Source organism: Desulfobacula sp. (assembly GCF_030145145.1).
Classification (GTDB): domain Bacteria; phylum Desulfobacterota; class Desulfobacteria; order Desulfobacterales; family Desulfobacteraceae; genus Desulfobacula.
Window position 1 is genome coordinate 57,672 of the sequence record NZ_JAQYWD010000013.1, and the last position, 57,671, is coordinate 115,342.

The 57,671-nt window shown below is 46.2% G+C and carries 43 protein-coding genes; 33 read left to right on the plus strand and 10 right to left on the minus strand.

The features are described 5' to 3' along the window. Nucleotides 1–48 precede the first annotated feature (48 nt). From tdh to Q1Q15_RS09155, 3 genes are read left to right on the plus strand one after another with little or no spacing between them, the layout of a single operon-like run. The gene (tdh, locus tag Q1Q15_RS09145; RefSeq protein ID WP_363320916.1) at nt 49–1,074 is read left to right on the plus strand and encodes an L-threonine 3-dehydrogenase; all 1,026 of its coding nucleotides are present in this window, start codon (nt 49–51) and stop codon (nt 1,072–1,074) included. A 44-nt stretch (nt 1,075–1,118) separates the two neighbouring features. Beyond that, entirely contained in the window at nt 1,119–2,342 is a 1,224-nt protein-coding gene (locus Q1Q15_RS09150; RefSeq protein ID WP_300458750.1) for an aminotransferase class I/II-fold pyridoxal phosphate-dependent enzyme, read from the plus strand. 54 nt (nt 2,343–2,396) lie between these two features. Then, a complete protein-coding gene (locus Q1Q15_RS09155) occupies nt 2,397–2,921 on the plus strand; it encodes a response regulator (protein ID WP_300458752.1) in 525 nt (174 codons plus the stop codon). A 1-nt stretch (nt 2,922) separates the two neighbouring features. On the opposite strand, the gene Q1Q15_RS09160 is transcribed toward Q1Q15_RS09155, so the two are convergent. Next, nucleotides 2,923–3,663 (minus strand): HAMP domain-containing sensor histidine kinase, encoded by a 741-nt coding sequence (locus Q1Q15_RS09160; protein ID WP_300458754.1) that lies wholly within the window; start codon nt 3,661–3,663, stop codon nt 2,923–2,925. A 166-nt stretch (nt 3,664–3,829) separates the two neighbouring features. On the opposite strand from Q1Q15_RS09160, the gene Q1Q15_RS09165 reads away from it, so the two are divergent. The 10 genes from Q1Q15_RS09165 to Q1Q15_RS09210 all read left to right on the plus strand — a co-directional run bounded on the left by Q1Q15_RS09165 (nt 3,830) and on the right by Q1Q15_RS09210 (nt 18,379). Next, nucleotides 3,830–6,187, plus strand: a complete 2,358-nt coding sequence (locus Q1Q15_RS09165; protein ID WP_300458755.1) for a PAS domain S-box protein — start codon at nt 3,830–3,832, stop codon at nt 6,185–6,187. Between the two features lie 134 nt (nt 6,188–6,321). Continuing rightward, a complete protein-coding gene (locus Q1Q15_RS09170; RefSeq protein ID WP_300458758.1) occupies nt 6,322–7,827 on the plus strand; it encodes an AMP-binding protein in 1,506 nt (501 codons plus the stop codon). 64 nt (nt 7,828–7,891) lie between these two features. Next, nucleotides 7,892–8,653 (plus strand): ABC transporter ATP-binding protein, encoded by a 762-nt coding sequence (locus Q1Q15_RS09175; protein ID WP_300458760.1) that lies wholly within the window; start codon nt 7,892–7,894, stop codon nt 8,651–8,653. Nucleotides 8,654–8,657: 4 nt separating this feature from the next. After that, nucleotides 8,658–10,583, plus strand: coding sequence for an AMP-binding protein (locus tag Q1Q15_RS09180; protein ID WP_300458762.1), 1,926 nt, complete (start codon nt 8,658–8,660; stop codon nt 10,581–10,583). After that, nucleotides 10,583–11,476 carry a branched-chain amino acid ABC transporter permease gene (locus Q1Q15_RS09185; protein ID WP_300458765.1) on the plus strand — a complete coding sequence of 298 codons (894 nt, stop codon included), beginning with the start codon at nt 10,583–10,585 and terminating at the stop codon, nt 11,474–11,476. The genes Q1Q15_RS09180 and Q1Q15_RS09185 overlap by 1 nt, the downstream gene beginning before the upstream one ends. A gap of 3 nt (nt 11,477–11,479) precedes the next feature. Then, the gene (locus tag Q1Q15_RS09190) at nt 11,480–12,574 is read left to right on the plus strand and encodes a branched-chain amino acid ABC transporter permease (protein ID WP_300458767.1); all 1,095 of its coding nucleotides are present in this window, start codon (nt 11,480–11,482) and stop codon (nt 12,572–12,574) included. A 73-nt stretch (nt 12,575–12,647) separates the two neighbouring features. Beyond that, the gene (locus tag Q1Q15_RS09195; RefSeq protein ID WP_300458770.1) at nt 12,648–13,877 is read left to right on the plus strand and encodes an ABC transporter substrate-binding protein; all 1,230 of its coding nucleotides are present in this window, start codon (nt 12,648–12,650) and stop codon (nt 13,875–13,877) included. 125 nt (nt 13,878–14,002) lie between these two features. Then, on the plus strand, nt 14,003–14,809 hold the full coding sequence (locus tag Q1Q15_RS09200; protein ID WP_300458772.1) for an ABC transporter ATP-binding protein: 807 nt from the start codon (nt 14,003–14,005) through the stop codon (nt 14,807–14,809). 22 nt (nt 14,810–14,831) lie between these two features. Further along, nucleotides 14,832–15,734, plus strand: a complete 903-nt coding sequence (locus Q1Q15_RS09205) for a universal stress protein (RefSeq protein ID WP_300458774.1) — start codon at nt 14,832–14,834, stop codon at nt 15,732–15,734. Nucleotides 15,735–16,093: 359 nt separating this feature from the next. Continuing rightward, the gene (locus tag Q1Q15_RS09210) at nt 16,094–18,379 is read left to right on the plus strand and encodes a tetratricopeptide repeat protein (RefSeq protein ID WP_300458777.1); all 2,286 of its coding nucleotides are present in this window, start codon (nt 16,094–16,096) and stop codon (nt 18,377–18,379) included. On the opposite strand, the gene Q1Q15_RS09215 is transcribed toward Q1Q15_RS09210, so the two are convergent. The 5 genes from Q1Q15_RS09215 to Q1Q15_RS09235 form a co-directional block, all read right to left on the minus strand. Continuing rightward, entirely contained in the window at nt 18,374–19,573 is a 1,200-nt protein-coding gene (locus Q1Q15_RS09215; RefSeq protein ID WP_300458780.1) for a Xaa-Pro peptidase family protein, read from the minus strand. The two genes, Q1Q15_RS09210 and Q1Q15_RS09215, sit on opposite strands and share 6 nt — an antisense overlap. Before the next feature lie 401 nt (nt 19,574–19,974). Continuing rightward, complete coding sequence (locus Q1Q15_RS09220) at nt 19,975–20,826, minus strand: 3-hydroxybutyryl-CoA dehydrogenase (protein ID WP_300458782.1); 852 nt, start codon at nt 20,824–20,826, stop codon at nt 19,975–19,977. Between the two features lie 72 nt (nt 20,827–20,898). After that, nucleotides 20,899–22,074, minus strand: coding sequence for an acetyl-CoA C-acetyltransferase (locus Q1Q15_RS09225; RefSeq protein ID WP_300458785.1), 1,176 nt, complete (start codon nt 22,072–22,074; stop codon nt 20,899–20,901). 176 nt (nt 22,075–22,250) lie between these two features. After that, complete coding sequence (icmF, locus tag Q1Q15_RS09230; protein WP_300458786.1) at nt 22,251–25,526, minus strand: fused isobutyryl-CoA mutase/GTPase IcmF; 3,276 nt, start codon at nt 25,524–25,526, stop codon at nt 22,251–22,253. Between the two features lie 110 nt (nt 25,527–25,636). Further along, a complete protein-coding gene (locus Q1Q15_RS09235; protein WP_300458789.1) occupies nt 25,637–26,287 on the minus strand; it encodes a TetR/AcrR family transcriptional regulator in 651 nt (216 codons plus the stop codon). Nucleotides 26,288–26,695: 408 nt separating this feature from the next. Here Q1Q15_RS09235 and Q1Q15_RS09240 point away from each other — a divergent pair, with 408 nt between their 5' ends. The 17 genes from Q1Q15_RS09240 (at nt 26,696) to Q1Q15_RS09320 (ending at nt 50,509) form a co-directional block, all read left to right on the plus strand. Continuing rightward, entirely contained in the window at nt 26,696–28,840 is a 2,145-nt protein-coding gene (locus Q1Q15_RS09240; RefSeq protein ID WP_363320918.1) for a hydantoinase/oxoprolinase family protein, read from the plus strand. Between the two features lie 26 nt (nt 28,841–28,866). Then, complete coding sequence (locus tag Q1Q15_RS09245; RefSeq protein WP_300458792.1) at nt 28,867–29,226, plus strand: acetone carboxylase subunit gamma; 360 nt, start codon at nt 28,867–28,869, stop codon at nt 29,224–29,226. Then, complete coding sequence (locus Q1Q15_RS09250; protein WP_300458794.1) at nt 29,198–31,345, plus strand: hydantoinase/oxoprolinase family protein; 2,148 nt, start codon at nt 29,198–29,200, stop codon at nt 31,343–31,345. The genes Q1Q15_RS09245 and Q1Q15_RS09250 overlap by 29 nt, the downstream gene beginning before the upstream one ends. 46 nt (nt 31,346–31,391) lie before the next feature. Beyond that, entirely contained in the window at nt 31,392–33,422 is a 2,031-nt protein-coding gene (locus tag Q1Q15_RS09255; RefSeq protein ID WP_300458797.1) for a hydantoinase B/oxoprolinase family protein, read from the plus strand. A gap of 40 nt (nt 33,423–33,462) precedes the next feature. Beyond that, nucleotides 33,463–34,857 (plus strand): sigma-54 dependent transcriptional regulator, encoded by a 1,395-nt coding sequence (locus tag Q1Q15_RS09260; RefSeq protein WP_300458798.1) that lies wholly within the window; start codon nt 33,463–33,465, stop codon nt 34,855–34,857. A gap of 506 nt (nt 34,858–35,363) precedes the next feature. Beyond that, nucleotides 35,364–36,110 carry an SDR family oxidoreductase gene (locus Q1Q15_RS09265; protein ID WP_300458800.1) on the plus strand — a complete coding sequence of 249 codons (747 nt, stop codon included), beginning with the start codon at nt 35,364–35,366 and terminating at the stop codon, nt 36,108–36,110. A gap of 108 nt (nt 36,111–36,218) precedes the next feature. Beyond that, nucleotides 36,219–38,210 (plus strand): hydantoinase/oxoprolinase family protein, encoded by a 1,992-nt coding sequence (locus Q1Q15_RS09270; protein WP_300458802.1) that lies wholly within the window; start codon nt 36,219–36,221, stop codon nt 38,208–38,210. Nucleotides 38,211–38,233: 23 nt separating this feature from the next. Further along, nucleotides 38,234–38,611 (plus strand): acetone carboxylase subunit gamma, encoded by a 378-nt coding sequence (locus Q1Q15_RS09275; RefSeq protein WP_300458804.1) that lies wholly within the window; start codon nt 38,234–38,236, stop codon nt 38,609–38,611. Next, a complete protein-coding gene (locus tag Q1Q15_RS09280; protein WP_300458806.1) occupies nt 38,611–40,728 on the plus strand; it encodes a hydantoinase/oxoprolinase family protein in 2,118 nt (705 codons plus the stop codon). The genes Q1Q15_RS09275 and Q1Q15_RS09280 overlap by 1 nt, the downstream gene beginning before the upstream one ends. A 127-nt stretch (nt 40,729–40,855) precedes the next feature. Then, nucleotides 40,856–42,916, plus strand: a complete 2,061-nt coding sequence (locus tag Q1Q15_RS09285; protein ID WP_300458810.1) for a hydantoinase B/oxoprolinase family protein — start codon at nt 40,856–40,858, stop codon at nt 42,914–42,916. Between the two features lie 13 nt (nt 42,917–42,929). After that, the gene (locus Q1Q15_RS09290; RefSeq protein ID WP_300458813.1) at nt 42,930–43,871 is read left to right on the plus strand and encodes a hypothetical protein; all 942 of its coding nucleotides are present in this window, start codon (nt 42,930–42,932) and stop codon (nt 43,869–43,871) included. A 355-nt stretch (nt 43,872–44,226) separates the two neighbouring features. Further along, complete coding sequence (locus Q1Q15_RS09295; RefSeq protein ID WP_300458816.1) at nt 44,227–45,375, plus strand: acyl-CoA dehydrogenase family protein; 1,149 nt, start codon at nt 44,227–44,229, stop codon at nt 45,373–45,375. Between the two features lie 38 nt (nt 45,376–45,413). Continuing rightward, entirely contained in the window at nt 45,414–46,199 is a 786-nt protein-coding gene (locus tag Q1Q15_RS09300; RefSeq protein ID WP_300458819.1) for an enoyl-CoA hydratase-related protein, read from the plus strand. An 8-nt stretch (nt 46,200–46,207) separates the two neighbouring features. Beyond that, on the plus strand, nt 46,208–47,797 hold the full coding sequence (locus Q1Q15_RS09305) for a carboxyl transferase domain-containing protein (protein WP_300458821.1): 1,590 nt from the start codon (nt 46,208–46,210) through the stop codon (nt 47,795–47,797). Nucleotides 47,798–47,817: 20 nt separating this feature from the next. Then, nucleotides 47,818–48,945 (plus strand): pyruvate carboxyltransferase, encoded by a 1,128-nt coding sequence (locus Q1Q15_RS09310; protein WP_300458824.1) that lies wholly within the window; start codon nt 47,818–47,820, stop codon nt 48,943–48,945. Nucleotides 48,946–48,960: 15 nt separating this feature from the next. Further along, complete coding sequence (locus Q1Q15_RS09315) at nt 48,961–49,596, plus strand: XRE family transcriptional regulator (protein ID WP_300458826.1); 636 nt, start codon at nt 48,961–48,963, stop codon at nt 49,594–49,596. Beyond that, nucleotides 49,589–50,509 (plus strand): class I SAM-dependent methyltransferase, encoded by a 921-nt coding sequence (locus Q1Q15_RS09320; RefSeq protein ID WP_300458828.1) that lies wholly within the window; start codon nt 49,589–49,591, stop codon nt 50,507–50,509. Before Q1Q15_RS09315 ends, Q1Q15_RS09320 begins: the two co-directional genes overlap by 8 nt. Here the strand turns inward: Q1Q15_RS09320 and Q1Q15_RS09325 are convergent. Further along, nucleotides 50,495–51,283: a hypothetical protein gene (locus Q1Q15_RS09325; RefSeq protein WP_300458832.1), complete on the minus strand. Its 789-nt coding sequence runs from the start codon at nt 51,281–51,283 to the stop codon at nt 50,495–50,497. The two genes, Q1Q15_RS09320 and Q1Q15_RS09325, sit on opposite strands and share 15 nt — an antisense overlap. A 143-nt stretch (nt 51,284–51,426) precedes the next feature. On the opposite strand from Q1Q15_RS09325, the gene Q1Q15_RS09330 reads away from it, so the two are divergent. Both Q1Q15_RS09330 and Q1Q15_RS09335 read left to right on the plus strand, forming a co-directional pair. After that, complete coding sequence (locus tag Q1Q15_RS09330; protein WP_300458835.1) at nt 51,427–52,230, plus strand: RNA methyltransferase; 804 nt, start codon at nt 51,427–51,429, stop codon at nt 52,228–52,230. 73 nt (nt 52,231–52,303) lie between these two features. Then, entirely contained in the window at nt 52,304–53,335 is a 1,032-nt protein-coding gene (locus tag Q1Q15_RS09335; RefSeq protein ID WP_300458837.1) for an FAD:protein FMN transferase, read from the plus strand. Between the two features lie 11 nt (nt 53,336–53,346). Here Q1Q15_RS09335 and Q1Q15_RS09340 read toward each other — a convergent pair whose 3' ends face one another. The 3 genes from Q1Q15_RS09340 to Q1Q15_RS09350 all read right to left on the minus strand — a co-directional run bounded on the left by Q1Q15_RS09340 (nt 53,347) and on the right by Q1Q15_RS09350 (nt 56,215). Then, nucleotides 53,347–54,267: a TIGR01212 family radical SAM protein gene (locus tag Q1Q15_RS09340; protein ID WP_300458839.1), complete on the minus strand. Its 921-nt coding sequence runs from the start codon at nt 54,265–54,267 to the stop codon at nt 53,347–53,349. Nucleotides 54,268–54,462: 195 nt separating this feature from the next. After that, a complete protein-coding gene (locus tag Q1Q15_RS09345) occupies nt 54,463–55,176 on the minus strand; it encodes an amino acid racemase (protein ID WP_300458842.1) in 714 nt (237 codons plus the stop codon). A gap of 40 nt (nt 55,177–55,216) precedes the next feature. Then, nucleotides 55,217–56,215: a D-cysteine desulfhydrase gene (locus tag Q1Q15_RS09350; protein WP_300458845.1), complete on the minus strand. Its 999-nt coding sequence runs from the start codon at nt 56,213–56,215 to the stop codon at nt 55,217–55,219. A 354-nt stretch (nt 56,216–56,569) separates the two neighbouring features. Here Q1Q15_RS09350 and Q1Q15_RS09355 point away from each other — a divergent pair, with 354 nt between their 5' ends. After that, complete coding sequence (locus Q1Q15_RS09355; protein ID WP_300458847.1) at nt 56,570–57,637, plus strand: M42 family peptidase; 1,068 nt, start codon at nt 56,570–56,572, stop codon at nt 57,635–57,637. Nucleotides 57,638–57,671: the final 34 nt, after the last annotated feature.

Below are 57,671 nucleotides of genomic sequence, written 5' to 3' on the forward strand. Positions count from 1 at the left end.
ATATTAATACACATCATAACTTCATCGGACATGTCTGCCATGAAAACCATGAAAGCAATCGTAAAGGCAAAGCCGGAAAAAGGCTTATGGCTTCAGGATGTTCCAATTCCCGGTATTCGCCACAATGAAGTCTTAATCAAAATCATTAAAACCGCTATCTGCGGAACAGATGTCCATATTTATAACTGGGACAAATGGTCACAGCAAACCATTCCGGTTCCCATGCATATCGGCCATGAATTTGTGGGGACCATTGAACACATCGGTTCCCATGTGGTGGATTTTAAACCCGGAGACCTGGTGTCCGGTGAAGGTCATCTGGTGTGCGGGCATTGCCGGAACTGCCTGGCCGGACGGCGGCACTTGTGCAAGGACACAAAAGGGGTAGGGGTTAACAGAGCCGGTGCCTATGCCGAGTATCTGGCCATACCGGTAACAAATGTCTGGTATTGTAATACAACCATCCCCCTGGATGTGCTGGCCTGTTTTGACCCCCTGGGAAATGCCACCCACACGGCATTGTCCTTTGATGTTCTGGGTGAAGATGTCCTGATCACCGGTGCCGGCCCCATCGGATGCATGGCCGCAGCCATTGCCAGGCATGCCGGCGCCAGGTTTGTGGTGGTGACGGATGTCAACCCGTACCGGCTTGATCTGGCTAAAAAAGCCGGCGCCACCTTGGCCATTGATGTGACCCAACACAGCATTGAACAGGCCCAGAAAGATCTGGGCATGAAAGAGGGGTTTGATGTGGCCATGGAAATGTCCGGCAATCCAGCGGCCCTGACATCCATTCTGGATAACATGTGCCATGGCGGGAAAATAGCGCTTCTGGGCATCATGCCCGACGCTGCCAATATTGACTGGAACAAAGTGGTGTTTAACATGTTGACGATCAAGGGCATATATGGCAGGGAAATGTATGAAACCTGGTATAAAATGAGCAGCATGATTCAATCCGGGCTTGATATCACACCGTTAATCACCCATAAATTTCATTACACCCAATTTCAAAAAGGGTTTGATGTGATGCGATCCGGTCAATCGGGAAAAGTCGTCCTGGACTGGAATTAACTGACGTCTTCAGTTATTGTCACCTTTTTTCGGAGGTATACAGAATGAGCACCGTTAAACTTGATCATTCCCTGATGCAGGAATTAGACCTATTAAAGCAGGAAGGACGAGCCAAACCCCCTGAAAGAATTATTGACCACTATATTCCGCCCAAAGAGGAATATGGCCCTCGATATACATTGGTCGGAAATGATCATGAGTTTATCCGGCTGAACTCCAATTCTTATCTGTCCCTTTCCCATCACCCTGAATTGATGGCTGCCGCAGACAAGGCAACCCATGAATTTGGCGTTGGCCCGGGGGCTGTCCGGTTCATAGATGGCACCTTTACGTATCATGCCGGCCTGGAACGAAGAGTGGCCGCATTTGTAGGAAAGCCCTCCGCTAAAATCTTCAACTCTGCCTACACCGCAAACTGCGGGCTCGCCCTGAGTCTTTCCCACAAGAAAACCCATTGGATCGGGGATCAGTTGAACCATAACAGCATTATCCGGGCCATGAGAATCAGCAATATCCCCAGGGCGAACAAGGGTATTTTCAAACACAATGACATGACGGACCTGAAACGCTGCCTGGAGGAGGTCCGCCCGGACATGGAACGTGTCATCGTTATCTTTGACGGTATTTTCAGCATGCGGGGGGATTATGCCCCCATCGATAAAATCAATGCCCTCTGCCAGGACTACGATTCAAAATTCAAAGACGGGGTTATCACGGTTGTGGATGATTCCCATGGAATCGGTGCCTATGGGGATACCGGCCGGGGCACCTCTGATTTTTGTGGCGCTTCACCCGATATTATCATCGGGACCTTTGGAAAAGCCTTTGGTGTCAACGGGGGATTTATTGCCGGCAGCCCGACCCTTATCGAATCTGTCCGGCAAACGGCGGATACCTATATTTATACCAATCCGTTAAGTGTTGCAGACTGTGCCGCAGCCATAAAAGCCATTGATATCTGTGACAGTGACACGGGTCTCAGCCTGCTGAAAAACTTGAAAGAAAGGACCCTGCAATTCCGGCAGGGGCTTGAACGGCTTGGGAAAGAGTCCATCCCAGGCCCCCACCCCGTTGTACCGGTACTGGTGAGAGACACCCAGAAAACCCATGAACTTGTGGCCTATTTGTTCGATCAGGGGATTCTGGTGGTGGGATTGACGTTTCCCGTGGTGCCCCGGGGGGATGAAACCATCAGATGTCAAATAAATGCCTGTCATACGGCTGCCGATATAGCCTATGTTATTGACTGTTTAAACAATTTTGAATGACATCAAACATAACGGATTTCCCCATTTGCCTGAAAAAATTAAACAGGAGACTGAATGAACAATCAGAACATTCTTGAAAACAAAAAAGTGCTTGTGGTGGATGATGAAACAGATATTCTGGAAACCCTTGAAGAGTTGTTGTACATGTGTTCGGTGGATACCGCAGCGACCTTTGAAGAGGCCATTGTCCTTTTAAAAAACAATGCCTATGATGTTGCGGTATTAGACATCATGGGGGTTAAAGGCTATGATCTTTTGAAAATCACCAACAAACTTGATATCCCCAGCCTGATGCTGACAGCCCATGCCCTCACCCCGGATAACTTAAAGCAGTCCATTGATCAGGGGGCAGATGCCTATGTCCCCAAAGACAAACTCGTTGATATCTCGCTGTATATTGCCGACATATTGACGGCCAGAAAAGAAGGGAAAAAAGCCCATTTTAAATGGTTTTCCTTACTCAAACCCGTGTTTGATAAACTATTTGGTGAAGACTGGCGGAAAAAAGACAGGGACTTCTGGGATGAATTTGATGAACGCCAGATTTCCTCAAGGGAGGACATTCAAAAAATGGAATAGTCTACAAGGGAATTGTCACGATAAATTCAGCCCCTTTTCCATCATCGGAATTCAATTTAAGTACCCCTCCCATATCTTTTAACAATACCATTACCCCGGCAAGCCCGAGCCCATGGCTTCTAATGGCACTCTCAATGGAAGATCCCCGGGTAAAATAAGTTTCAAAAATTCTTTGGTGATCTGCCAGGGGGATACCCCTGCCATCATTGCTCACATTTAAAATCAGCTGTTTTTCCACAATACGACCGGAAATGTCCACAACAGAAGCGCGATGCTTAAAGGCATTGATCACAAGATTTCTCAAAATCTGTCTCACCTTGACCTCATCCAGGCGAACCTTGGCTTTCCAGACGCTAGGATCAAAAGACAATCGGGTGTTATTCGGTTGAATCGCCTGTTCGAGCTCCCCATAGTCTCGCGCTTTTCGAATCACCTCTGCCACATCGGGGTCGACAAAATCAAAAATTTCCATCAACACACCGGTGACAAGCGATGAAATGGGAAAATCAGAAAGGATCATGACCCCTTCCCGGGATCTTCCCAATTCCAGCACATCATTGACCAGTCGTTGGGTGGTCAGTGTGTTTCTGATAATTCGTTTGAGAACTTTAACCTGCTTCTCTGTCAAAGGGCCATAGGACTCCTGTCGATTTAACAGCGACTTTGCACCCGCATCAATGACGGATATGGGAACCTTTAGATCATGAATAAGAATCTCTGTTTTGATAGTGGTATCTGACATTTTTTTCTTTAACCCTTAAAATCCTTGCAATTTCAATCAATGATTTTATATATTGTAGCCGATTGTGACACATTCACTGCACTTTAACAAAGAACATTTATACGCTTTGAAATAATTTTGTTATACGGGTATCAAATAATCTTGTAAAGCCTTTTGGGATTTATTTATGAAAAACAATGAAGATGATATTCTTGCACTTGAAAACAAGATAAAAAAATTAGAAGCCCAGAATAAAGAGCTGAATAATATTATCTTTAAAGCCCCCATTCCCCTGTTTGTTGTCGATAAAACCCATACCATCACCCATTTTAATCAGGCCCTTGAAGCACTGTCAGGACTCTCCGCCCAGGACATGATCGGTACAAAAGACCAGTGGAAGGCGTTTTATTCGACCCAACGGCCGGTTATGGCAGACCTGATCATTGACCGGTCTTCCGATGCCCAGATTGTTGAGCATTATGGTCAAAAATACAAGCGATCCGCCAAAGACAAAGAAAGATTTGCCGCCACCGACTTTTTCCAGGACCTGACCGAACAGGGAAAATGGCTTTTCTTTACAGCATCCACCTATACGGATGCGCTGGGTCATATGGCCGGTGCGGTTGAAACCCTTCAAGATGTCACCGAGGAAAAGATTGCCGAAAGAGCGACCACTGAACTGTACCGTATCTATCGGGAGATTCTTGAATTTATTCCCTATCCCATTGTGGTATACGATGACAAAGGATTGGTCTCTTATGCAAATCCTTCTTTTTCAAAGACATTTGGCTGGTCCCTTGAAGAACTCAAAGGCAAACCCGTCCCGTTTGTACCCGAAGCACTTGAAGCGAAAACCCATGACATGCTCAATAAATTCAAGCGGGAAAAGTCCCTTACCCGTTATGAGACACAGCGACTGACACGGGAGGGTAAACTTCTGGACGTCATCCTCTGGGCGGCCTCCCAATCAAGGTTTGGAACCGGTTCAACGGAAACCTTTGTGATCTTAAGGGACATTACCGAAGAGAAACGGCTGGAAGCCAACAACAAAACCATCATGAGAATCAGTGCCGTCTTGCCGGAATATCCTGAGCTTGAAGATCTGATGAATTATATTTCAAAAGAGGTTAAAGAACTGTTAAACACGGAAGGGGCCGTGGTACTGCTATACGATGAAATCAAGGAAGAATTATTTTTCACGGGTGCAGCTTATGATAATTCAGATACCGAAAAAATAGCCAAAACCATCCGGTTTCCAGTGGATTCCCTCCTGGCCGGTGAAATTATTAAAACCGGTGAATATGCCCTGGTGAATGATGTTGAAACATCGCCCAAAAATTTCCCTGGCCGGGATGAAAAACTGGGATACAAAACAAAAAGTCTCCTGGAAGTGCCCATAAAAAGTGAGGACAGAATTATCGGCGTTCTGTGTGCCATTAACAAAAAACAGAACCGGTTTGATTATAATGATATGGAACTGATGACAATGATCGCGGGGACATGTGCCATCTCCATCGAAAATGCGCGATTTTCCGAAGCTGTCAGGGAGGCTTACCGAGACGTGGCCTCCATGAACCGGGCCAAAGGAAAAGCCATCGACCACCTCTCCCATGAGTTGAAGACACCGGTTGCCATCCTTACCGGTTCTCTACAGATCTTAAAGAAAAAACTTGAATCTGTAACCGGCATAAAGGTCGATACCACACTGAGCAGGATTGAAAGAAATCTGAACCGGATTGTTGATATCCAGAATGAAGTGGCCGATATCATGGAAGATAAAACCTATTCGGCCCAAACGCTTTTATTGAAAATGTTTGAGGTCTGCCAGGACGAACTTGAAACCCTCATCCAGGAAAACCTGGCAGCAGACCATCTTGAAACCGCCATTACGCAATTGATCGATGAAAAATTCGGTCCCAGGGCCATTCGTTATAGTCCCATTGACGTTTCTGACTATTTCAGGCAACTCTACACGTCCCTTGAGCCTGAATTTGAGTTCAGATCAATTCACATTAAAATGTCTATGGAACCGCATTTGCCGACACTGGTGCTGCCCGGGGAAATTCTGGGTAAAATGATGGGCGGGCTGGTGAAAAACGCCATTGAAAATACCCCGGACAACGGCGAAATTCATATTTCCATTGAAACAAAAGAGTCTGGAGTTCTATTTTGTATCCATGACTTTGGCGTCGGCATTGAAGCGGATGCACAAAAAAGAATCTTTGAAGGATTTTTTACCACCCAGGAGACCCTGCTGTATTCCACCAAAACACCTTTTGCCTTTAATGCCGGGGGAAAAGGGGCGGATCTGCTGCGGATGAAGATTTTTTCAGACCGTCTGGGGTATACACTGGAAATGGAATCCCAGCGATGCCGCTTCCTTTTGGAGAACCAGGACGCAACCTGCCCCGGGGATATTAACCAGTGCCGATTTTGCCATACCCAGGCAGATTGTCTGGATTCAGGATACTCAATTTTTACGATATTCTTCCCTTTGGGGAAAAAATATGAAAAAGTCTTTGACAAACCTGACCAAATTAACTAATTACTAGAGACAGATTAAGACTGAGCGCTCGTTTGGTTTGTCAAAGCTTAATAGAAATTGAGTTCCGGTGATGATTGTAAAAAAAGTGAATTGAATTTTTTATGTTTTATTCTTTTTTTGAGGAGTGATGCTTCATGAACAGTCTTCACAGCCTGACCTTTTTCGATATCTATGAAAAAAATGCTCTCTACCATGGCCCATCCTGTGCTATTCACTGGGAAGGCACGGATATCACCTATTCCGATCTTTTTTTGCAGACAGCCAAACTTGCCGCGGGAATTAAAGCCCTGAACCTGGCTCCTGGCAGCAGGATCGCTGTTCTGTGTAAAAACCATCCTGCCTTCTTTCATTTGTTCGGTGCGGCATCTGCACTCAACCTTGCACTGGTTCTCATCAACAGGCGGTTAAGCCAGGATGAACTATCCTATATTATAGCCGATACCACACCGTCTGTCCTTTTTTACGACAAAGAAATGGCGAACCAGGCCAAAACACTGGCCACATCATTTGCCTGTCTCGAACAGTGTTATGGGGTTGATGACCCAACAGACCCCCGGTTTCTGAATTTATATGCCGGCACACCGATTTCCGATCCAGTCCCCTGCCGTCCTGCAGACCCGTTTGTGATTATCCATACGGCAGCCGTACACGGTAAGCCAAGAGGCGCTGTTCTCGGACAGGAAAATATCATTTTAGCCAACCAGCAAATCATCCATGCATACGGCCTTGATGACACCAAAACCTATTTAAACATTTTGCCATTATTTCACATTATGGGAATTAATCTGGGATTGGGGATGCTTCAGGCCGGTGGTAAAAATATCATACAGGACAAATTTATCCCCGCCACAACCCTGGCCCTTATCCACGAACAAAACGTCACCCTTTTTGGTTCCTTTCCCCCCATATTAACCAACCTTATCGATGCCATGAAAGACGGTGACTTTGACCTGTCAAGCCTTGAAATTGCTGCCGGGCTTGAACTGCCGGATACCGCAAAAGAATGGGAAGCCATTACCCATTCCAAGTTCTGGACCATGTACGGGCAGACCGAAACATCCGGCCTGATCACCTTTACCGAATACTTTACGAAACCGGGTTCAGCAGGGGTTATCTCTCCCCTTGCCAATATAAAAATTGCAGATGACCGCGACACGATTTTAGCCGTTGGGGAAACCGGGGAAATCCTTGTCAGAGGGCCCCTTGTTTTCCAGGGATATTGGCATGCTGATGACCTGAATGCCCACACCTTCAGGGGGGGGTGGCACCATACCGGAGACCTCGGCCAGGTAGATGCGGACGGATTCTTGTTTTTTAAAGGTCGAAAAGCAGAACGAGACCTGATCAAACCGGGCGGAGAAAATGTATTTCCTGCTGAAGTGGAACGAACGATTCTTGAACATGATGCCGTCAAAGAGGTTTGTGTCTTTGGTGTTCCGGATCCCAAGTTTGGGGAAGGCATTAAAGCCGTGTGTTCTCTAAATCCCGGCTGCCAGCTGACAAAGGAAGAACTGATCCGGTTCTGCGGATCCCATATTGCCGGGTATAAAAAACCAAGATATGTTGACTTCATCACCGAGCTGCCCAAGGCAGACGATGGCACAATTGACCGTAATAAAATCAAAGCGGACCATACCTGAAACCGTTTCACTTGTTTTGGGATGCTAAGGTTTCTTTACGCTGACTTATGAATTTGGATTTTATATGGCACATTTAAACATTTCAGATGTTACACTCTCTTTTGGTGGACTAAAAGCACTTTCAAATGTCGACATGACTATTGAACCGGGTCTGATCACTTCCATTATCGGACCCAACGGTGCAGGCAAAACCAGTATGCTCAATTGCGTCTCAGGATTTTATCACCCGACCCAGGGAGATATTTTTTACAAGGAAAAAAAACTGACCCATGCGTCTCCGCACCAGATATCCAACATGGGGATTGCAAGGGCATTTCAAAACCTTGAGCTTTTTTCCGGTCTTTCTGTTCTGGACAATCTGCTGTTGGCCCGGCACCAGAATTTGAAGTACAGCTTTCTGCAAGCGGTACTTTTCTATGGGAAAGCCTCCCGGGTTGAATCTGAAAACCGATCTTTTGTGGAAGGCATCATTGATTTTATGGAACTGGAAGCCCATAGGAAAAGCCTTGTGGGTAACTTAAGTTACGGTGTTCAGAAAAAAGTCGAGGTGGCCCGGGCATTAACCTTAGCCCCTGATATCCTGCTGCTGGACGAACCCATGGCCGGAATGAACCAGGAAGAAAAAGAGGATATTGTCCGGTTTATCATGGATATTCAAAAAGAGCGCAACATAACGGTGGTATTGGTGGAGCATGATCTTGGCGTTGTCATGGACATTTCAGACCGGATCTATGTTCTTGATTTTGGTGAGGTGATTGGATCAGGGTCTCCGGAAGAGGTTTCCCAAAACCCAAAAGTCATCGAAGCCTATATAGGGGAGGAGTAAATCCATGAGCAGAAATGATCACCTAGTTGACTTCTCTATCCCCCAATTGCTTCGCTGGCGGGTTAACAGAACACCCGAAAGTCCGGCGTTAAGGGAAAAAGATTTTGGGATCTGGAATACGTATACCTGGAAAGATTACTATACGTTTGTCAGGAAAACAGCACTGGGTCTCAAAGCCATTGGTCTGAAAAAAGGGGAAACCATTGCCATCATCAGTGATAATATTCCCGAACTGTTGTTTACAGCCATTGGAGCCCACGCCATTGGGGCCATTTCAGCAGGCATCTATCAAACCAGTATGCCCGCTGAAATTGCCCAGATTCTTCAATACCTGAAAGTGACCGCGGTCTTTTGTGACAACCAGGAACAGGTGGATAAAGTCCTGGATGTCAGAGACCAGATCCCCAATGTGAAAAAAGTCATTTTTGAAGATCCAAGAGGCATGCGAGCCTATCTGTCAGATGACTGGTTCATTGATATCAAGGATCTCTATCAATTGGGTGAGCAAGCGCATACAGCGGCCCCTGATCTGTTTGAAGCCCTTGTGGACCAGGGCAAACCGGATGATGCCTGCCACCTGTGCCTGACCTCGGGAACCACAGGACTTCCCAAGGGCACCATCATGACCCATAGAAATTATATCAACATGGGGGTGAGAATCACCGAGGTAGACCCCCTGGAACCCACAGATGAATATGTCTCTTTTCTGCCCTTTGCCTGGATTGGCGAGCAGATGAACTCGTTTGGCGTTGCCATGGCAACGGGAATCACCATCAATTTTCCTGAATCTGTTGAAACCGCCATGGCAGATCTAAAGGAAATCGGACCCCATTTCATGTTTGGCGCCCCCCGGATTTATGAAACCATCCGGTCTGAAATCTGGCTGAAAATTGACCAGTCCTATTGGTTGAACAAACTTTTTTACCATTATTTTATTGCTGTCGGTCTTAAAGCAGCCAGTTACCGGATGACCGGCAAATCCATGTCCCTGGGGTTAAAAATCAAATCCTGGTTTGGCACACAGTTTATTTTCCGCCCCCTTGTCAACCAGATCGGTCTGTTACGTCTGCGGCGGGCCTATACGGGCGGTGCAGCCCTGGGCCCTGAACTGTTCACCTTTTACCAGGCCATCGGTGTGAATCTGAAACAAATCTACGGACAGACCGAAATCACCGGGATTGCCTATATGCACCGGGATGGGGATGTCCGGCCCGAAACCGTTGGAAAACCCTTACCCGGAACCGAATGCAAGATTGCCGAAGACGGGGAAATCCTGTCAAAATCCGCCTCTGTGTCACCCGGGTATTATGATTTACCGGAAAAATCTGAAGAATTGCTTGACGGTGGATGGCTGCACTCGGGGGATGCCGGGTTTATAGATGAACACGGCCATCTGGTGGTCATTGACCGATTGTCAGATGTCATGCACAATCATAAAGGGGAAATGTTCTCGCCCATGTTCCTGGAAAATGCGCTTAAATTCAGTCCCTATATAAAAGAGGCAGTGATTTATGGTGATCAGCGGGAGTTTGTGGCGTGTCTGATCAATATCGACCCCATTGTCATGGGCAAATGGGCAGAAGACAGAGGGATTTCCTTTTCCACGTATATGGATCTTTCCGGCAAACCCGAAGTGGCTGAGTTGATAATGGAACAGGTGCTGGATGTCAATTCCCGGGCTGAAAAGGCGCATTTTAAAATCAAGCGGTTTGCCCTGCTCTATAAGCTGTTGGATGTGGATGACGGAGAGTTGACCAAAACCGGTAAGATTCGTCGCAAATTTGTAAAGGAACGATACCAGAACCTGTATGATGCTCTTTATGATGAATCTGTTGATAACAAAGAAGTGGAGGCATCCTTCCAGTATCAGGACGGACAGTCAACAAAAGTGAAAACAAGCATTGCATTTTACACGGTGAAAGGAGTCTGATGAGTTATTTTTTTCAAATTGTAGTCAGTGGTATTGTGGTCGGCTCCATTTATGCACTAGCGGCATTGGGATTGGTACTGGTCTATAAATCCAGCCGGGTTGCAAATTTTGCCCATGGGCAGATTATTGCAGCCGGTGCATTTATCACCTTTTTTCTAACGGTAAATGTTGGCGTACCCATTCTCTTTTCTTTTCTGGCCAGCATGATCATCACGTTTTTTCTGGCCATGAGTGTTGAAAGGATTTTTCTACGCCGCCTCATCGGTGAGCCCATCATATCCGTCATCATGGTGACCATCGGACTGGCCTCCATTATTGACGGTTTGATCTTTATCACCCCCTTTGGCACTGAAAATTTTTCCTTTCCACATTTTCTTCCCCAGACCCCCCTGAGCTTAGGCGGTGTTTCCATTTCATGGACCCAGCTGGTGGGGGTCATCATCACCTTTATCCTCATTGGTGCATTTTCATGGTTTTTTAAAAAATCCACCATTGGCATCTCCATGAGGGCAGTGTCCGATGACCAATTCGGTGCCATGTCTGTGGGGATCTCCGTCCCCAGGGTTTTTGGCCTCGCCTGGGCAACGGCCGGACTATCCGCCGCTGCAGCAGGCTGTATTATCGGCAATATCACCGGGTTAAACTTTGAAACCCTCCAGGCTTTTGGCATTATTGTTTTTCCGGTGGTGATCCTGGGGGGGCTGGATTCCATTTTAGGGGCAGTTGTGGCCGGTATCATCATGGGATTGATCCAGCAGTTTGCCAGCGGTTACCTGGATGGTAATTTCGGTTTAAACGGTACCGGCGATGTCATGCCGTATATTATTTTATTAATCATTCTTCTATTTAAACCCCACGGTTTATTTGGAGTTCATGAAATTGAGCGGGTGTAGCCTATGTCAGCAAATTCATGGTTAGCAACGGGTAATTTTCACACAACCTATCAACAGGAACAAAAAACCTTTTTTACCAGTCTTGACCGGTCCGTGTTCAGCTTTTTTCTGTTACTTTTATTTGTCTGGCCGCTGTTGTTTCCGCTGAGCAACAAATATATGCTTGTTGTGGATAATATTCTCGTCGCCATTGTGGCCGTCATGGGACTGAACCTGGTGACCGGGTTTGCAGGCCTCATTTCCATCGGCCATGCAGCATTTGTCGGCATTGGTGCATACACTGTGGCCTCTTTTTGCAGGACCATGGGGGATTCCCATATCATTGTGACCCATTTCTGGCCCGTGTTGATTGTTATCAGTGGGCTTGTCGGTGCCGGCTTTGGTGCCCTTGTGGGGCTGCCGGCATTACGGCTCAAACATTTGTACCTGGCCATTGCCACCCTGTCGTTTCAAATGATTTTCCAGTGGGTCATTAATTTTATGAGCTTTTTTAACCAGGGCCAGACCATCCACGTTGGTCGTGTCTTCTGGCTGACCGGAAAGGTGGGACGAACAGATCATTACTTTTTCTGGTATTATATCATTCTCGTGGTAGTGGTCCTGCTGGGGTTTGGGGTCCGGAACCTTTTGAAAACCCGTTATGGCCGATGCCTTGTGGCGGTCAGAGATAATGACCGGGCTGCCGATGCCATGGGAATGAATCCCGGACTCACAAAAGTCTATGCCTTTGCCCTGGCCGGTTTTTTTGCCGGGGTGGCCGGTGCTTTGCATGCCTACCTGTACCGGGGGGTCGGGTTTGAATCCTTTACCCTTCATGAATCCGTATCCTATCTGGCCATGGCCATTGTCGGTGGGTTGGGCACCTTGAACGGCTCCTTCTGGGGCCCGGTGGCCATCAAATTCCTGGACCTCCAGGTGGAGCACCTGGCTGAAATCGCAGGACAATACCTGCCCTCGAGTATGAATCTGGCCACAGCATTGAAACCCTTTACGTTTGGTCTTGTGATTGTCCTGTTTTTAATGTTTGAACCCCGGGGGATAGCAAACTGGTGGCGAATCGCAAAATCCTATACAAAGCTATGGCCATTCCGGTATTAATAAAGTTTCAGATAACGGTCTCATTTTATAGCATATAAAGCTCAATAAACCCAAACCAAGGAGGAGAAGGCACATGAAAATCAAAAACATTTTATGGTTAAATGCAGTATTGGTTCTTATCGTTATGTTTGCAGTTACCGCACCCGTAAATGCAGGCGGAAAAGTTTATAAACTGGGCCTGTCCCTGGCCATTACCGGCCCGACGTCTGATGCGGGAAATCCTTACGCAAAAGGGGTTGAGGACTATTTTAAATTTGCAAATGAAACCAAGATCCTGGGTGAAGACACGATTGACTGCACAATCAGAGATGATCAGTATAAAACCGATATCACCAAAAGAAACTTTGAAGAATACCTGGATGAGGGTATTGTCATGTATCTGAACTATTCAACCGGCAGTACTTTAGGACTGAAAAGGGATTTTGAAGAAGAAAAAATTGCTGTTCTTCCTGCCTCCTACCATGCGGGCAATATAGATAATTCCAACTATATCTTTCTGCCGGTGGCCTCCTATTCAGAACAATTGGTTGCCCTTTCCGAGTATGTGGTGAAAAATCATAAAGGCGGCAAAGCCAAAGTAGCCATGTTTATCCATCCCTCCGCCTTTGGCCGGGGCCCGGTGGATGATGCAAAAAAAGCAGTTGCCGCAGGGCTGAACATGGAAATTATTGAAGTGGTGGAACATGGAAAAGACCTTGACAACTCTGCCATGTTAAAACGACTGATGAGCAAGGACGTTCAATATGTCCTCTGCCATACTGTTCAATCCCCTGTAGCCACCATGCTCAAAGATTCATCCCGGTTGGGGTTGACAGCTGAAACCTATGGTGAAAAAGGAAAACTGACATTTCTCGGCGTGCATTACACGGGGGGGAACGACCTGATTGCACTGGCCCCCGACGCCTGCGAAGGGTATTTCTGGACCTGCTCTTTTAACCTGACCTCTGAAAAGGGTGAAGGGACAACAAAACAGCTGGCACTGGCCAAATTATATGGTCGGGATGACAAGGCAGCCAATTCGCATAACTATGCCGCCGGTATCATGGTGGCCCAGGTGACCACGGAAACCATCAAACGCGTCAAGGCCAAGGGGAAAAAGGTCACCAAAGAAAATTGTTACAATGAACTCAATGCAATGAATGGTGCCAACGCCTATCACCCCTATACGACCATGGGACCTGTGACCTATTCAAAAACAGATCGCGCCGGTGTAGATATGCTCCAGATTTACAGTGTCCAGGGGGGGGTGTTCAAAAAAATAGGCACCCCGATTCAATCGGAATACATGAAAAAAATTAAATAAACGATTCTACACGGCCCTGGCGGAATCAAATTTCTGCCATGACTTGAGCTGTACCTTACCGGGAATCTGGTTTACATGGTTTTAAGATTTCCGGTAAGGCCAACCCGAAAATAAAGAAAGTGCGTATGGAAAAGAATCTGCTTGAAGTCAACAACATCGAGGTGGTCTATAATGACATCATCCAGGTATTGCGCGGGGTGAGTCTGAATGTCCCCAAAGGCAGTATCGTCTCTTTGCTGGGAACCAATGGTGCGGGTAAAACCACCACCCTGCGGGCCATCAGTGGCCTTTTAAAACCTGAGAACGGTGCCATCAAGGAAGGGTATATCAAATTCGACGGCAGGGATACCACCCATCTGACAGGTACGGATATCGTAAAACTCGGAGCAGTCATGGTTCCCGAAGGCAGACGGGTGTTTAAACACTTAACCGTGAATGAAAACATCATTGTGGGGTCCATTACCCGGAAAGATGGATCCGCCAAAATACGGGAAGACAATGAACTGATGTACAAACATTTTCCCAGACTCTCCAAGGTGACTAACCGGATGGCCGGGTACAGTTCCGGTGGTGAACAGCAGATGATTGCCATCGCAAGAGCATTAATGGCATCACCTGAAATGCTCATGCTGGATGAACCGTCCCTTGGTCTGGCCCCCCTTCTTGTAAAAGAAATATTTGACAATATTCAAACCATCAATAGAGAACTTGAAACCACCATTCTGGTGGTTGAACAGAATGCAAAAGTCGCCCTTGCCGTATCGGATTATGCCTATATCATGGAATCGGGTAAGATTGTTCTGGAAGGTCCGTCAAAAGACCTCCAGAACAACCCGGATGTAAAAGAATTTTATATGGGAATCACCAAGGGCGGCCGCAGGAAATCCTTTAAAGATGTGAAATCTTATAAAAGACGCAAACGATGGATGTAGACGGTTATTTTAGGAGTTCATTATGAAAATATTAGTTGGATATAATGGCGGGGAAGTCGGCAGACTTGCTTTATCCCTTGCAAGGGATTATGCCCGGACAAACAATGCGTTTGTTTATATTGTCACGTCAATGGAAGGGGGCGCTTCTGAGAAACAATCTGATATTATCAAGGCCGAAGAAGACCTTGATTTTGCCAAACAGCTGATGGAAACGTCCAAAGTCCAATGCGATGCCCAGCAAAGTGTCAGAGGGCTTTCAGCGGGTGAGGACCTGGTTAAATTCGCCCGGGAAAATGAAATTGATCATATTTTTCTGGGAATAAAGAAAAAATCCAGGGCCCAGAAGGCGGTTATCGGCTCCACCGTCCGCTATGTTATCCTTAAAGCACCCTGTCCTGTCACCACGACCAAATTTGAACTAAGCGAGATTACAACGGAAGATCTTTTAAGGGATCGACGGATTCTGGTGGTGGATGATGAGCCGGATATCCTGGAAACTGTTGTCGAACTGCTGGATATGTGTTCTCTTGATACAGCAGCCAGTTTTGAAGACGCTAAAAAACTGCTTAAAAAGAATAGATATGATATGGCCATCCTGGATATCATGGGGGTCAGCGGGTATGATGTGCTTGAACTGGCCCGGAAAAAAGACATTCCCGCACTCATGCTGACGGCCCATGCCCTGACACCTGGGAATTTAAAGGAATCCATTCAAAAAGGGGCGGACTCTTATATTCCCAAGGATGAACTGGCCAATATCGTCAACCATATTGCCGATGTAATCAAAGCCCGGATAGAAGGTAGACAGGGATATGGCGCCTGGTTCAGAATCCTGAAACCCTTCTTTGATAAATCCTTTGGCAAAGGATGGCGGGAAAAGGATCGAAGTTTCTGGAACTCTTTTGATGATAAATACGGCCGATAAGGACCGCAGATGACATAAAGAACTTGGAAACAACAACCACCAAAAGCCCTTTATTTCGTGAAAATTTAACGCATCTGTCAGATTTCCCCCTGGGAGGAATTCGACAGATGCGTTTTCTTATTTAACTCAACTTTCGGGGTTGGCCATTTTTACATGGGGTCAGGCTTTCCTTATGGCACTTTTTAACCGTCTGGTTATGAAATAGTGATAAAAAAGTACAATAAAAAAAGCCTGACCCCGTCGATTAAAGCTAACGTCCGAAAGTTGAGTTAAATAAAAAAAGTCAAAAGGCCATTGATAAATAATGGGTTCTGATGATAAAGAAGTATACATTCTTTTATATTTTCTGGAGAGTAACCATGAATCGACATCATTTTCATTATAGTTTTACGATACTGATCGCCTGCATTTTAATTTTCGGATGTACCTCTGACAAGGAAAAAATTGATACCTTTCTGTCGGAAGCCCAGGCATATTTTGACACTGCAGAATATCAGAAATCCATTATTCAGATTAAAAACGCCATACAATTAGACAATACGTCTGTCAAGGCCTATGAACTGCTGGCCAGAACCCATCTAAAACTCGGAGATGCCCAGGCGGCATTTAAAGCCTTTTTAAGGTTGGAACAGATTGACCCTGAAAATCCGGAACACAAACTCCAGGTCGCGTCCTTTTATCTGCTGGGGAAAAAAAGACCAGAAGCCGAACGTAGGGTTAAAGCGGTACTGGACAAAGAACCGGAAAACATACCGGCCCTTTACCTGAAAGCCGGGATATTGAGTGATAAACAAGAAAACTGGGATAAAATTGAAGCGATTTATTTAAGCATACTGGATATTGATTCCCGCCAGGCAAAGGCCCATCTTGTATTGGCAAGATTATACGGCGCCCAAAAGGATTTTGATAAAACAGAGCAGCACCTTAAACAGGCGGTTGCCATTGAACCGGAAAATATAAATTATGACAAGGCATTATTTGGTTTTTACCTGGCCAAAAGGCAATTTGAGGCGGCTGAATCGGTGCTGAAAGACCTTATTTCTAAAAAACCGGATGATGCCGAACCCCTTATCCTGATCAGTAATTTTTATGTGGGCCAACAAAAACTGGACAAAGCGGAAACCTTATTTTTAAAAGCCATAGCGGTTGATCCAAAAAATCTGAATTCTTACATGCTGCTGGCCAAATTATTGAACAGCCAGAAAAAAACCCAGACAGCTGAAAAGTATATTCAAAAGGCCCTGGAAATAGAACCCGAAAACTTTGCCGTCAAAAACGCCTACGCAGATTTTCAGTTTTCCAATAAACAGATGGTAAAAGCAGAAACCCTGGTGGATGAAATTCTGGCCCAGCGACCGGACTATCTACCGTCAAAACTGCTCAAGGGGAAACTGCTTGCCGCAGCAAAGGACTATGACGGCGCCATTGTGATCTTTCAGTCGCTTGTCAAGGAAGAACCCGAATCCACCCTGTTTAACTTTCTATTGGGCTCCACCTTTTTTGAGAAAAATGATTTCACACAGGCCAAACCCTTTCTGTCAAAAGCCTTGGAAAAAAACCCCAATCTTTACCAGGCAAGGTTGATGATGGCAGACATGTATTATCGCCAGGGAGATCTTTATCTGGCCGAGGACAATGTAAAAAAAGTGTTGAAAGCGTTACCCAAGCATTACAATGCCAATATTCTGCTGGGCAATATTCTGATGGCCGATAACAATGCTGTGATGGCGAAAACCATATTTGAAGACATGATCGATTTGGACCCCAATAACCCCTCCGCTTATTTCCGGTTGGGAATTGTCAATCGCCTGGAACGAGACACGCCGGCAGCCCTGAAAAATTTTAATACTGCCCTGGCATTAAATCCCCATCTCATGGATGTCTTCACAAACCTGATAGCGGTGTATGCATCGGAAAAACGCTATACGACCGCATTAGACATATGTGATACCCATTTAAAAAAAATCAATACCTCCCCAGTCATCAGCTCAATTATTCTCAACCTTAAAGGCAATATCCTGCTGGCCAGCGGGAAAATTGACCAGGGAAAGGACGTATTAAAACAATCCATTGAAAAAAATCCAGCCTATATTACCCCTTATCTTACCCTGGCCAAAATTCTTAACAGCGAAAATAAGACAGATGATGCCATTGCCCTTTACACAGCGCTCATCGACAAACGACCGGATCAACCGTCAGCCCACAGCATGGTTGGAACCCTGTACGAAAAACAACAAAAATTTGATCTGGCCGAAGATCACTATAAAAAAGCCCTGGAAATCAACCCGGATTACATCCCTGCCGTGAATAACCTTGCGTTCCTCTATGCCGAGCAGAACAAGGAATTGAACAAAGCCCTGGACCTGGCCCGGCAGGCGAAAGAGCGGTTTGGAAAACTGCCGGCGATTATGGATACACTGGGCTGGGTCTATTACAAGAAAGAACTGTATGACAGTGCGGTAGCGGAATTTGAGACCTGTGTGGACAAAGAGCCGGACAACCCCATTTTCCATTACCATCTGGGTCTTGCCTTCAACCGCCTGGGGCAATATGTCAAAGCGGAAACCGCCTTAAAAAAAGCCCTGGAACTGCAAACGGATTTTAATGGCGCAGATGAGGCAAAAAAGGTATTAACCCAGTTATAGGATGGTGATCTCATCGCTGAAGGTTGTGAGGGATTCAAGACCATTGTCTGTGACCAGCAATGAATTTTCTATCCCCACAACGCCTTTTCCCGGTATGACCGTTTTGGGTTCCAGTGCCATGATCATACCGTTTTCCAGGGCCAGTTTCTGACCCTGGGCAATAAAGGGGAATTCATCCAGTTCAAGGCCGATACCATGACCGGTGAACCGGATCCGTCGTTCCCCTGCCCCCATGAAATTGTCTTTGTAGCCTTTGGCTTCCGCCATGGACATCATCCGGTCATAGATATCCCCGGTAACCGTTCCCGGGGTAGCGTGCTGTTTCACCATCTCCTGGATTTCCAGCATGGCGTTGTGGGCGCTCAACAGATCCCCGGGCAACTTCCCCAGGGAAAAAATTCGGGTGTGGTCACTGATATACCCATTCAAAACAAAGACATAATCCACCATTACCGGTTCATTTCTTTTAATGGTAGTAAACCCGGGCCCCTGGGCAATACTGGGGTTCACCCCTCTGCCGCCGGTGGGTGAGGCAAAACAACTGGGGACCGCAGCTCCCGGCCCGGCCATGATATGGCCGTAGAACAGATCATTGTCCCACATGCGCATCCGGATCAGGCCTTGATGTCCAAGGCTTCTGGCATATGCTTCCAGCAATCCGGCAAATTCAATTTCCGTCATGCCTTCCCTGATTATATCCGGCACCTTGGCAGCCACTTTATCTGCCATATGGGATGCCTTGCGCATCAAGTCGATTTCATAATCTGATTTTACGGCCCGCTGCAGCCGGATCTGGGGTGAGATATCCATGAGAGTTGATCCGGAAAATATTTTTTTAAACAGCAGGTACAGGTTGACAGTCAATACATCCAGTTCAAGACCCAGATGGCGGGGCATCAAATGTCCGTATGCCCCAAGGGTCTGGGGAATGTCTTTGGGGCTGACAAGGGAAACAACCTGTGCCAGGCCGGATTCTTCCATGGCCCGTTGATAATCCTTGAAAATCATCAACACCGGTTCGCCTTGAGCCGGGATATACAGCCATCCCTGCTGGGTGGTGCCGGCATAATAAAACATGTCGGCTTTTTGTAAAATCAGGACCCCGTCCACATTGTTTGTTTCAAGTCTTGCCTGTAACCCGACAATTCTTGTTTTCTGCTCCGCTTCAGGCAAGGTTTTATCAAACTGATTCATCGGTTTCACCATGATTTTTTTATTAAAATAACTCAACATTTTTACATGGGGTCAGGCTTTCTTTATGGCACTTTTTCCCTCTGGTCATGGAATAGTGATAAAAAACACCATAAAAAAAGCCTGACCCCTTCCATTAAAGCTAAAGGCCGAAAGTTGATAGAATAAAAAAAAGCCATGACACGGCAGTGATGCTTTGCCATGCCATAGCTTCTCTTCAAGGAAGTAAACAGCCTGATTATGCCTGACCGTAAACACCGTGCTTGGACGAAAAATTGCCCATATGCAAGGCGCAAAGAATATAGAAACCGGAGTGTACTATAGTACATGAGGCCCAATCCTATATAACTTGGCAATATTTTGCAGCAACGCAGCAGATGGGTGAGTTTTCGTTCAAACACTAATTAACTGTAATCATAAAAGCCTTTACCCGTTTTCCTACCCAGCCAGCCAGCTTCCACATATTTTCTTAACAGCGGGCAGGGCCTGTATTTGGAATCTTTAAATCCTTCATACAATGTCTCCATGATGGCCAGACAGGTGTCCAGGCCAATCAGGTCTGCCAGCGCAAGGGGTCCCATGGGATGGTTGGCCCCCAGCCGCATCACCGTATCAATATCTTCTGGTTTTCCCACACTCTGATACAGACAGAAAACCGCCTCATTGATCATGGGCAGTAATATCCTATTGGCAATAAACCCGGGGAAATCATTGGCTTCAGCAGGGGTTTTTCCAAAGTCTTCACACAATTTCCAGGTGGTATCAAAGGTCTCAGCAGAAGTGGCAAGCCCTTTAATAACCTCCACCAGTTTCATCACAGGAACCGGATTCATGAAATGCATCCCGATCACCTTGTCCGGACGGGAGGTTCTGGCCGCAATACGGCCGATGGGAATGGAAGAGGTGTTCGTGGCCAGAATGACCTGGGGGGGGCAGATCTTATCCAGGTCTTCAAAAATTTTAAATTTCAGATCTTCTCTTTCCACAGCGGCCTCAACAACAAAATCCACGGATGCCATGTCTTTCAAATCAGTGGTAGTCGTTATCCTGCCAAGGATGGCCGCCTTGTCAGCCTCGGAAATTTTTTCTTTTTTGACCATTCGGTCAAGATTTTTTGTGATGGTGGCAATACCATTTTCACAAAATTCTGGTTTAATATCACTCATTACAACGTCAAGGCCGCTGGCGGCGGCAACCTGTGCAATCCCGTTGCCCATTTGACCGGACCCAATAACACCAAATGTCTTTACTTGCATTTTTCCTCCTTAAGTATGCGTCTTTCCCAATCGTTTGATTCATTGTCCTTTGTTTGACAATGATTTGTCATATCACCTGTTGACCACAAGCGCAACAGCTTCTCCACCCCCCAGGCAAAGAGAGGCAAGGCCGCAATGCACATCCCGCTTTATCATTTCATAGAGTAAGGTGGTCAACACCCTGGCACCGGAAGCACCGATGGGATGCCCCAGGGCAACGCTGCCGCCATTGACGTTTACGCGCTCAGGGTCAAGTTCCAGCACGCGGTTAATCCCTGTAGAGCTGCCGGAAAAGGCTTCATTAATTTCAAACAAATCGATATCTGAAATGGACACCCCCTCTTTTTTCAAAACCTTGGGAATGGCATAAATCGGGGCCATCAAAACATGTTTCATATCAATGCCATAGGATGCCTGGGAACCCACGGTGGCCATAATCCCGCAGCCCAGTTCCCTGGCTTTTTTTTCGCTCATGACCACAAGCGCTGAAGCCCCGTCACTGATGATGGAGGCATTTCCAGCGGTGCCCTTCCCGTCTTTTTTAAAGGCTGGTTTCATGGTTGAAAGGGCCTGGTAACTGGTTTCTTTGGGGCATTCATCCGTATCAAAGATAAGGGGATCTCCTTTTCTCTGGGGGATCTTGACCGGCACGATTTCATCCGCAAACCGGCCCCGGGCAATGGATGTCATTGCCCGTTCATACGACTGCGCTGCAAATGCATCCTGGGCTTGTCTGGAGACGGCCCATTTTTCACAACACAATTCATTGGACATGCCCATGTGAAAATCATTGATCACATCCCACAACCCGTCATGGACCATATGATCTTCGATTCTGCCGGGTCCCATGCGATGGCCCCACCGGGCTTTATCCATATAATAAGGGGCCATGCTCATATTTTCCATGCCCCCGGCCACCACCACCTCGGCATCACCACACTGGATGGCCTGGGCCGCCAGCATCACGGCTTTCAATGACGACCCGCACACTTTATTCACTGTAATGGACTCAACGTCCCAGGGAAGACCCGCTTTTACCGCAGCAATCTTTCCCGGATTCTGGCCATACCCACAGGGCAGCACCATGCCCATGATACACTCGTTAACATCACGTTTATCAATACCCGCCCGGGCAATGGCCTCTTCGATCACCAGGGCTCCCAGGTCCGTGGCCCCAATGGCTTTTAATGTTCCGCCAAAACTTCCCAGAGGGGTTCGTGTGGCACTGACGATAACTGCTGTATTCATATTTAAAATTCTCCTCGTTTTTTTTTTACATAATGCCGAACCGGAAACGCCTTGTTTGGGCGGAAAGTTGCCCATATGCAAGGCGCAAAAAATTTTGAAACCGGAGTGTACTATAGTACATGAGGATTTCACAATTTTGCAGCAACGCATCAGATGGGTAAGTTTCCGTTCAAACACTACATATTTCTTCTGTATTTTCCCCCTACCTCATACAACGCCTGGGTAATGGTCCCCAGGCTGCAGACCTGGACCGTCTCCATCAAGCGTTCAAACATGTTTTCACCGTTCAATGCCGCCTGTTTCAGATCCTCAATGGCCTGACCGGCTTCATCCTGATGTCGTTCTTTAAACGCTTTCAACCGGTCCAGCTGAGCCTGTTTCTGACCATCTGTTGACCGTGAAAGCTCCAGATGATTTGCCATTTCCGCGTAATCCGCATCTGGATCTTCAAATGTATTCACCCCCACAATGGGAAGCCCGCCGGAATGCTTAAGGTACTCATAATACATGGATTCTTCCTGGATCTTACCTCTCTGGTATCCGGTTTCCATGGCCCCCAGCACACCGCCTCTTTCCGTAATTCTTTCAAATTCAATGAGAACAGCCTCTTCCACAAGATCGGTGAGCTCATCCACGATAAAGCTGCCCTGGAGCGGATTTTCATTCTGGGTCAACCCCCACTCCCGGTTGACAATCAACTGGATGGCCAGGGCGCGTCTCACCGATTCTGCCGATGGTGTGGTAATGGCTTCATCAAACGCATTGGTGTGAAGGCTGTTACAATTGTCATAAACGGCACACAGCCCCTGGAGCGTGGTACGGATATCATTGAACTGGATATCCTGGCTGTGCAGGGATCTGCCCGAGGTCTGAATATGATATTTCAATCGCTGGGATTTTTCATTTCCCCCATATTTATATTTCATGGCCACAGCCCAGATCCGTCTGGCCACCCTGCCGATCACCGTATATTCCGGATCCATGCCATTGGAAAAGAAAAATGAGAGGGAGGGCGCAAAGCTATCGATATCCATTCCCCGGGAAAGATAATACTCCACATAGGTGAACCCGTTGGCCAGGGTCAATGCCAATTGGGTGATGGGATTTGCCCCGGCCTCGGCAATATGGTATCCGGATATGGAAACGGAATAAAAATTCTGGACCTTATGATCAATAAAATACTGCTGGATATCCCCCATCATTTTCAAGGCAAATTCAATGGAAAAAATACAGGTATTCTGTCCCTGGTCCTCTTTTAAAATATCGGCCTGAACCGTTCCCCTTACATTGGACAGGGCAAACTGCCGAATGGCTTCGGCTTCATCGTCCGACGGTTCCCGATGGTGTTGTTCTTTAAACTTATCCATCTGCTGGGCCATGGCCGTATTCATGAACTTGGCCAACATCATGGGGGCCGGGCCATTGATGGTCATGGACACCGATGTATTGGGCGCACACAGGTCAAACCCGCTGTACAGGACCTTTACATCATCCAGGGTACAGATGCTCACCCCGGAAGTACCGATTTTGCCGTAAATATCCGGCCGCGTATCCGGATCAAATCCGTAAAGGGTTACCGAATCAAAAGCAGTGGACAACCGCTTGGCCGGATAACTGCCGGACAATAGTTTGAACCGCCGGTTGGTATCTTCAGGACCGCCTTCTCCGGCAAACATCCGGGTGGGATCTTCATCCGCCCGTTTCAGGGGAAACACCCCGGCTGTGTAAGGAAAATGTCCCGCAACATTTTCGTTTCGCATCCAGGTATATACTTCTCCCGGATCTTTGAACCGGGGCAGGGAGATTTTCGGAATTTTCGAATGGGACAGGGACTGGGTGTAAAGGGGCAACCGGAATTCTTTGTCCCGGACATAATACACCAGCTCTTCCTGCTCATACCGACCCTTTAAGGAATTAAAGTCATTGATAATGCCATCGGTCTCCGGTTCTACCAGGGCCTGGGCCTGGACAACCGCTTCCTTTAATTGTTCCAGGACCTGGGACAATGGATCAAGTCCCTCGTCCACTAAACTGTTAGATGCCTCAATCAAATGCCACCGGTTTCGTAGGGCATCTGCCTGGTCCATGGTTGTTTTGTTGTAGTGTCTTACGGCGTCGGCAATTTCAGCCAGGTACCGCGTTCTTGCCCCCGGAATAATAATGGTTTTCGAAGAAGATTCTTTTTTATCCGTCCGGGGAAGACGGGAATCATATTGAATATTTTTCTTTTCAAAAATCAAATCCAGAAGCCCGTGATAAAATGCGGTAACCCCGTCATCATTAAATTTGGATGCAATGGTGCCGTATACGGGCAACGTTTTTGGATCTGTTTCCCAGGCTTTACGATTTCTCTGGACCTGTTTTCGCACATCCCGCACAGCATCTTCACTGCCTTTTTTCTCATACTTGTTCACCACAACCATATCTGCATAATCCAGCATATCGATCTTTTCCAGCTGGGAAGGAGCGCCGAATTCTGCGGTCATGACATAGACGGACAGATCCACCAGGTCCACCACCCGGGAATCTCCCTGACCAATACCGGCCGTTTCCACCAGAATCATGTCATACCCCGCCGCCTTGACCACACAGATAGCATCGGGCAGAACATCGGGAAGCTCTGTCTGGGACCGTCTTGTGGCCAGAGACCGCATATACACGCGCCCGGTTTCAATGGAATTCATCCTGATCCTGTCCCCTAAAAGGGCACCACCTGTTTTTTTTCTGGACGGATCACAGGAAATAACGGCAATATGAATATCTTTAAAATCATGGAGAATTCTGATAATCAATTCATCTGTCAAAGATGACTTGCCCGCACCACCGGTACCGGTTAATCCGATAACAGGAACATCCCGTTTTTCTGCCCGTTTGGAAATGCCGGCCATAATTTTTTTAAACATATCCCGTTGGCCGGCCTTGGCTTCCTGAACGGCAGTAATAAAATTTGCCGTCACATATTTATTCTCTACGGTCAGATCCTCAACCGCCAGATGCTCATAATCCACCGAAGGGGCATCCATGGATTGCATCATATCATTGATCATCCCCTGAAGTCCCATTTTTGAGCCATCTTCAGGAGAATAGATCCGGGTTATCCCATAGGCATGCAGTTCATCCATTTCCGCGGGAATGATCACACCGCCGCCACCGCCGAAAATCTTAATATGGGATGCACCTCTTTCGTCTAAAAGATCTTTGATATACTTAAAATATTCAACATGTCCGCCCTGGTAACTGGATACGGCAATCCCCTGTACATCTTCTTCTATGGCCGCGTCCACCACCTCTTTTGCAGACCGGTTATGACCGATGTGAATCACTTCCGCACCGGAATCCTGTAAAATTCTTCTCATGATATTGATGGCCGCATCATGACCATCAAAAAGCGATGTCGCCGTCACCACCTTAACGGAATATCTGGGTTTATAGATTTGGGTTTCCGTGCTCATCATTCCTCCTTGTCAGACGTTCTGGAGTTTGATCAAACTAAACAAAGTTTATCTGCCATGATTTAAGTGGCATAAACCGTTAAAAAAATAAATAAGAAATCTTATATTTGTTAAAATATCAACCCAAGGATAAAATTGGTTTGAAGCTTAATATATTCCTCAATGCTAAAATTGCGCTGCATGTGCCAGCGCCGAAACGCCCACATCTGACCCAGAACGGATATGTTGTGACCCACAAGATTCAATAGTTTATCGTCCAGTTCAGGAAAGGGGGTCTTCCCTGACATTGACGACAGCGCATCAATAAAAATATCGGTGATATTCAACTCATTGACCAGAACCCGTACTTTCCATTTTTCCGGTAAAAACTGGGTTACCTGATACATGAGCAGAATATGGTCTCCCATGCGATCGCACACATAAAAATATTGACGAATGACCCGGGCAAGCCGTTCCTTTCCCTTATCCGTATTTGACAGGGCCTTTTCCACCGCATCCCGGACCTCTTCATGAATGGTTTTACAGACCAGATACAGGAGATCTTCTTTGGAACTGACATATTCGTACAAAGAACCAATGGAAAAATTGGCTGCCTTTGCAATCATCCGGGTCGTGGTTTTATGATATCCATGTTCAATAAAAAGTTTTACCGTGGAATCGATAATCTGGCGCCGTTTTTCACGAACCAGCTCAGGGTTCTTTATTTGTGTCGGAACTTCGCCGTCAGGTGTTGGAGACTTGAGTTTATTCAGTCTTCCCAAATGATCACTCCTTTCCCTTAAAAAAACAGGTTCAATGATGATGCTTGAACGAGCGCTCAGTCATATATTTTTTTTACATTTATTGTCTTTCTTGTCAAGGGATTATCCAGAGAGATCCCAAGTATGTTTTTAAAATTGAATCAGAATAAATTTGACATGGACATCCTCAAAATATACTTCTATAGAAGATAGCCGTCTCAATGATCCGTTGACGTTCATGATATTGTTTTGTGGGAAATCTTAACCAGCCCTTTTGAAAGGAAAAGACAACCTGCTTGACTTCCATTGACTGTTTCGATAGATCATTTGTGTCGGATCTTTGCTGCATGAACTTTAATCGCTACTCCCATACCCTGCTTGTTTTTGGTTTATGGGTTAACAATATTTGAGATATCGCTATTTATGGTAATGAAGACAAACACCGACGATTTTATTCAGCCCGGCTATGGTGGATATATAGTTGATATTGATATCGGAAGTACCTTTACCGATACGATCCTGTCATGGCAAAACAGGGTTGAACATTTCAAGATCGAGACAACACCCCACGATTTTAGCATCTGTGTCAAGAATTCCTTAAATCACGCCTCAAAAAAAATAGCGTTATCAGATATCTCCAGTTTTTTGCACCATACGTCAATCCTTCGTCTATCTACGAGTTTATCTACTAACATCATTGTTGAACGAACGGGAACAAAGTGTGGGATGCTCTTACCAAAAGGGTGGAAAACCAGGTTAAAAAAACACCTGATGATGAGAAAAACCCTATCTCCGGCTGAGGATGATTATAATCTTAAGGAGATAGATGTAACAGAAATCAAAAAACCGTTTGATGGTCAGCATATAGACCCAGCAGTGGAAGAGAAGATCCGTCAAAATTTTCTTCGATTGGTTGAGTGGGGAGCCGCAGCTGTTGTTGTTTGTCTGGGAGAAGATACCCTCTCTGTTGAGATGGAGCAGAGCATAAAGAAACTAATTCAAAAATATAATCGGGAACACACCATCGGTTTTGTTCCATTACATTTGGGACATCAGGTCAGCAGCAACATCAATTTTATCAGCCGCCTTCATTCCTCGCTATTGAACGCCTATTGTCATCAGGGACTCTCGTGTCATTTGATGAAAATCAAAGCGTATCTGAGAAAGGAAGGATATCGACGTCCGCTCTTGATTGTCAATTCAAATGGCGGAACAACCCGCATTTCAAAAACCTATCCGGTTCAAACGATCAACTCCGGTGCTTCGGCGGGAATATTCGGAGTCTCTGAAATTGCCAAAAAAGAAAATATTACGAATTTGATTTCCATTGATATCGGTGGCACCAGTACTGAAATCGGTCAGTTGAAAAATGGCAGAATTGAAAGAAAACTCCCTGCTGAATTTAGTGGATTCCCTTTTGATCTTTCTTTTTATGTGAACAAAACGTTGGGGATTGGAGGTGGTTCCATAGTAACAATTGGAGAAAAGGGTGAGATTTGTTTGGGGCCACAAAGCACCGGTGCCTTCCCGGGCCCGGCATGTTATGCTTTGGGCGGTAGAGAGCCTACTTTAACAGATGCTTATCTGCTCCTTGGATACTTCGATGGAACTTATTTTTTAGGAGGACAAAAACGGATCCATCGAAAGGTTGCTGCGGAAGTCTTCAACCGGACGCTGGCACAACCATTAGGTATTCCTGTCGAGGAAGCAGCTTTCATGGTCAAAGAAACGGCCGTCCAGTCAGTGGGAAAGGCAATCAGTAAAATCATCGCCTCAACAAATTGGGATATACCGGAGATCTCTCTGTTTCCTTTAGGTGGCGGTGGCGGTTGTATCGGTGCTGACATTGCAAAATATCTGAGGATAACAGATGTTCGTTTTTTCAGGCGGGCACCTGTTTCAGGGGCTTTTGGTTCCAGCCTAATGGATGTTCAACATCTTTATCATAAACGAATCAATTTCCCCTTTTCTGCTGATACTGCGGGAATTAATAAAATTTGTTCAAAAATAAATTCAATTCTTGTTTTGCTTCAGCGAAAAGCGGTGACCGATATGAATGCCGAGGGATTTGAACCGGAAGAAGTAAAGTTTCATACCGAGCTTGATATAAAAGTCATCAATTCGATGATTGTCATCAGGATTCCCTTATATTCTTCATTTATCTGGGGTCATAATTGGGTGGATCTTGTCGAACTGGCAGGTAAAGAGATTCACAAAAAAACATCAAAAAGGAACACAGGACATCTGAGTGTTGCCGGTTTGCACTTAATTGCTACTGGACGTACGCGACATTTGGCGTGGAACAATCTTCCAGAACAATTTCCGTCTGAACACTCCCTGGCAAAAGGAAAACGGTTTGTTTATGAGGGGAAGGGGAAAAAAGTGTCCTCTATCGTTTACGAATGGCATAAACTTAGCCATTTGCATGATTATGAGGGGCCTTGTATTATTGAAAGCCGAGATACCACCATTATTGTTCCATCTGATATGTGTGTAAGGATAGATAAAAAACTATCGGGCAGAATTTTTCCAAAATCCGATGGGCTAATACCGCCAGAAACAAAAAGAACCTGAATAAAAAAAAATTAAAAAAGGGGAAAATGCGAGTTAAAGTGACGGAATATCTGGATATCGACTTAAAAAAAGAGCTCTGGTGCTGTTCGCGGTGCGGAAAAGAACTTTATTCAGCCAGAGATAATTATAAAAAGGGGTGCCTCATTCAAGACCGCGACCCAAGAGAAATATACGCGCCTGTAATTGAAGGTCCGATCAATTTCGCTCCGGATCCTTCATGGATAAGGATCGTTGAGTTTTATTGTCCCGGTTGCGGCACGATGATTGAGAACGAGTTTCTTCCTCCCGGTCATCCCATCACATATGATATTGAATTGGATATCGAACACCTTAAGCAGATACATTTGGGCAAAGCTGATGGAAACAAAACCAATAAACTCGATTGAAATTGATATTGGGGGAACCTTTATTGATTGTTTTGTCCACTTTGAGGGGAATACCGCAACCGCAAAGACACCCACTACGTTTGATTTTTCAGTCGGATTCATGCGGGTTCTGAAGATAGCCGCCAACCAGTTGAGACTAAAAATAGAACATCTCCTTTCAAAAACTGACATCATCCGGTATTCCACAACTATCGCCCGAAATAAATTGTTGGAGAGAACCGGTCCGGAATTGGGATTGATAACAACAGAAGGGTTTGAAGATTCTGTCCTGATCGGTAAAGGGGCCCAATGGGCGGATGGCATCAGTAAGAGAGACGCCAGAAATTTAGCAGAAGTCACCAAACCCCAGCCGTTAATTTCCAGGGAAAACATTGTGGGAATTAAAGAAAGAGTCGATTACAGGGGGGAACTGTTGCGACCCTTGCAGGAGGAAGATCTTCGAGAAAAGTTACATCAACTGGTTGATAAAGGAGTCCAGGGTATTGTGGTTACCCTGTTATGGGCACACAAAAACCCATTCCATGAATTACGAACCAGAGAAATTATTGAAGAGGAATATCCGGAAAGCAGTATCGGATATCTGCCGGTCGTGCTCTCCCATGAAGTCCAGCCTTTAAAAGGAGAATATAAAAGGAGCTTGACAGCTATCCTTAATGCCTACTTGCGCCCCTCTCTGGCAGAAAATTTAAGCAGCATACGGAATAAACTCCACAAACAAGGATACAAAGGGGAAATTTATATTGTTCATGGTTCAGGAGGTGTGGCAGAAATTCGGGGAACAACTGCTCTTGAGACATTTAAGGGAGGTTCTGTTGCCGGTATTATAGGCAGTTTGGAGATTGCCAGACACTATTCTCTTGAGAATGTCATTGTCGCTGATATGGGTGGCACCAGTTTTGATATCGGCATCATTTCCAATGGAAAATCACAACTATATTGGGAAAAACCGTTAATTGATCAATGGACCGTGAATTCCACTTTGATTGAAAGTAAATCCATCGGTGCTGGTGGAGGATCCATCGCACGCATCAGTCAATTTTTGGGGAAAAAACTTGAGATAGGTCCGGAAAGCGCCGGTTCCATGCCGGGACCTGCATGTTACAATCAAGGAGGCGTGGAACCCACCGTAACAGATGCGGACGTGGTCCTGGGATATATTAATCCCGCTTTTTTTCATGGCGGTCAATTTCAACTGGAACGAGATCTTGCTGAACAGGCAATTTATGAAAAAATTGCACATCCCCTGGGAATTGATGTTGAAGAAGCCGCAATAAATATAAAAAATCTGGTAGACGGGAATATGGGGAATGTCATGTTCAAAGAAACCCATTGCCAGGGACTTGATCCGAGGAATTTCACCTTGTTTAGTTATGGGGGTGCCGGTCCCACACATTGTTGTGGAATTGTAAAAACATACCAGATTTCCCATATCATTATTTTCCCCTTTTCCCCATTTTTTAATGCTTTTTCCGCCTCATTAATGGACATTCTCCATATCGATGAATTTTCAAGAAAATTTATTGTTAGTCATCCCGGGGAAAAAGGGACGTCCTTAGATATCCGGATGTTCAATCAAGCGGTCAAGAAAATGATTGAAAAAGCAAAGCATTATGTGCTCGGCCAAAGATTCAAACCACAAGATCTTCAGTTTTATTTGGAACTTGATATGAAATACACGAAACAATTGCACCTGAAAAGGGTTCGGTCTCCTATTCTATTTTTTCAAGACGACAAAGATGTGGAAAAATTATTGGAGGTGTTCACTTCAGAATACAGCAAGATTTTCGGTCAGGCAGGCATTCTTCAGGGAGGCGGCATCAGTATCGAAACCCTCATTTTACAGGCAGTTTGTCCTCTTAAAAATGCATATTTCCCCAAATACAAACGGATTCGATCTACCCCTTTGTCCCACGCAAAAAAGGGACTGAGAAACGTGCACTGGGACGAATATGGGGGATATAAACAGACGGCGATTTATGATTATCATGCCCTTGAATGCGGAAACATTATTGATGGCCCGGCGGTGATCGAAGCCAGAGATATGACCATCGTCTTACCCCTGGGGTTTACCTTTACGATTGATCTATATATGAATAATCACCTGGAGAGATTAGAATAAAAAGCGGTTTCTTATTCATGAACGACTAACCCATCAGGAATTGATAATGACCCTGGAAACTACCTTTACGGAACGTCTTAAACCAGAGCCACTGGAACCCCATGAATTAAAGTGTATCGAACTTTTAAAAGGCGTGGACTACGAACTGGCTCAGGAAAAGTTAAACCTGATCCTTGAGGAGGGTAAGGAAATCATGATACAAAGCGGGGTTTCCAGTATGCTTCGCTCCGGTGATATTGCCGTTGGGTTATATACAGCAAAGGGAGATCTAGTGACAACGGCCTGCGGCTCTTACCTTTATGCGGTTTGTGGACAGCCACAAATCAAATATATCCTTCATAAATGGAAAAACCAGCCGACCGTAGGCATCCGACCGGGAGATATCTTTTTTGCAAATGACGCGGTTTTCGGTGGTGTTCATAACGCGGATCAGTTTGTTTTTATGCCGATCTTTTACCAAGGCAGTTTAACCGCCTGGGCAACGGCCGCATGCCACCAGCCGGAAACAGGGGCGTGTGACCCTGGTGGAATGCCGATAAAGGCCCTGTCCCGGTATGATGAAGGGATGAAAATCAGCCCCATGAAAATTGGAGAAGGGTATCTTCTAAAAGACGATATTTTGGAAATGATGGCAAACATGGTATCCCGCACCCCTCAAATGCAGATTTTTGATGTTCGAGCGCGTATGATTGGTTGCGACAAGGTGCGTCTGAGAATAGAAGAGTTTGTGAAAGAAAAAGGCATCGATTTTTTGACCGGTGTATTTACCAAAATGATCAAGAGTTCTGCTGAAGAAGTCCGGCGGAGAATTAGCACGTGGATAGATGGGACTTTTCGAGCAGTTGTATTCACGGATAATATCGGCGTTGATGCGGGACTGGTGAGAAGTTTCTGTACGTTAACCAAAAAAAAAGACCAATTAATTCTGGATTTTTCAGGCACGTCTCCCGAAACTCCCGGACCTTATAATTCGTTTAAACATACCACCATTGCACATAATGCCATTTATCTGTACGGATTTCCATTTCATGACCTCCCCCTGTCTGCCGGAATATGGGAACCCATTGATACCATTGTGCCGTTGGGCAGCTGTCTGAATGCAAACCCGGAAGCGGCCGTAGGAAACTCTGTATTAATCTGTAGTCTTTCCATGTGCCTCATCCATATCGTTATGTCAAAGATACTGTTTGCTTCTAAAAAAAAAACAATTGCCACGTCTCCTTTTGGAAACAATGGAGATGCCTTTGTGATGTCTGGAACCAATCAAATGGGGATTCCTTTTAGTGATCTTCTGGCGTATCCATTAAACACAGAAGGGGGTGGCGCTCGGTATGATCGTGATGGTGTGGATGCCTGGGGATTTCCCTGGTGTCCCTGGGGCAAGGGACCTGATGTGGAAGAAGAAGAGGAAGACAAGCCCCATCTCCATCTGTTTCAAAAATTGCTTAAGGATTCCTGTGGACATGGGAAATTTCGGGGGGGGGCTGGAATTACCGTGGCATGGGTGGTTCAAAACGTCGCAAAAGTGGTTTACCAATCCAATATGAGGTCTTCCCGGGTTCAAGTGTTACAATCTTTTTTTGGTGGTTATCCCCCGTCGGTGCACCCTGCCATCCAGATTCGAAATTCTGATGTGATGAAGAAAATGAAGAATGGGTACCCCAATTTGCCTACGGATGTTTATGAACTGATAAAAAATAGAGAAATATCGGGAGATTATTATGTTGGCGCTAATCCTTTGGAATCTCAAACGTTTTCAGAGGGAGATATTCTAGTCGGTTGTTCTCATGGAGGCGTTGGTTTTGGTGATGTGTTGGAGCGAGATCCCGAGGCAGTTATGAAAGATCTTCGCCAGGAGATCATCTCCGAATGGGTGGCTCAAAATGTATATTTTGTTGTTTACGATCCCCAGACGTGGCAAATCGACGATGAGAATACCCGAAAAAGACGAGAATCGGCCCGCCGCCAGCGTATTGAAAAAGGAAAAACATATACCGCATTTATGAAAGAGTGGACGCGCCAAAAACCATCCCTGGAAATATTAAAATACTATGGCGACTGGCCTGGCGAGAGTTAACAGGCAAAACAGAGGACATATTAAAAAAAACGGATCTCCCATGACCAATAAAAATCAAAGCGGAAAAAGGCACCTCCTTTTGATCGAAGATGAAGCGTATTGCTATTTCTTTCTGACAGAAGTTCTGAAACAACAAAATCTGTTGATCACGGCGGTTAGAAACGACACAAGAGCTTATGAACGGGCCAGGGATGAAGAATTCGATGCCATCCTGATCAATCTTGACATTTTCAGCCAGAAAGAATTGCGGCCCATAGAACGTCTGCACAAGGAAAACAAAAAAACCCCTATCATTGTGATATCTGATCATCAGGAAGTAGACTTTGCCATAGAGGTCCTCCGCGCAGGCGGTTGCGATTATTTAATTAAACCCTTTAACAATATCGTGCGGGTGGAAAAAGCCATCAATTATGCATTTTCTCAAAAAGACACCCTGAAATATACAGAGCAGTTGGAGGCCGAAGTTGAACAACATGATGGCATGCTGGGGTCCAGCAAGAAGATGAGGGAATTGAAAAAAATCATTCAGCAAATTGCACCGCTGGACGTGACCATTCTTATTTCAGGAGAAAGTGGTTCTGGAAAAGAACTGATCGCAAAAGCGATTCATAAACAAGGCGGACATGATCCCGGATCTTTCTATGCCCTCAACTGTGGCGCTATACCCGATGGATTGGTCGAAAGCACCTTTTTCGGTCACGAAAAAGGTGCTTTTACCGGCGCCAGTCAAACACAAATCGGTTATATGGAAAAAGCCCAGGGCGGAACTCTTTTTCTGGATGAAGTCGGGGAATTGAGTCCCAAGGGTCAAGTAACGCTTTTACGGTTTTTACAGGAAAAGTCCTTTGTCCGTATAGGGGGAGTGAAACCCCTGACTTCCAATGCCCATATTCTGGCTGCCACAAACCGGAACCTGGATGAAGAAGTCCACCGGAAAAAATTTCGGGCCGATCTCTATTTTCGATTGAATGTCGTTCATATCAAAGCACCGGCCCTGTCGGAACGACCCGAAGATATCGCAAATCTGGCTGATTATTTTGCCAGACGGTTTTGTTTGAAGAACAACCTGCCCTTGCGAAAGTTGACACCCCAGGCAATTGAACTGTTAGAAAAATACGCCTGGCCGGGAAACGTGAGGGAACTGGAAAACCTGATGGAAAGATTAATGGCCACCCTACCGGGTGACCAGGACCATATTTCGGTTCAAAACCTCAGAAAAGCATCAAAGGGAATAAGGGGAACGGTTGAAGAGCCCCGCCCCTTTAACTCTGAAAAATTATTAAATCAAACATACAGGGAAGGGCTATTGGAGTTTGAAAAGATTTATTTTCAAAAACTTTTGGAACAATTTGATGGCAATATCACAAAAGCTGCAATACAGGCTGACATCCATGCCGCCACGTTCCATCGGAAACTGAAAAAAATAAAAGAATAACATCATATAGCCTTTCTTGTCTTTCTTTTTTCTATGTATAAAACAAATTTTCAGTCTCGTTTTCGCATAAATGCAACATCATAATGCATTGATATTATAGATATAAAAATATTTTTGCATTTTTGCTTCATTCTCTTGGCTATTTTTATCTTTCTTTTTCAGAATTTTGCTTACTTTTCTGTCATTCAACTTTTGTTACAAATAAATAGTTTATTTATTTCAGATAGTTGAAGTGTTATCCCTGTGAATTTTTCACACAAATCCCCTTCCGGCTCACAAGTTGCAATAGGGGTCTTTCAAAATGATTAATCACTAAGCAGTAATGAACCTAACGTTAGGGAATCTTTTATGAATTGCAGCGTCATTGGAAAAAGGGGGAGACGTTTATTTTTACGGCAGTGGCTGTTTTTTTTGAAACCATAAAAATTCTCCACTGATCGAATATGTTTTCATCAAATGTTTATTGAGATTTCAAATATTAATTATTGATTAAGGGGGGCGGTGTTATGATGAATAGATTAGAAGGGATGACGGCGGTAGTTACTGGCGGTGCCAGCGGTATAGGTCAAGCGTTTGCAGCGCGTCTGGCTGAAGATGGCGCAGACGTCGCTGTTGCGGACATTAAATCCTGTGAGCAAACAGAAGAAATGGTCAGGGCAGCCGGAAGAAAGTTCTTTGCCGGCGAGTGTGATATCACGGACCCACTGCAGGTCCAGGCCTTTGCTTCCAAGGTTGAGGAAACGATGGGCGGATGCAATATATTGATTAACAATGCCGGAATTTTCCCTCTTCAACCCTTTGATGAAATTTCTTTTGAAGACTGGAAAAATATCCTCGCTATAAATGTAGATTCACTGTTTCTATTCTCAAAGGCGTTTGTCCCGATGATGAAGAAAAACGGCAAAGGACGGATCATCAACATGTCATCCACCGTCTACTGGCTGAAGATAGAGGCCTATGTTCATTACATCACCACCAAAGCTGCCGTAATCGGTTTTACACGGGGTTTAGCCAATGAATTAGGGGCATCAGGGATTACCGTAAACGCCATAGCGCCCAGCCTGGTGCGAAATGCGACAACTGAAGCGTCACCTTTGGCTGAAATGTTTGATGCAATCCCTCAAATGCAGGCGATTCCGAGGTTACAGGTTCCCGCCGACCTTGTGGGGACCCTGTCATTTCTTGTTTCAGATGATGCTGAATTTATCACCGGTCAAACAATCGTTGTTGATGGGGGAATGATTAAATCATGAGCCATGAATTTGAGGGTTCCGATCATTTGAGGGAATGGAGGCTGCCTGGCAAAATAAGCCAGATAGTATCATTTATTAATACTTGTAGTTTTATAGGAGACAAATTTCATGGGTTATACAATCGATATTGATACCGGGGGAACATTCACTGATGGTTTGTTCACCGATGGGAAAGTGATAAAAAAGGTAAAAGTTGACAGTACACCGCACGACCTGACGGTTTCCTGGTATAAATGTATTGAAGAGGGTACAAAAGCATTTGGTTTTACCAAAGTGGAAGATTTCCTTGAACAGGTCGAGATCATTCGCTGGTCAAATACCTTTGCCTCCAATGTTGTTGCAGAACGAAAAGGACCCAAATTGGGAATGTTCGTTACCAATGGCCATCAAAAGGATCTATATACGCAGGAGTCAGACAATCCTGTTTTCGGCCACTTAATTGACGAAAATGATGTGGTGGGGATCGAATATCCCTTTACTAAAAAAGAATTGCTTTTCCAAGTGAAAGCGATGCTGGAAAAAGGGGTTCGACGAGTTTGTGTCAGCTTGAAAGACGGATTGAAGCACTCGAAACAGGAAGATGATTTCAAAGAAATTTTTGAAGGACAATACCCCGATCATTATCTAGGGAATGTCCCTCTCCTGTCAGCCAAAGAGTTATGCAAACATCCTGATGACATGACCCGGACCAATTATGCCCTGTTGAATGCCTATGTTCATGGCCCCATGGCAACGGCCATGTTTAAGGCGGAAGATATGTTACGGGAAAAAGAATACAAAAGACCCCTTTTGTTAGGGAAAATTGATGGCGGCGTTGCGAAAGTCCCAAAAACAAAACCCGTTGATACCATTGAATCCGGTCCGATTTTTGGGCTGCATGCCGGAAAATATTGGGCGGATGTGTATCAATTACCCAATGTCTTTGCTTTCGATGTGGGGGGAACAACCAGCAAATTTGGAACCATCGAAAACGGACGGCTGGGTGTTACAAATGCTCCCAATGTTTTCGGTATTCCATTGAAACAGCAAATGGCGGATTTAAGAAGTATCGCTTTAGGCGGCGGGACCATCGCAAAGGTTGTCAATGAAAAATTACGCCTGGGACCTGAAAGTATGGGCGCCTACCCTGGTCCTGCCTGTTACGATTTAGGCGGAACGGAACCGACGCTCACCGATGCCCTTCTGATAAAAGGAATTTTCGATATAGACTATTTTGCAGGGGGCACCAAGACAATCGATTTGATGCGAGCCCAAAAAATAATTGCAGAAAAAATTGCAGAACCCCTTGGTATTTCTCTGATTTTAGCTGCAGAAAGAATCGTGGACTTGGCAACGGACATGCTGGCTGACGTCATAAAAAGCCTGATCCAAACCACTGGAAAATCAGCCAATGACTTTTCATTGTTCGGATATGGCGGAAACGGAGCCATATTGAGTTGCGAAGTAGCCGAAAAAGTAGGAATGAAAACCGTTTACATGTTTGACCTGGGATCTGTGTTCAGCTGTGTCGGGTCTTCCGTGGCAGACATATCTCATACCTATGAATATGCACCCTACCTGTGGTCATCTGAAAAAGAAGCCATTATCAAACAACTGACGTCAATGGGAGCGGAATCCGCCCGGGATATGACCGGTGAAGGCTTTCCCGTCGAAAAGGTCGATGCCGTACTGGATTTAACGGTGCGAAGATCTGACAATGATCAGGAAAAAGAAACCATTCAACTGCAATCCTCATGTAATTTATCTGAGTTTTCCGCTGACCCTCTGCTGACGGCTTGTCTGGCGAAAGGGCCAGACAGCTGCTTTCTTGAATTATTGAAACTGCAGGTGATGACCCCGGCTTTAAAAGTACAGCTGAAATCAAAACCGCATCAGGGGAAAGATTCCAGCTCGGCTTTAAAAAGCGAGCGCAAGGTATACAGCAAGGATATAAATGAAGTGTCAAAAATCTATCAATGGGAAGATTTAACCGTCGGCAATCTTATCAAAGGCCGTGCGATCATCGAAGGAACCGACACAACTTATTTTGTACCGGAAAACTGGCACCTTCAGGTGGATGGATACAATAACGCTGTCATTAAACGTCAAATGGATGCTTAACGCTAAAATCATTGGGAGGTAAAATGGAAACGAATAAACGTGTTGCCATAACAGAATATCTGGATCTCGATATCGAGAGCGATCAATGGATTTGCAGTTCTTGTGGGAAGGAACTGATCTCGTCCGAGGAAAATTACAAGAAAGGATGCCTGGTATACGGCAAAGATCCAAGAGAGGTCCATAATCCACTCATCAAAGGAGAGTTTAACTTTGCTCCCGATCCTGAATGGGTCCGCATTATTGAATTTTATTGTCCAGAGTGTGGGGTTCAGATTGAAACCGAATACCTTCCTCTGGGACATCCCATCACGCATGATATCAAATTGGATATTGCCAGCCTTAAGGATAAACTTGATCAAGGTGAGTTCGTTATTATTAACAAAAAGTTGGAGATAAGATAATGAATACAATCGATATTGATGTTGGTGGAACCTTTACAGATCTTGTTTTGAATTTTGAAGGGAAAACCATCCATAAGAAATCTCCCACAACCCCTTACGATCTTTCTGTTTGTTTTCTCGGGGTGATTGAAGAGGGGGCAAAAGAAGTTGATTTGGAACTGGAAGAAATTTTTCCCAAAATCGAACTCCTGCGCTACTCGACAACGGTGGCCATGAATCGCTTGCTCGAGCAGAAAGGCCCCCGCCTTGGATTAATTACGACCGAAGGCCATGAAGATGCTACCCTGATCGGGAAAGGCGCCCAATGGGTTGACGGCACAAGGGTAACAGAGAGAAGAAGATTGTCGGTTCAACAGAAACCTGAACCGTTGATCCCGAGAGAAAATATCGTGGGCGTCCCGGAGCGTATCGATTCGTTTGGCAACATCCTTCGTCCCCTGGATGAAGATGTGGTTCGAAAGCAAGTGCATTACCTGGTTGACCAGGGCGTTAGAGGATTCGTTGTCTCTCTGCTCTGGTCATCCGTGAACAATACACATGAGCAGGCAATAAAAAGAATCATTCGAGAAGAGTATAAAGAATACTGTCTGGGATATCTACCGGTGGTATTGGGTAGTGAAGTCGTTGGCCGTTCCGGTGAATACCAGCGGACGATGACAGCCATTCTTGACGCATACCTGTTCAGATCCATGCAGATCGAATTATCGGCGATGTGGGATAAGATCCGTGATTACGGGTATTCAGGGCCATTCTTAATGGTTCATAATTCAGGCGGTATGGCGGAAGTATTTAAAACTGATGCGGTTCGGACCTACAGCGCAGGACCGGTGGCAGGGTTGATTGGGGCTCACAAGATGGCAGGTCAGTTGGGATACAAAAACGTGGTGACCAGCGATGTCGGCGGAACCAGTTTTGATATTGGGCTGGTCGTACAGGAGGGGGTTCGCAATTATGATTTCCGTCCCATTTTACATCGATGGATGATAGGGGCTTCAATGATTCAGACCATGTCCATCGGTGCTGGTGGCGGTTCCATTGCTCATATTAATGAGCTGATCGGGAACCTGCAGGTGGGCCCGAAAAGTGCCGGTTCATATCCGGGACCGGTCTGTTATGACCAGGGCAATGAGGAACCGACGGTAACAGATGCCAATCTGGTTCTGGGATATCTCAATCCCGATTACTTTTTCGGGGGGGAAATGGTGCTGAATGAAGAAAGTGCCTATGATTCCATTAAAACAAAAGTTGCCGATCCATTAGGTGTTCCCGTGCACACAGCCGCGTATATGATTCGTCAGATTGCTGATAAAAGTATGGGATCAGCCATCCGTAAAGAAATTCATTTACGGGGATATGATCCAAAGGAATTTGTCCTTTTTGCCATCGGCGGGGGAGGCCCTGTTCACGTAACCGGCTATATGGAAGATATTCCTAAAGCATTGGTTTTTCAATCTTCCCCTGTTTTTTCCGCACTGGGGTCTTCATTAATGGATATCAAGCAGGTGTACGAACGCTCCAAAAGATACGTATTAATGGAACCTGGAAATAAAAAATTTAATACCAGTTACCAGGAATTCAATGAAATTGTCAAAGAATTGCAGGAAAGAGCCCAAAAAGAGATGGTGACAACAGGGATGGGAGAAGCTGTTTATACACTGGAACTGGATATGCTCTATGGCGGTCAGGTTCACCGGAAAAGAACGTCTGCTCCGCTTTTATATATTCAAACCGAAGAAGATATACGAGCAATTTATAATGCATTTGAGCGTGAATTCAGTGAAACCTTCAGCCCATTGTGTGTCCATCCTGAAGGTGGGGTGTATGTGGAAAGTTTTATCATCACTGCAACCATCCCGGCAATTCAAAAACCAATTCTATCCTATCCGGTTGATGGGATTGACGCCTCATCCGCGTATAAAGCAACCCGTAAATGCTATTGGGGGCAAGAGGACTACGAAGATACGGCAATCTATGATTACAAAGCAATGCAACCCGGCAATAAGGTTTTCGGACCCTCCATCCTGGAATCAGAATACATTACCCTGGTAATCCCTCCTGAATTTTCTTGTGAAATTGATGAGCATCTGTTTGCCCACATTGAACGGGCGACCGCATGATACAAAACTCAGGAAAAGTTTATAGGCGACCGGCATGGGAATCAGTTGTCCTGCAATAGACAGCGACACCGGGACGGGTGGCTCTTGTATTTATCTTCAATAAAATAGACAGCAAAAGGGGAAAAATATGGCGATACTATCACCAGACGAAAAATTGGCAATGATCAAGGTAACTCCACCGGATGAAAGGGAATTAAGATCGGTTGAGTCCCTTCAATTAGGAGATTATGAGATTGGTTTTGAACGGACAAACAATATTCTTGAAGAAGCCATGGAGGTATTTGTTCGGTCTTCACGAAGTTCCATGGGTGTAGCGGGTGATTCAATGGTCGCCCTTTGCAATGCCAAAGGGGATCTTGTGAATGCTGCGTGCGGAACCTTTCTGCATGCAATTATTCAACCCATTATCATAAAATACATTCTACAAAACTATAGCGAGAATCCCGGTATAAAAGAAGGAGACATCTGGTTGGTTAATGATGCGCTTTATGGCGGGATTCATAACCCGGATGTGGCCATGCTCATGCCGGTTTTTTACAAGGGAGAGTTAATCGCATGGACTATCGCCTGTTCCCACACCACGGAAACCGGTGCCAGTGAGCCGGGTGGGATGCCCATTAATGCAACCAGCCGGTTTTTAGAGGGAGGTAATTTCCCCCCCATAAAAGTAGGGGAAAACTATGTCCTCCGGGAGGATTTGCTTGAAATGTTTGCTGCCTTTGGCATGAGAGCACCACAAATGGTTGTTGTGGATACGAAAGCCCGGGCAACAGCCGCACATAGAGCAGTTACCCGGATTGTCGAGCTGGCAGACGAAAAAGGGGTGGCGTATATCATCGGCTTACTGCGGAAAATGCTGATCATGGCTGAGGAAGGTGCTCGAAAAAAAATACAAAGCTGGCCTGATGGTTCTTATACCTCTGTAAACTTCTCTGACGGTGTAGGGTTAGAGGTGGGACTGACACGCTCAAGCCATATGGTCTTAAATAAAAAGGGAGATCGGTTAATGATGGATTTTACCGGTACCTCTCCGGAAAACCCCTATTCCTATAATGCACACGTGCAAGCCATTGTGGGACATATCTCCAATTTCATGTATGGATACGTTTTTCATGATCTACCCATCAGCAGCGCGACCTTTCAAACCATTGACTTCTATTTTCCCGAGGGTTCGGTTCTTAATCCTGATGTAAAAGCTGCTACCAGCTGCTCGGTTATGATTGCAACCGGTGTGATGAGTGCCATGCATAATTGTTTTGGAAAAATGATGTTCTCAACCAAGCATTGGCAGGATGTCGTCGCGTCCCAGGGGAATGCCGGCAACGGGCAGATTCTTGCGGGATTATCACAGTGGAATATGCCCTTTGCCGATCTTTTGGCCTATTCTTTAAACACGGAAGGCCAGGGAGGCAGACCGGAGTTAGATGGTGAAAATGCTTTTGGTTTTCCATGGTGTCAGTATGGCCGAGCGCCGGATATTGAGGAAATGGAAAATGACCTGCCCATGTTGATCCCACTGTCTAATCACTGGAAAGATTCTTGTGGGCATGGTAAATACAGAGGCGGTTCCGGAACGGTTCAGATATGGGTTGCCCATCATGCACCGATGATTTTCTTTATGTCGATCGCAGACAATAGCAAGATACAAACACCCCAACCCCTGTTTGGTGGGTATGCCCCCAGTACTGTGCCGGGAATCAGTGTGAAAAACGCGAATATTATGGAATTGATGAAGGATAAAGACTCCCAGTTAACCCTTGATCTCGTTGAGATTCTGGAGGAAAAAAGTATCAGCGGGGACTGGACAAACGAGTTTTTTGGCCGATCCATACGTCCTTTTAACGAGGGCGATATCATTACGTTCGCTTTTTCCGCCGGTGGCGCTGGATATGGAGATCCGCTGGATCGAGATCCAGAACTGGTGATAAAAGATCTTCGCAGCCAGATAATTTCGGATTGGTCTGCTGACAAGGTTTACCATGTCGTATATAATCAGGAAAGCTTGAAGCTCGACAAAGAAAAAACCGAACAGGCGAGAGCAAAAGAGAGACAAAATAGAATTGGCCGAGGTAAATCTTTTGACGTTTTCTGTGAAGACTGGTCAAAGGAGCAGATTGATGAAAAGAACCTGAGATTTTATGGCACATGGCCGGACGCCCAGGTAATTGAACCGATAATGAGAGCTTAGCAAGGAGATAAAAATGAGCGGATCATTAAAGAAAAAAAAGAATCTATTTATTCCCTTGGTTTTTTCTTTCGGAGCCAAGATAGAGAATATGCCGGTAGAAGCGTTTTTGAGGGATCCGACAAAAATTACAAATTCCCTCAGGGCAATTCAAGGCCATTTTCAAACTGATGGGATTCTCAGTTATGGTTATCGGCAGGCACTATCTGAAGCTCTGGGGATCCGCTCAAATAATATCAATACGGCATTGACCGATTTGTCGGAAAAAAGTCTGGGGCAAATAAAAGAAAGAGTTCAGGATTTAACCCGGCATGAAATCATTCAAACTGCTGTTGAAGTCGCAAAAAGGCTCAGAGTTCTGTTGCCTGAAACGCTTCTGAAAGTAGCGGTAATGGGACCATGGACACTGGCCAATCGGTTGACAAATCTATCGGTTGAAGCGCTTATCAATCACCCCCAGGTGATGAGCCTGACATCCAAAGCCGTGCTCAATTTTGTAAAAGCCATGGGAGAAACCGGTATTGATCTCTTAATCATTCATGAAATGCAGGTTCCTGCCATGAATGGAAATGACCAGGCAAAAAAATTGTTGAAGCGGTTTTATTCTCCTTCTTACAACACAGCAAAATTTTATGATGTAGACACGTATATGATGATCAGAGAATTGTCTTTTCCAGAGGCGACTATATTAAATAAAGCCGTCAATGGTTTAATTCTGCCGTCTGAAATGGGGATTGAAGCATTAGCAAGTTTTAAGAAAATATCCGTTGCCATACCTGTGTCACTATTGGAAAAGGAACCCGATGAGATAGAGGCCTACTTAATAAAAACAGGTATTCAAGAAGCCGCAAAAGAATCACGGCTTCAATTGCTGACCACTTCTTCTCAAATTCCAGGAACGATCAACAAGGAATTTATGATTCGAGGAATCCAGACGATTCGGGAAACGATACTATAGTAATCATATCTCGATCGAGATGGCTCAGCCATCTATTCATTATCATTTGATTGTAACCGCATAAAATAGAAACAACACGTTTTGATTGATATAAAATTGTAGAGATCGGCCCCTGCTGCCCTTTAAATATTAAGAAAGAGGAGAATGCAGGGGCCGATTTCTCATTTTTCGAACCTTTTAGCGACCTGGGACAAAAAAACAAGATAAAAACCATTTGACAAAATAATGACTTTAAATATAGTATTTTAAATATAAGACTGAGCGCTCGATCAGTTTCCTGGTTTGTCGGGCGATTTTTTCGGCTAAAAAACCATTTGCACAAAAAAAACAACTCATAATATAAAGGAGGCAAAGGGTGGATTTTGACCTTACCAAAGAGCAGGAAATGATCCGTAAGGAAGTCAGAAAGTTTGCCCGGAAAGAAATCGCTCCCATTGCAGGAGAGCTGGACGAAAAAGAGGAATTTTCCGAAGCCCTCACGCGTAAAATGGGAGAAATAGGTCTTTTCGGCATGTTTGTGTCAGAAAAGTATGACGGCCAGGCAATGGACTATATCTCCTACATTATCGGTGTTGAAGAAATCGCCAGAATTGACGGCTCCCAGGCCGCCACCATTGCCGCCGGCAATTCTTTGGGCATCGGACCCATCTACTATTTTGGCACCGAAGAACAAAAACAAAAATATCTGCCCAAACTGTGCGCCGGGGAAGGCCTGTGGGGATTTGGCCTTACAGAACCCACGGCCGGCTCCGATGCCGGCGGCAGCAAAACAACCGCTGTCCTGGATGGAAATGAATGGGTGATCAACGGATCGAAAATATTCATCACCAATGCGGCCTGCGATATGACCCTGGGTGTCACCGTCCAGGCCATCACCGGCACCCGGGACAATGGCAAGCCCGAGTATTCCTGTATCCTTGTTGAAGCAGGAACACCGGGATTTAAAGCGGTTCCCATGCACAAAAAACTGATGTGGCGGGCGTCCAACACAGCGGAACTCTATTTTGATGATGTCAGGGTTCCCCGGGAAAATATCCTGGGGAAAAAAGGTGACGGCTTTCATCAGATGCTGGCCACCCTGGACGGGGGAAGGCTCTCCATCGGGGCCATGGGACTCGGCGGTGCCCAGGGTGCCTATGACCTTGGGTTGAAATATGCCAAAGAAAGAAAACAGTTTGGACAACCCATTTCCAAATTCCAGGCCATTGCCTTTAAACTGGCCGATTGTGCCATGGAAATTGAGTGCGCCAGAAATCTTCTTTACAAGGCCTGCTGGCTGAAAAGCAATCAGCGGCCCTTTGAAAAAGAGGCAGCCATGGGCAAGCTCTATTGTTCCGAAGTCATGTCCCGGGTGGTGGACCATGCCGTTCAGATTCATGGGGGATATGGTCTGATGAAAGAATACAATGTGGAACGGTTTTACCGGGACCAGAAACTTCTGGAAATCGGGGAAGGCACCTCGGAAGTGCAGCGCATTGTCATTTCACGTCATATTGGCTGTTAAAAGCCGGTTTAAACCGGTTTAATCTTGGAGAAAACATTATGAGTAAGAACGACCATCTATTGGTAGAAGAAAAAAACCAGGCCGTTATCCTGACCCTGAACCAACCCGAAAAAATGAATTGTTTTGATTTTGATCTTTTACACACGTTTCAGGATCAGGTGGATGCCCTGAGTTATCGAAAGGATGTCCGGGCCGTCATCATTACCGGTGCCGGAAAAAAAGCCTTCTGTGTCGGTGCGGACCTCAAAGAAAGGGCAACCCTGTCCCCGGACGGGGTCAAAAAATTTGTTCTCACCATCCGGAATCTTCTGACGGCCATCCAGAATCTGCCCATGCCGGTGATTTGTGCTGTGAACGGACTTGCCCTGGGGGGCGGTACCGAATTCATGTGTGCATCTGATATGCGCATCGCCTCGGAAAATGCCAGCATGGCATTGACGGAAACCCGTCTGGCTGTTATCCCGGGTGCCGGCGGCACCCAGCGGCTGCCCCGGCTCATTGGTGTTGCAAAAGCCAAGGAAATGATCTTTACCGGCCGCCGGGTGGATGCAAAAGAGGCCCTGGACATTGGTCTTGTGAATACGGTCACAACCCTGGATACCCTGATGGACGAGTGCATGCGACTGGTGGACATGATCTGTGAAACCGGTCCCATCGCCGTTGAAATGGCCAAATACGCCATTGACAAAGGCATTGAAACCGATCTGGCCACAGGACTTGCCATAGAATCCAATGCCTACCGGGTCACCATCCCCACAGAAGACAGAATTGAAGGTTTTACGGCGTTTAATGAAAAGAGAAAACCGGTTTACAAAGGGAGATAACAATACCCATGACGGAGAACAGAACTTTCTGGAAAGCTGAAGAACAAAAACTTGAAGACCGACGGCAGGAAGCCATCTGTACCGGTGGTCAAACGGCCTTAGACACCCTTGCAAAAAGGGATAAACGCCCGGTCAGACAATTGATTGCAGACCTGATAGATCCTGACACGCCCTTTTTTGAACTCTCGGTCCTGGCAGGATTTGGTATGGGCTATCCAGGGGTTGAAGATGTTCCGTGTGCCGGAATCGTCACCGGCATTGGGAAAATCCATGGCAACTGGACCATGATCATGGCCAATGACAGCCGGGTAAAGGCGGGTTCTTATTTTCCCATCACCCTGAAAAAACACATGAGGGCCCAGGCCATTGCCGAAAAAAACGGCCTTAATTGTGTCTATATTGCGGATTCCGGGGGGGTGTTTCTTCCCCTGCAGGCCGATGTCTTCCCGGATGACCAGCATTTCGGATCCATCTTTTACAACATGGCTCGGATGTCTGCCAGGGGCCTTCGCCAAATCACCATCAGTACCGGCGGCAATACTGCCGGCGGGGCCTATATTGTCTTCATGGCCTGTGAATCCATCATGATTGACCGCCAGTCCTTTTCATTCCTTGGCGGCCCCCCCCTGGTGAAAATGGCCACAGGAGAAGAGATTTCTGCTGAAAATTTAGGCGGTGCCAAGGTACATACCCAGATTTCCGGGGGTGCGGATCACCTGTGTGCGGACCAGGCCCAGGCCATTGGCAGAGCCCGGGCGCTTTTGTCGTTGACCCGGCCCCAGAAACGCCATCTGCACACCTATGAATCCAAGGCCCCTCTGGTTCCCCCGGGAACCCTATACGACGTTCTGCCGATATCACCGTATACCGGCATTAACGGGAAAAAAATTCTTGAAGCCATTGCTGATGAATCTGAATTTATTGAGCACAAGAAAGATTTTGCGCCGGGCAGGGGATCCAACATCCTGGTGGGAAGAATCAGGATCAAGGGACTTCCCATCGGAGTTGTCTGCTCCAATGCTGCCGGGATTATCTTTCACGAGTCCGCTAAAAAAGTAACGGAATGGGTGGTCAGATGCTCCCATGAAAAAATTCCCCTGCTGTTCATCCAGAGCTCTCCAGGGTATATGATTGGGTCTGATTCAGAGCATGCCGGCATCGGCAAATACGGTGCTGACATGGTACGGGCGGTTTCCTGTGCCCAGGTTCCCAGGGTCCAGCTGGTGATCGGACCGGATAACGGGGCCGCCAACTATGGGATGTGCGGCAGGGGGTACCGGCCCAACTTCTTATTTTCCACCATGAGGGCCAAAACCGGTGTGATGAGCGGGAAAAGTGCCGGCGGTGTCCTGTTGAGCATTGAACAGGCCAAACAAAGCGCTTTGGGCACCCCCATGACCCCTGATGAGGTAGAAAACTTCCAGCAGAAAATGATCGACAAGTATGACGGAGAAGCCCATCCCTTTTTCTGTGCCTCCCGGATTTTAAATGACCGGCTGCTTAAATTTTCTGAAATCAGAGACTGGCTGGCCATGGCCTTTGAAGTCAGCCTTATCAATCCCATTGGCGAAGCCAGTTTTGGAAATTTTAGATTTTAACTTTATAAAGGAGAACCACTATGACAGAATATGACTACTGGAAAATTTTTCCCCGCATGCCCAGGGCAGTAACCATTGGTGATATCACCGTCCGGGATGGATTTCAGCACCTTGAAAAATTCATTTCCACTCCGGCTAAAATCACCTATTTGGAAGAATTGATTTTTGCAGGTTGCCGCAACATTGAAGTCACTAATCTGGGCAATCCCAGAAGTATGCCCCAGTTCAGTGATGCTGAAGAACTTTTAGCCCACCTGAAAAGCGATCAGTTTGCCAGCCGGGCGGCCAGGAAAGGAATCAATATGGCGGATGTGGTATTGACCGCCATTACCATCCGGGAGCCTGCCGTTGACCGGGCGATTGAACTCAAAAAAAGAGGGGTGGGACCGGACCGGGTCCTGATGATGGTCTCCACCGAAGAACAGCACCATTTTGCCAATTCCGGCACCACGCTTCCCAATTACTGGCAGGAAGCGGAACGATGCATACAAAAATGTTCCGATGCCGGCATTAAAATGTGCGGTACGGTGAGTACCATCTGGGGAAGCCCCATTGGCGGAGCCACCCAATTAAAAGATGCCGTGGAATTCACTAAATACTGGCTTTCCATCGGCGCCAGTGACATTGAGCATGCCGATCATGACGGATCAGCATCTGCTGCCGATGTCTATCGATATTTTTCCATGATCCTTGATGAAATCCCGGATACACGCCTTCACATTGCCCATTTCCACGAAACGAAAAGAGTGGCCTCGGCATCGGTTCTTGCCGCTCTCCAGGCAGGGATCTGCCATTTTGAAGCCACCCTTGGCGGTCTTGGGGGGCAGCCGGCCAATTTCCTGGATGACAGGCCCATCAAAGGCACGGGCGATTACTATTATGATGATGAAAGATATGTGGGACTGGTGTGTTTGGAAGATACACTTGTACAAATTGATGAAATGGGTATAAAACATGGATACGATGTTGACAGGATCCTGTGGCTGGGAAAACAGCTGGAGCGAACGGTTGGCAGTCGATTGCGAAGTGAGGCGGTTATCAACGGCAGGACCCTTAAGGAAGGCCATATGCAGTATGCCAGACCCGGACTTGCAAAACTCAAGGAAAACCTGGGGGAAAAACCAGATCAAAGTTTTCCCGGACAATGATGACAAGGAGACGCTATGGAAAAAAAGGACACCATCCCTCATATCAATGTAGATTATTTTGAAAATCTCACCGGCAGCATTCAAAATGGTGAAAAAGGTGATGTGGATGAAGTGGGTTACCGCATCAAACAACTCAGGGAAGAACGGGGGATTTCCATTGAAGATCTGTCCCATTTGACAGGATTCGAGGTATCCCGGCTCAAAGATATTGAAAAAGGCCGGGAAAAACCCCAGCTTGGAACGGTGATGAAACTGTCCAAGGCCCTGGATGCGGCCGTGGGCCGCCTGGTATCCGGCATTGGCACCAAGCTGTATTCCATTACCAGAAAAAATGAAAGAAAACCGATTTCCCGTTCCACTTCAAAAACCGGCAAAAAGAAAGTCTATTCTTATATGAGCCTGGCCCCTGAAGTCCAGGGCCGTCATATGGAAGCATTGATCGTCCAATTGGAAAAAAGCCAGGACAAAGAAATCTCCGTCCATAACGGTGAAGAGTTTGTGTTTGTGCTTGACGGCATTGTCAACCTGACCATTGGAAAAGACACCTATGATCTTGAACCTGGTGACAGTGCCTACTACCTGTCCACCACATCCCATTTCATAACCGCAAAAACCGAGAAAGCCACCATGCTTGCAGTTCTGTATGAATAAACCCTCTCCCCCCTTTTCCGTTCCAATGAAACGCAAACGGGGGGAGACAAATAAAAACACGCAACCCAAAGACCAAAAATATATGATGGAATCCAACGTTAAAGACTACTATAATTCAGACAATCTCAGACAGAATATTGAAACCGCATTCATCAAAGCCGGCAAACCCCCTGTTAACCTTGAATTGAGAGACCTTTCCCCCATTGATCAACTCCATACCGGCGGTGCCCGGGCCAGTCTGGACTTATTTAAAAAAATTCACCTGTCTTCCGATGCAGTGGTTCTTGATGCGGGTTGCGGGATTGGCGGTTCCGCCCGATTGCTTGCCCAGCAAGTTAACTGCAGGGTCATGGGCGTGGATCTGGCAGAGCGGTTTATCGAGGCGGCAACCTTTTTGACCCGGTGTACCCGGCTGGACCACATGGTTACGTTCCAACAGGGGTCAATTCTTGATCTGCCCTTTGAAGACCATACGTTTGATGCTGTTTTATGCCAGCATATCCTCATGAATATTGAAGATAAATCAAAGGCGGTTAAAGAATTTTTCAGGGTCCTGAAACCCGAAGGAAAGCTGTTGTTACATGAAATTACCAGGGGGGACCATGATCGTCTCCTTTTTCCCGTTCCCTGGGCCGGTAAAGCTGACATATCCTTTCTTGAAACCTGGGAGAGCCTGTCCGCACTTTTTGAACGACAAGGCTTTGATATCCGATTTTCTTCCAATGAAACCCGCGCCGCATGGGGGTGGTGGGAAAAGGTCAAAGCAGTATCTCAAAAAAAAGGCCCCCAACCCAATTTTATCGGCCCGGGTCTGATCTTTGGCAAAAATGCCAGCTCTTTCGGTAATAACATGCATACAAATTTTAAAAAAAATGCCATCTGTCTCATGGAAGCGGTGTTAGAAAAAAGCTGAAAAATGATCTTTAAATAAGGTTCCCGTCATCTGATCGATCAGATCCCTGACCTGCTCTCCTGCCCTTTCAATGGCCGTGTAGATGGCGGTGTCTGAGATGGAATGAATTGCCAGATCTTTCAGATGATGTTTGAAAAGCTGATCAATGGGGGCCTGGGACTTATCAAGGTATTTTTCTTCATCCTCTTTCAATCTTTCCGCCATTTTTGCCACCAATGCATCCATCTTTTGTTCGGTATCCTTCAGGGGGCTTACAGTTTCAGCAAGGGTTTCGGATGTCATCTGATAGGATGTCTGATAGGTCATATCTGCCGCATACATGGAAACGGTGTCATAGCCTCCCATGGAAAGGGCTTTGTCAAGGGCGCCATCCATATCACCCCGGACCATTTCCGAAATAATGGCATCCATATCTCGCACAATCGCGTCTATGTCCTCAAGCTCCTGTTCACTCAACTCACCGACCACGGAAAACGCAAAACGGCTCCCTGATGTCAAGGTGATGTCTCTTTGATGTTGAATGACGCTCCCCCTTCTTGAATCGGTTTGAAGGGTACCGTTGCGGTTGTAAATGAAGGCATCAACCCCGGAATAGGAATGGGATGCCAATGTGACAAGATCACCTTCTTTGGTTTTTATGGTCAATCCGGCATCCAGGCGTTCCTGGGAACGGAAGGATTGTTTGTTTGCATCCATTGAAAATTGAGTGTCGGATACAACATTTTGCCGGGGTGATGCGCCTGACGATAAAGACGGATACGGTATACTGCTCATTTTATGTCTCCTTAACCCCTGGGGATATGGTCATCTTCCATGTAAAAGACTATCGGCAGATCTGCCATAAAAATTGATTCAGGCGGCCATCTTTTTTAACAAATTTGGTTTATTCACCCCTCATTTACTGATATAGATCTGAAATGGATACGTTTGGATTTACAAAAAAAAAGTTTCTGTCGCTTTCCCGGGAAAACCAGCATAAGCATATCATCCGTTGGTTATCTGAATTTTATCAACAGCTAACCACCAATCGTGTCCAAAAAACCGCTTTAACCCTGTTTACACATCAATACACCGAAATCCTGATCTGGACGGGACGGATGCCCTTCGTTGCGCCGGACACCCATGGGACCCGGTTGTGGATGGAATGTATTTCAGACAGAATCCACTACCACCGATCTGCTCTGGGCCACCCTGTCCGGGACTATGACTTGCTTGAAACGGTTCAGACAAACGATGGTTCAAGGCATCCGGATCAACCCGATCTTGATTGCCATATCGCCCTGGACGGGTTAAGAAGCCTTTTTAATGTAGGGTCCATTTTCAGGACCTGTGAAGCGGCCGGATTTAGCTCCGTTATCCTGGGCAACACCCCGGGAAAAGAACATCCAGGGGTCCAAAAAACCGCCATGGGAGCCCATAAATGGGTTAAACAGGAAAAGGTAACCGATCTTGCCCAAACCCTGCTTGAAAAAAAAGACAACGGGTTTCACATCATTGGCATTGAGACCATTAAAGAAGCCCGCCCTTTTTTCGAAGGATCATGGCAAAAGAAAACCATTGTTGTTTTCGGGAATGAAGAATATGGGATCTCATCCCATGTCATGGAAACCTGTGACGATTTTGTTTATATCCCGATGTTTGGCAAAAAAAATTCCATCAATGTTGCCAACGCCGTCTCTGTTATCTGTTTTCAGGTGGCCAGCAAATTGTGCGGCAAGTGAGCACATTCCCAGACAATATGGCGTTACACACCCGGGTTCTATCATACATAAAAAACCAAAGGACACCTTGCATATGAACGGTTATAAAATTATTATTTTTTTCGCAACCCTCTCTTTTTTTTGTTTTGACGCCACTGGATTTGCATTTACATCCGGCACTCAGCACATCCTGTCCGGTAAAACCATGGGGACATTTTACACCATCAAATTTATCTCCCGCAACAAAGAATCTCTGTCGTTATGGAAGCGCAAGGTGGACATCCGCCTGAAAGAAATCAACAAGCGACTGTCCATGTATGATCCAAAAAGTGACCTGTCTGTTTTTAACCATCATGAGATTGAAAAACCGATCCACATTTCCGCTGATTTTTCTGCCATCCTGTCAACGGCAAAAAAATTATACCAACTGACAGACGGTTCCTGGGACGGGACGGTGAAACCCCTGGTCGATCTGTGGGGATTTGGAACAAAAAAAGCCACAGACCGTGTTCCCGAACTTGACACCATAACCCTGGCCCTGTCAAAAACCGGATTTCACTTTATCGACATCCATGGACCCCATACCCTTCTGAAACGTCAAGCGGTTACCCTGGACCTGGGTTCCATTGCCAAAGGATATGGGGTAGACACCATTGCCGCCCTTTTTACCGCTGGGGGCATCCATGATGTTCTCGTGGAAATAGGCGGAGAGCTCTATGCTTCTGGCAAAAATAAAAAAGGCGACCCATGGTCGATTGGCATCAGCAGGCCCGACAAACGGTATGCAAACCAAACCGTATACAAAATTATCCGTCTGAGTAACCAGGCCATTGCCACCAGTGGAAATTACAGAAATTTTTTTGAAATAAACGGTAAAACCTTCTCCCATATTATTGATCCAAAAACAGGATTCCCGGTGGACAATCACGTTGTTTCCGCTTCGGTCATCTCCAAAGACTGCACGTTTGCTGACGGCCTTGCCACAGCCCTGATGGTCATGGATGTGCACAAGGGCATCCAGCTGGTTAACCGTCTTGAGAACACCGAATGCCTGATCATCCAGGACAAAGATCAAACCCTTGTCACCCACACGTCTGACAATTTTGACGGGTTTATTGTCAAATAAGTCCTTGGGACTTACCGGTGATATTTCGACCCCTGAAACGTGTTTCTTCGTTCAAGGGTATGCTGGATCATATTAAAGGTTTCCCGGTATCGACCGGCCCACAAAGGGGCCCTTAATTCATCTGCGTGGGGATCGCCTGTGATGCGCTGGATAATCATGTGATCCGGCAGCAATTCCAGAAAATCGCACACCATCTCCACGTATTCTGTCTGTTCCATTGGGATATAGTCACCGTTTTTCCACAATTTGTCCAGAAGGGTCCCTTTGATAACATACAGCAGATGAATTTTCACGCCGTTAATGCCGCTGTCCGCCAATATTTTTGCTGTTTCCAGCATCATTTTTTTATCTTCTCCCGGAAGCCCCAGGATAACATGGGTGCAGATATTGATTCCCCTGCCCCGGGTTAATTGAACCGCTGTGGAAAAGTCTTTAAAGGTATGTCCCCTGTTGATGAATCGCAGGGTGTCATCATGCGCGGATTGAAGACCGTACTCAAGCCAGACCAGGTACTCTTTTGTGTAAGATTCTATCAACGCCAGCTTTTCCATATCGATGCAGTCGGGTCGCGTTCCAATGGCCATGCCCACCATGCCCTCACAGGCCAGGGCCTGATCATACAATTGTTTCATGTGCGCACAGGTGGCGTAGGTGTTTGAATAGGATTGAAAATACGCCATAAATTTTTTGGCCTTATATTTTTTCATCATGGCGATTTTACCGGTCTGGATCTGCTCCTTTATGGAAACCCCCCGGGCAAACAGACCGGAACCAGACCCCTTGGTATTGCAATAAATACACCCTTTCCGGGAAATTGAACCATCCCGGTTGGGGCAGGACAGCCCCGCATCAATGGTGATTTTCTGTACCCGTTGACCAAACAATTCTCTCAAATAAGTATTATAATCCGAATACCGCTTTTTTTTCTCCATTCAACACCCATCCCCTGTTCATCCGTTTTCCCACAGTCTCTTTTAATTCTTTATATGAAATTAGTGGGATATGAGTTCTGAGTAATGAGAACCAACTTGTTAATGCTGCTTCCCTCAATACCCAATACTCATAACTCATTTCTTTCATCCTTTGTTGTGCCCGTCAGGGCATGGCAGTTATTGTGGTATTTGTCCTCAAATCCCGTCATGAAAATTTTTAGAGACCGCAACAATTTCCCGGGCCAGGATTTCAGCAGCATCTATCATATCAAAGGGAAGATGGCAACCAAGCATACTGAGCTCTGTGCAGGCGATGAGAATAGGCTCCCCCCCGGCCGAATGAAGGTGTCCACAAATTTCCACATATTGGTTCACCACTTCCCCGGACGTGTTACCCGTTTTAATGTCCCTGATGATGTTAAGCAGTCTCTCCTGGAATTTCCGGGCAGGGTAGACGACGGCGATGCCATTGTCATGGAATCGGTTTTCGTACAGCCCGGTCATCAGGACTGCTGTTGAAGCCAGTACACCGATTTTACGGCAGTCGGGTTTATGCGTTTTTACATGGGTAACAACAAGATCAATGAGGTTCATCACCGGTATGTTGACGGCACTGGAAACGGCGTCATAATAACTATGGGCCGTATTACAGGGAATCGCGAGAAAATCCGCCCCCCAGGATTCAAGACGGCGGGCCATATCCACCAGACAAGGCACCGGGTCTTCCCCATTTCCTTTAATAATGGCATTGATTCTGGATGGCACCTTGGGATTGTTATCAATAATACATCTGATATGATCCTTATCATCCAATGCCGGTGTCAGCCGGAGAATCCGCTGCATCAGGTCAATGGTGGCACCGGGACCCATGCCGCCAAGGATTCCCGGAACCTTTTCTTTTTTTGTCATACAGGTCACCCGCTATCTGTCAGCAAAACAGCCCCCTGCTTTATCTGAAGGTGTCCAGATAGGCATAAAGCGCCGGAGATCCGCCCGTGTGAACAAACAAAATATTTGATCCTTTTTTAAAGTGGCCTTTTCGAATCAGGTCAATGAGACCGGCAGCGGCCTTGCCCGAATAAACGGGATCCAGAAGAATGGCTTCGTTTTGAGCGAAAAGGTTGACGGCTTTCACCATATCCTCTGTGGGAAGGGAATACCCCGGTCCCACATACTGGTCAAAACAAACGATATCCTCTCGTTTTATCCTGTCCCCCAGGCCAAGTTTTTCTGCTGTTTTTACAGCCAGGTCAAATACCAGGCCTTCCTGGGCCTCTTTTCCCCTGGAGACATTCATCCCGCTGATGGGGATGCCCCCATTGACGCCCGTCATACCCACAACCAGGCCGGCATGGGTGCCGGCAGATCCGGAAGGAACGACCATATGATCAATGGGTAACCGCATCTCATTTAGCTGGGCCATGATCTCTTCTGCGCACACAGCATATCCGAGGGCACCGATGTCATTGGAGGCTCCCACCGGGATCAGATAGGGGATTTTCCCGGCGGATGTAAGCTCTGCCGCTTTTTTTTCCATTTGGGCCATCATATCGGAACCGGCTGTCACAACCGTGATACTCTTAACCCCCAGCAGCTCGAAAAGAAAATTATTCCCGCTGGCATCTTTCTTATAAGAACCCTTTACCCGTTCTTCAAGGATAAGATGACACGCCAACCCTTCTTTTGCAGACCAGGCCGCAGTAAGGCGGGCGTGATTTGACTGAATCGCCCCACAGGTGACAATGGTGTCGGCACCCTTTTCCAGGGCATCGGCAATGCAGAACTCAAGTTTTCTGGTTTTATTCCCACCGGCTGCACCGGGAAGCAGGTCATCTCGTTTAACATAGAGGGTTACCTCTCCCCCCATCACCTTGCTCAGTGAGGGCATCGCTTCAATGGGGGTTGGACCCTGAAGATAGTGTCGTCTAGGAAATTTTGTAAAATTCATTTTGTATCCTTCTCGCTTGAGGTGTCATTTTTGTTAAAACTGCCGTCTTGCTGATCATAAACCTGACCTCCTGTTTGCACGTACCCAGGTATCAGGTTTTAAGGTTGATTTGCATACTTGATGATGGTCAATATTCAACAACAAAACCACTCTACAGGCATCAAAATAAGGGTGTCAATTCTTTTTTCTCCTCAACATCAATCGTACGCCTGCCGTTGTCCGGCAATTTTCATTTAATGGAATTGCTGACCATGGTCCATTCCGGTTGACAGGTTACAGGGCAACCTGATACACCGGAAAAAAGCGGCCATCAAAACACAACCGAAACAGAACAACCACAAACTGGAGAAATCATTGAACGTATTAAAAATAATAGAAAAACTTTCAAATACCCCGGGGGTTTCCGGGTTTGAAGACGAGGTCATTCAAGCTGCCCGGACGTATATGCCGGAGAACTTTGACATTACAGAAGACCGGATCAGGAATCTTTTTATCCACTGCCCTAGCCCGGGAAAAGACCTGCCCAGGGTTATGCTGGATGCCCACTCAGATGAAGTCGGGTTTATGATCCAGTCCGTCACCACCAGCGGCACCCTTAAATTTCTGGCCCTGGGCGGATGGAATCCCCAGTCCCTGGGTGCCCATGCCGTGCGAATCCGCAATACCCGAGGTCAATGGATAAAGGGGATTGTGGCCTCTAAACCCACCCACTTTTTGACCCAGGAAGACCGCAACACACCCGTGGGTCTTTCCAACATGGTCATAGACGTCGGGGCCACCTCACAACAGGAGGTGATCGACCACTTTCACATCCGGATCGGAGCACCGGTTGTTCCGGATGTGGTGTTCACCCACGACGCGGAAAATGACCTGATCTTTGGCAAGGCCTTTGACGACAGGCTGGGATGCGCGGCCCTTCTGGAAGTGATGAAACATCATATCAAACGAGACCAGCCGCTGGATGTCGTGGGGGTTTTGTCATCCCAGGAAGAGCTGGGGTTAAGGGGGGCAACGGTTTCAGTCAGACGAATCAATCCGGATATCGCCATTGTGCTTGAAGGCACGCCAGCCGACGACACCTTCAACGGCAATGAGGCGATCCAGGCAGGGTTAAAAAAAGGCCCCCAGATCCGCCATATGGATAAATCCGTCGTGTCAAACCCACGGTTTGTAAAATTTGCCATCGACATCGCCGAAACGTACAAGATTCCTTTCCAGGAGGCTGTCCGGTCCAGTGGCGGGACCAACGCCGGTGTCATCACCCTTCATGACAGAAGCATTCCCACCATCACCCTGGGCATTCCGGTACGATACATTCATTCCCACCACTGCATTGCCGCCCTGTCAGATGTCAATCATACCATCAAATGGTGCAGTGAAATTCTAAATAACCTTAACAGGGATATCATTGAAAGCTTCTAAAGGGTTTTAGTGCCTGACCGAAAACCTGAAAATT

Excerpts from the sequence above, each read along its gene's own strand:
- tdh (WP_363320916.1), top strand. The coding sequence starts at position 49 with ATGAAAGCAATCGTAAAGGCAAAGCCGGAAAAAGGCTTATGGCTTCAG.
- Q1Q15_RS09150 (WP_300458750.1), top strand. The coding sequence starts at position 1,119 with ATGAGCACCGTTAAACTTGATCATTCCCTGATGCAGGAATTAGACCTA.
- Q1Q15_RS09155 (WP_300458752.1), top strand. The coding sequence starts at position 2,397 with ATGAACAATCAGAACATTCTTGAAAACAAAAAAGTGCTTGTGGTGGAT.
- Q1Q15_RS09160 (WP_300458754.1), bottom strand. The coding sequence starts at position 3,663 with ATGTCAGATACCACTATCAAAACAGAGATTCTTATTCATGATCTAAAG.
- Q1Q15_RS09165 (WP_300458755.1), top strand. The coding sequence starts at position 3,830 with ATGAAAAACAATGAAGATGATATTCTTGCACTTGAAAACAAGATAAAA.
- Q1Q15_RS09170 (WP_300458758.1), top strand. The coding sequence starts at position 6,322 with ATGAACAGTCTTCACAGCCTGACCTTTTTCGATATCTATGAAAAAAAT.
- Q1Q15_RS09175 (WP_300458760.1), top strand. The coding sequence starts at position 7,892 with ATGGCACATTTAAACATTTCAGATGTTACACTCTCTTTTGGTGGACTA.
- Q1Q15_RS09180 (WP_300458762.1), top strand. The coding sequence starts at position 8,658 with ATGAGCAGAAATGATCACCTAGTTGACTTCTCTATCCCCCAATTGCTT.
- Q1Q15_RS09185 (WP_300458765.1), top strand. The coding sequence starts at position 10,583 with ATGAGTTATTTTTTTCAAATTGTAGTCAGTGGTATTGTGGTCGGCTCC.
- Q1Q15_RS09190 (WP_300458767.1), top strand. The coding sequence starts at position 11,480 with ATGTCAGCAAATTCATGGTTAGCAACGGGTAATTTTCACACAACCTAT.
- Q1Q15_RS09195 (WP_300458770.1), top strand. The coding sequence starts at position 12,648 with ATGAAAATCAAAAACATTTTATGGTTAAATGCAGTATTGGTTCTTATC.
- Q1Q15_RS09200 (WP_300458772.1), top strand. The coding sequence starts at position 14,003 with ATGGAAAAGAATCTGCTTGAAGTCAACAACATCGAGGTGGTCTATAAT.
- Q1Q15_RS09205 (WP_300458774.1), top strand. The coding sequence starts at position 14,832 with ATGAAAATATTAGTTGGATATAATGGCGGGGAAGTCGGCAGACTTGCT.
- Q1Q15_RS09210 (WP_300458777.1), top strand. The coding sequence starts at position 16,094 with ATGAATCGACATCATTTTCATTATAGTTTTACGATACTGATCGCCTGC.
- Q1Q15_RS09215 (WP_300458780.1), bottom strand. The coding sequence starts at position 19,573 with ATGAATCAGTTTGATAAAACCTTGCCTGAAGCGGAGCAGAAAACAAGA.
- Q1Q15_RS09220 (WP_300458782.1), bottom strand. The coding sequence starts at position 20,826 with ATGCAAGTAAAGACATTTGGTGTTATTGGGTCCGGTCAAATGGGCAAC.
- Q1Q15_RS09225 (WP_300458785.1), bottom strand. The coding sequence starts at position 22,074 with ATGAATACAGCAGTTATCGTCAGTGCCACACGAACCCCTCTGGGAAGT.
- icmF (WP_300458786.1), bottom strand. The coding sequence starts at position 25,526 with ATGAGCACGGAAACCCAAATCTATAAACCCAGATATTCCGTTAAGGTG.
- Q1Q15_RS09240 (WP_363320918.1), top strand. The coding sequence starts at position 26,696 with ATGAAGACAAACACCGACGATTTTATTCAGCCCGGCTATGGTGGATAT.
- Q1Q15_RS09245 (WP_300458792.1), top strand. The coding sequence starts at position 28,867 with ATGCGAGTTAAAGTGACGGAATATCTGGATATCGACTTAAAAAAAGAG.
- Q1Q15_RS09250 (WP_300458794.1), top strand. The coding sequence starts at position 29,198 with ATGGAAACAAAACCAATAAACTCGATTGAAATTGATATTGGGGGAACC.
- Q1Q15_RS09255 (WP_300458797.1), top strand. The coding sequence starts at position 31,392 with ATGACCCTGGAAACTACCTTTACGGAACGTCTTAAACCAGAGCCACTG.
- Q1Q15_RS09260 (WP_300458798.1), top strand. The coding sequence starts at position 33,463 with ATGACCAATAAAAATCAAAGCGGAAAAAGGCACCTCCTTTTGATCGAA.
- Q1Q15_RS09265 (WP_300458800.1), top strand. The coding sequence starts at position 35,364 with ATGATGAATAGATTAGAAGGGATGACGGCGGTAGTTACTGGCGGTGCC.
- Q1Q15_RS09270 (WP_300458802.1), top strand. The coding sequence starts at position 36,219 with ATGGGTTATACAATCGATATTGATACCGGGGGAACATTCACTGATGGT.
- Q1Q15_RS09275 (WP_300458804.1), top strand. The coding sequence starts at position 38,234 with ATGGAAACGAATAAACGTGTTGCCATAACAGAATATCTGGATCTCGAT.
- Q1Q15_RS09280 (WP_300458806.1), top strand. The coding sequence starts at position 38,611 with ATGAATACAATCGATATTGATGTTGGTGGAACCTTTACAGATCTTGTT.
- Q1Q15_RS09285 (WP_300458810.1), top strand. The coding sequence starts at position 40,856 with ATGGCGATACTATCACCAGACGAAAAATTGGCAATGATCAAGGTAACT.
- Q1Q15_RS09290 (WP_300458813.1), top strand. The coding sequence starts at position 42,930 with ATGAGCGGATCATTAAAGAAAAAAAAGAATCTATTTATTCCCTTGGTT.
- Q1Q15_RS09300 (WP_300458819.1), top strand. The coding sequence starts at position 45,414 with ATGAGTAAGAACGACCATCTATTGGTAGAAGAAAAAAACCAGGCCGTT.
- Q1Q15_RS09305 (WP_300458821.1), top strand. The coding sequence starts at position 46,208 with ATGACGGAGAACAGAACTTTCTGGAAAGCTGAAGAACAAAAACTTGAA.
- Q1Q15_RS09310 (WP_300458824.1), top strand. The coding sequence starts at position 47,818 with ATGACAGAATATGACTACTGGAAAATTTTTCCCCGCATGCCCAGGGCA.
- Q1Q15_RS09315 (WP_300458826.1), top strand. The coding sequence starts at position 48,961 with ATGGAAAAAAAGGACACCATCCCTCATATCAATGTAGATTATTTTGAA.
- Q1Q15_RS09320 (WP_300458828.1), top strand. The coding sequence starts at position 49,589 with ATGAATAAACCCTCTCCCCCCTTTTCCGTTCCAATGAAACGCAAACGG.
- Q1Q15_RS09325 (WP_300458832.1), bottom strand. The coding sequence starts at position 51,283 with ATGAGCAGTATACCGTATCCGTCTTTATCGTCAGGCGCATCACCCCGG.
- Q1Q15_RS09330 (WP_300458835.1), top strand. The coding sequence starts at position 51,427 with ATGGATACGTTTGGATTTACAAAAAAAAAGTTTCTGTCGCTTTCCCGG.
- Q1Q15_RS09335 (WP_300458837.1), top strand. The coding sequence starts at position 52,304 with ATGAACGGTTATAAAATTATTATTTTTTTCGCAACCCTCTCTTTTTTT.
- Q1Q15_RS09340 (WP_300458839.1), bottom strand. The coding sequence starts at position 54,267 with ATGGAGAAAAAAAAGCGGTATTCGGATTATAATACTTATTTGAGAGAA.
- Q1Q15_RS09345 (WP_300458842.1), bottom strand. The coding sequence starts at position 55,176 with ATGACAAAAAAAGAAAAGGTTCCGGGAATCCTTGGCGGCATGGGTCCC.
- Q1Q15_RS09350 (WP_300458845.1), bottom strand. The coding sequence starts at position 56,215 with ATGAATTTTACAAAATTTCCTAGACGACACTATCTTCAGGGTCCAACC.